At 67.7% G+C, this 56328-nt stretch carries 56 protein-coding genes, 1 tRNA gene and 1 pseudogene (1 of these 58 only partly in view); 10 read left to right on the top strand and 48 right to left on the bottom strand.

Going from position 1 to position 56328, the window contains the following annotated elements; translation table 11 throughout:
• From ABT009_RS16210 to ABT009_RS16200, 3 genes are all read right to left on the bottom strand, one after another.
• Positions 1–1984, bottom strand: the 5' portion of a protein-coding gene (locus tag ABT009_RS16210; protein ID WP_351295003.1) for an ATP-binding protein. The gene continues 566 nt to the left of window position 1, outside the view; only the first 1984 of its 2550 coding nucleotides appear in the window; it begins with the start codon at positions 1982–1984; its stop codon lies off the left edge, out of view.
• Positions 1985–2271: 287 nt separating this feature from the next.
• Positions 2272–2595: an STAS domain-containing protein gene (locus ABT009_RS16205; protein WP_351294174.1), complete on the bottom strand. Its 324-nt coding sequence runs from the start codon at positions 2593–2595 to the stop codon at positions 2272–2274.
• A 171-nt stretch (positions 2596–2766) separates the two neighbouring features.
• Entirely contained in the window at positions 2767–3615 is an 849-nt protein-coding gene (locus ABT009_RS16200) for a 3-hydroxyacyl-CoA dehydrogenase family protein (RefSeq protein ID WP_351294171.1), read from the bottom strand.
• Between the two features lie 376 nt (positions 3616–3991).
• Between ABT009_RS16200 and ABT009_RS16195 the strand changes: the two genes are divergently transcribed.
• Together ABT009_RS16195 and ABT009_RS16190 are read left to right on the top strand one after the other, a co-directional pair.
• Complete coding sequence (locus ABT009_RS16195) at positions 3992–4564, top strand: cob(I)yrinic acid a,c-diamide adenosyltransferase (RefSeq protein WP_351294168.1); 573 nt, start codon at positions 3992–3994, stop codon at positions 4562–4564.
• 287 nt (positions 4565–4851) lie between these two features.
• Entirely contained in the window at positions 4852–6105 is a 1254-nt protein-coding gene (locus tag ABT009_RS16190) for a glycoside hydrolase family 18 protein (protein WP_502989886.1), read from the top strand.
• 95 nt (positions 6106–6200) lie between these two features.
• On the opposite strand, the gene ABT009_RS16185 is transcribed toward ABT009_RS16190, so the two are convergent.
• The 26 genes from ABT009_RS16185 to ABT009_RS16060 all read right to left on the bottom strand — a co-directional run bounded on the left by ABT009_RS16185 (position 6201) and on the right by ABT009_RS16060 (position 34785).
• Positions 6201–6689, bottom strand: a complete 489-nt coding sequence (locus ABT009_RS16185; RefSeq protein ID WP_351294165.1) for a DUF2550 domain-containing protein — start codon at positions 6687–6689, stop codon at positions 6201–6203.
• Positions 6690–6819: 130 nt separating this feature from the next.
• On the bottom strand, positions 6820–7194 hold the full coding sequence (locus ABT009_RS16180; protein WP_351294162.1) for a F0F1 ATP synthase subunit epsilon: 375 nt from the start codon (positions 7192–7194) through the stop codon (positions 6820–6822).
• Positions 7195–7409: 215 nt separating this feature from the next.
• Positions 7410–8846 (bottom strand): F0F1 ATP synthase subunit beta, encoded by a 1437-nt coding sequence (gene atpD / locus ABT009_RS16175; protein ID WP_351294159.1) that lies wholly within the window; start codon positions 8844–8846, stop codon positions 7410–7412.
• Positions 8846–9772: a F0F1 ATP synthase subunit gamma gene (locus ABT009_RS16170; RefSeq protein ID WP_351294157.1), complete on the bottom strand. Its 927-nt coding sequence runs from the start codon at positions 9770–9772 to the stop codon at positions 8846–8848. The genes atpD and ABT009_RS16170 overlap by 1 nt, the downstream gene beginning before the upstream one ends.
• Positions 9773–9792: 20 nt before the next feature.
• Entirely contained in the window at positions 9793–11385 is a 1593-nt protein-coding gene (gene atpA, locus ABT009_RS16165) for a F0F1 ATP synthase subunit alpha (RefSeq protein WP_351294154.1), read from the bottom strand.
• Between the two features lie 132 nt (positions 11386–11517).
• Positions 11518–12339 carry a F0F1 ATP synthase subunit delta gene (locus tag ABT009_RS16160; protein WP_351294151.1) on the bottom strand — a complete coding sequence of 274 codons (822 nt, stop codon included), beginning with the start codon at positions 12337–12339 and terminating at the stop codon, positions 11518–11520.
• On the bottom strand, positions 12336–12881 hold the full coding sequence (locus ABT009_RS16155) for a F0F1 ATP synthase subunit B (protein ID WP_351294149.1): 546 nt from the start codon (positions 12879–12881) through the stop codon (positions 12336–12338). Before ABT009_RS16155 ends, ABT009_RS16160 begins: the two co-directional genes overlap by 4 nt.
• 42 nt (positions 12882–12923) lie before the next feature.
• The gene (locus tag ABT009_RS16150; RefSeq protein WP_351294146.1) at positions 12924–13166 is read right to left on the bottom strand and encodes an ATP synthase subunit C-like protein; all 243 of its coding nucleotides are present in this window, start codon (positions 13164–13166) and stop codon (positions 12924–12926) included.
• Between the two features lie 70 nt (positions 13167–13236).
• On the bottom strand, positions 13237–14058 hold the full coding sequence (gene atpB / locus ABT009_RS16145; RefSeq protein WP_351294144.1) for a F0F1 ATP synthase subunit A: 822 nt from the start codon (positions 14056–14058) through the stop codon (positions 13237–13239).
• 225 nt (positions 14059–14283) lie between these two features.
• A complete protein-coding gene (locus ABT009_RS16140) occupies positions 14284–14721 on the bottom strand; it encodes a Cg1360 family ATP-synthase-associated protein (RefSeq protein WP_351294141.1) in 438 nt (145 codons plus the stop codon).
• 276 nt (positions 14722–14997) lie between these two features.
• Positions 14998–16467, bottom strand: coding sequence for an MraY family glycosyltransferase (locus ABT009_RS16135; RefSeq protein ID WP_351294138.1), 1470 nt, complete (start codon positions 16465–16467; stop codon positions 14998–15000).
• A 252-nt stretch (positions 16468–16719) separates the two neighbouring features.
• On the bottom strand, positions 16720–17991 hold the full coding sequence (gene glyA, locus ABT009_RS16130) for a serine hydroxymethyltransferase (RefSeq protein ID WP_351294135.1): 1272 nt from the start codon (positions 17989–17991) through the stop codon (positions 16720–16722).
• Between the two features lie 106 nt (positions 17992–18097).
• Positions 18098–18751, bottom strand: coding sequence for an arsenate reductase/protein-tyrosine-phosphatase family protein (locus ABT009_RS16125; protein WP_351294132.1), 654 nt, complete (start codon positions 18749–18751; stop codon positions 18098–18100).
• Complete coding sequence (locus tag ABT009_RS16120) at positions 18748–19395, bottom strand: L-threonylcarbamoyladenylate synthase (protein WP_351294129.1); 648 nt, start codon at positions 19393–19395, stop codon at positions 18748–18750. Before ABT009_RS16120 ends, ABT009_RS16125 begins: the two co-directional genes overlap by 4 nt.
• 65 nt (positions 19396–19460) lie before the next feature.
• A complete protein-coding gene (prmC, locus tag ABT009_RS16115) occupies positions 19461–20300 on the bottom strand; it encodes a peptide chain release factor N(5)-glutamine methyltransferase (RefSeq protein ID WP_351294126.1) in 840 nt (279 codons plus the stop codon).
• A gap of 123 nt (positions 20301–20423) precedes the next feature.
• Positions 20424–21500 carry a peptide chain release factor 1 gene (gene prfA / locus ABT009_RS16110; RefSeq protein ID WP_351294123.1) on the bottom strand — a complete coding sequence of 359 codons (1077 nt, stop codon included), beginning with the start codon at positions 21498–21500 and terminating at the stop codon, positions 20424–20426.
• 109 nt (positions 21501–21609) lie between these two features.
• Positions 21610–21831, bottom strand: coding sequence for a 50S ribosomal protein L31 (gene rpmE, locus ABT009_RS16105; RefSeq protein WP_351294120.1), 222 nt, complete (start codon positions 21829–21831; stop codon positions 21610–21612).
• 148 nt (positions 21832–21979) lie between these two features.
• Positions 21980–23101 carry an LCP family protein gene (locus ABT009_RS16100; RefSeq protein WP_351294117.1) on the bottom strand — a complete coding sequence of 374 codons (1122 nt, stop codon included), beginning with the start codon at positions 23099–23101 and terminating at the stop codon, positions 21980–21982.
• A gap of 181 nt (positions 23102–23282) precedes the next feature.
• Positions 23283–25070 (bottom strand): trypsin-like serine protease, encoded by a 1788-nt coding sequence (locus tag ABT009_RS16095; protein WP_351294114.1) that lies wholly within the window; start codon positions 25068–25070, stop codon positions 23283–23285.
• A gap of 268 nt (positions 25071–25338) precedes the next feature.
• Entirely contained in the window at positions 25339–27363 is a 2025-nt protein-coding gene (gene rho / locus ABT009_RS16090; protein WP_351294111.1) for a transcription termination factor Rho, read from the bottom strand.
• Between the two features lie 441 nt (positions 27364–27804).
• Entirely contained in the window at positions 27805–28722 is a 918-nt protein-coding gene (thrB, locus tag ABT009_RS16085) for a homoserine kinase (RefSeq protein ID WP_351294108.1), read from the bottom strand.
• A 302-nt stretch (positions 28723–29024) separates the two neighbouring features.
• Positions 29025–30083, bottom strand: coding sequence for a threonine synthase (gene thrC / locus ABT009_RS16080; RefSeq protein WP_351294105.1), 1059 nt, complete (start codon positions 30081–30083; stop codon positions 29025–29027).
• Positions 30084–30089: 6 nt separating this feature from the next.
• A complete protein-coding gene (locus ABT009_RS16075; protein WP_351294102.1) occupies positions 30090–31382 on the bottom strand; it encodes a homoserine dehydrogenase in 1293 nt (430 codons plus the stop codon).
• A gap of 226 nt (positions 31383–31608) precedes the next feature.
• Positions 31609–33000: a diaminopimelate decarboxylase gene (gene lysA / locus ABT009_RS16070; protein WP_351294099.1), complete on the bottom strand. Its 1392-nt coding sequence runs from the start codon at positions 32998–33000 to the stop codon at positions 31609–31611.
• A 48-nt stretch (positions 33001–33048) separates the two neighbouring features.
• Positions 33049–34113, bottom strand: a complete 1065-nt coding sequence (nrtL, locus tag ABT009_RS16065; RefSeq protein ID WP_351294096.1) for an ArgS-related anticodon-binding protein NrtL — start codon at positions 34111–34113, stop codon at positions 33049–33051.
• A 159-nt stretch (positions 34114–34272) separates the two neighbouring features.
• On the bottom strand, positions 34273–34785 hold the full coding sequence (locus ABT009_RS16060; protein ID WP_351294093.1) for a response regulator: 513 nt from the start codon (positions 34783–34785) through the stop codon (positions 34273–34275).
• Between the two features lie 254 nt (positions 34786–35039).
• On the opposite strand from ABT009_RS16060, the gene ABT009_RS16055 reads away from it, so the two are divergent.
• Both ABT009_RS16055 and ABT009_RS16050 read left to right on the top strand, forming a co-directional pair.
• A tRNA-Arg gene (locus tag ABT009_RS16055) sits at positions 35040–35111 on the top strand.
• Positions 35112–35484: 373 nt separating this feature from the next.
• Complete coding sequence (locus tag ABT009_RS16050) at positions 35485–36264, top strand: HNH endonuclease (RefSeq protein WP_351294090.1); 780 nt, start codon at positions 35485–35487, stop codon at positions 36262–36264.
• Positions 36265–36358: 94 nt separating this feature from the next.
• On the opposite strand, the gene ABT009_RS16045 is transcribed toward ABT009_RS16050, so the two are convergent.
• The 13 genes from ABT009_RS16045 to ABT009_RS15985 all read right to left on the bottom strand — a co-directional run bounded on the left by ABT009_RS16045 (position 36359) and on the right by ABT009_RS15985 (position 43453).
• Positions 36359–37732 carry a tyrosine-type recombinase/integrase gene (locus ABT009_RS16045; RefSeq protein ID WP_351294088.1) on the bottom strand — a complete coding sequence of 458 codons (1374 nt, stop codon included), beginning with the start codon at positions 37730–37732 and terminating at the stop codon, positions 36359–36361.
• Complete coding sequence (locus ABT009_RS16040; RefSeq protein ID WP_067277791.1) at positions 37729–37899, bottom strand: helix-turn-helix transcriptional regulator; 171 nt, start codon at positions 37897–37899, stop codon at positions 37729–37731. Before ABT009_RS16040 ends, ABT009_RS16045 begins: the two co-directional genes overlap by 4 nt.
• A gap of 16 nt (positions 37900–37915) precedes the next feature.
• Entirely contained in the window at positions 37916–39292 is a 1377-nt protein-coding gene (gene repSA, locus ABT009_RS16035; RefSeq protein WP_351294085.1) for a replication initiator protein RepSA, read from the bottom strand.
• The gene (locus tag ABT009_RS16030; RefSeq protein ID WP_351294082.1) at positions 39289–39534 is read right to left on the bottom strand and encodes a hypothetical protein; all 246 of its coding nucleotides are present in this window, start codon (positions 39532–39534) and stop codon (positions 39289–39291) included. The genes repSA and ABT009_RS16030 overlap by 4 nt, the downstream gene beginning before the upstream one ends.
• Entirely contained in the window at positions 39531–39719 is a 189-nt protein-coding gene (locus tag ABT009_RS16025; protein ID WP_351294079.1) for a hypothetical protein, read from the bottom strand. Before ABT009_RS16025 ends, ABT009_RS16030 begins: the two co-directional genes overlap by 4 nt.
• A 92-nt stretch (positions 39720–39811) precedes the next feature.
• Positions 39812–40123 carry a SpdD-like protein gene (locus tag ABT009_RS16020; protein WP_351294076.1) on the bottom strand — a complete coding sequence of 104 codons (312 nt, stop codon included), beginning with the start codon at positions 40121–40123 and terminating at the stop codon, positions 39812–39814.
• A gap of 22 nt (positions 40124–40145) precedes the next feature.
• A complete protein-coding gene (locus tag ABT009_RS16015) occupies positions 40146–40301 on the bottom strand; it encodes a hypothetical protein (RefSeq protein WP_351294073.1) in 156 nt (51 codons plus the stop codon).
• Positions 40302–40311: 10 nt separating this feature from the next.
• Positions 40312–40503 carry a mobile element transfer protein gene (locus tag ABT009_RS16010; RefSeq protein ID WP_351294070.1) on the bottom strand — a complete coding sequence of 64 codons (192 nt, stop codon included), beginning with the start codon at positions 40501–40503 and terminating at the stop codon, positions 40312–40314.
• Between the two features lie 21 nt (positions 40504–40524).
• Positions 40525–41199, bottom strand: a complete 675-nt coding sequence (locus tag ABT009_RS16005; RefSeq protein ID WP_351294067.1) for a DUF2637 domain-containing protein — start codon at positions 41197–41199, stop codon at positions 40525–40527.
• Between the two features lie 77 nt (positions 41200–41276).
• Positions 41277–41450, bottom strand: coding sequence for a hypothetical protein (locus ABT009_RS16000; RefSeq protein WP_351294065.1), 174 nt, complete (start codon positions 41448–41450; stop codon positions 41277–41279).
• A 2-nt stretch (positions 41451–41452) separates the two neighbouring features.
• Positions 41453–41656, bottom strand: coding sequence for a hypothetical protein (locus ABT009_RS15995; protein WP_351294062.1), 204 nt, complete (start codon positions 41654–41656; stop codon positions 41453–41455).
• Positions 41657–41735: 79 nt separating this feature from the next.
• Positions 41736–43094: an FtsK/SpoIIIE domain-containing protein gene (locus tag ABT009_RS15990; RefSeq protein ID WP_351294059.1), complete on the bottom strand. Its 1359-nt coding sequence runs from the start codon at positions 43092–43094 to the stop codon at positions 41736–41738.
• A 2-nt stretch (positions 43095–43096) separates the two neighbouring features.
• Complete coding sequence (locus ABT009_RS15985) at positions 43097–43453, bottom strand: SCO3933 family regulatory protein (protein WP_067277465.1); 357 nt, start codon at positions 43451–43453, stop codon at positions 43097–43099.
• Positions 43454–43790: 337 nt separating this feature from the next.
• Between ABT009_RS15985 and ABT009_RS15980 the strand changes: the two genes are divergently transcribed.
• Positions 43791–44924, top strand: a complete 1134-nt coding sequence (locus ABT009_RS15980; protein ID WP_351294055.1) for an NsdA family TPR-like regulatory protein — start codon at positions 43791–43793, stop codon at positions 44922–44924.
• Here the strand turns inward: ABT009_RS15980 and ABT009_RS15975 are convergent.
• Complete coding sequence (locus ABT009_RS15975; protein ID WP_351294052.1) at positions 44908–45702, bottom strand: NUDIX domain-containing protein; 795 nt, start codon at positions 45700–45702, stop codon at positions 44908–44910. The genes ABT009_RS15980 and ABT009_RS15975 overlap by 17 nt on opposite strands.
• 95 nt (positions 45703–45797) lie before the next feature.
• Entirely contained in the window at positions 45798–46697 is a 900-nt protein-coding gene (locus ABT009_RS15970; protein ID WP_351294049.1) for a nuclease-related domain-containing protein, read from the bottom strand.
• A gap of 625 nt (positions 46698–47322) precedes the next feature.
• Here ABT009_RS15970 and ABT009_RS15965 point away from each other — a divergent pair.
• Positions 47323–47943: a hypothetical protein gene (locus ABT009_RS15965; protein ID WP_351294046.1), complete on the top strand. Its 621-nt coding sequence runs from the start codon at positions 47323–47325 to the stop codon at positions 47941–47943.
• Complete coding sequence (locus tag ABT009_RS15960) at positions 47940–48983, top strand: helix-turn-helix domain-containing protein (RefSeq protein WP_351294043.1); 1044 nt, start codon at positions 47940–47942, stop codon at positions 48981–48983. The genes ABT009_RS15965 and ABT009_RS15960 overlap by 4 nt, the downstream gene beginning before the upstream one ends.
• A gap of 97 nt (positions 48984–49080) precedes the next feature.
• Here ABT009_RS15960 and ABT009_RS15955 read toward each other — a convergent pair whose 3' ends face one another.
• Positions 49081–49515 (bottom strand): endonuclease domain-containing protein, encoded by a 435-nt coding sequence (locus tag ABT009_RS15955; protein ID WP_351295000.1) that lies wholly within the window; start codon positions 49513–49515, stop codon positions 49081–49083.
• 446 nt (positions 49516–49961) lie between these two features.
• Between ABT009_RS15955 and ABT009_RS15950 the strand changes: the two genes are divergently transcribed.
• On the top strand, positions 49962–51308 hold the full coding sequence (locus ABT009_RS15950) for an SRA domain-containing endonuclease (RefSeq protein WP_351294040.1): 1347 nt from the start codon (positions 49962–49964) through the stop codon (positions 51306–51308).
• A 391-nt stretch (positions 51309–51699) separates the two neighbouring features.
• Here ABT009_RS15950 and ABT009_RS15945 read toward each other — a convergent pair whose 3' ends face one another.
• Positions 51700–53259, bottom strand: coding sequence for a DUF8370 family protein (locus tag ABT009_RS15945; RefSeq protein ID WP_351294037.1), 1560 nt, complete (start codon positions 53257–53259; stop codon positions 51700–51702).
• 315 nt (positions 53260–53574) lie between these two features.
• Between ABT009_RS15945 and ABT009_RS15940 the strand changes: the two genes are divergently transcribed.
• Positions 53575–54774: a GmrSD restriction endonuclease domain-containing protein gene (locus tag ABT009_RS15940; protein WP_351294035.1), complete on the top strand. Its 1200-nt coding sequence runs from the start codon at positions 53575–53577 to the stop codon at positions 54772–54774.
• Positions 54761–55576 carry a hypothetical protein gene (locus ABT009_RS15935; RefSeq protein ID WP_351294032.1) on the top strand — a complete coding sequence of 272 codons (816 nt, stop codon included), beginning with the start codon at positions 54761–54763 and terminating at the stop codon, positions 55574–55576. Before ABT009_RS15940 ends, ABT009_RS15935 begins: the two co-directional genes overlap by 14 nt.
• A 349-nt stretch (positions 55577–55925) precedes the next feature.
• Here the strand turns inward: ABT009_RS15935 and ABT009_RS15930 are convergent, their stop codons facing one another.
• Positions 55926–56120, bottom strand: a complete 195-nt coding sequence (locus ABT009_RS15930; RefSeq protein ID WP_351294029.1) for a DUF397 domain-containing protein — start codon at positions 56118–56120, stop codon at positions 55926–55928.
• A gap of 124 nt (positions 56121–56244) precedes the next feature.
• Positions 56245–56328, bottom strand: a pseudogene (locus ABT009_RS15920) (transposase); the annotation flags it as partial.

Raw genomic sequence — 56328 nt, 5'->3', positions numbered from 1 at the left:
CGAGCACGGCCACGAGGAGGGCTCCGGCGCCCGCTGCCACCAGATTGCGCCGGGTGCCGCTGAGGATGGCGCGCCGGGCGCCCGCGGGCTCGGCTCCGCCGCCCGGACGGGCGGCGTCGCGATGGGTGACGAGCGTGGCCTCCGCCGGTTCGGCGAGCGGGTACGCAGCCGGCACGCCGCCGGGGGGCGACGCGGACTCCTCGTACCGCGCGTCGGGCACCTCCTCGCCCGCCGCCGTCCGCCCACCGGGCGGCGTGGCGCCCGAGAGGTCTGCGACGAGCGCCAGAGCCCTGCGGCCCGCGACCGTGCCGCGCTTGTCGGCAAGCGCCCCGCGCAGCCCTATGGAGGCCTCCAGCTCGACGCGGGCGCGGTCCAGTTGGCCGCCGCAGAGCGCGAGGATCCCCAACTCGTGGTGGAAGTAGGCCTGTTCGCCGATCTCACCGGCGGCCCTGGCCGCTTCGTTGCCGGACCGCAGCGCCTGCTCCCAGGCGCCCCAGGCGAGTCCGGCGGCGAACGCGGGCGCGGCGGCACGCGCGAGCTGAACGGCGTCGCTCTGCTCCTCGGCGTCCGGCTCGTCGGCCGTCGTGAGAGGCACGGCCAGGCTCAGTGCCGCGAGTACGGCGTCCGCCTCCGCGGAAACCCGCTCCGGGGTGACCGAAGGGTGGCCGGCCCACCATGCGTAGTGCCGGGCCGCGGTGCGGACCCGGTCGTCGGCGTCGGCGGCGTATCCGGCGCTCTCCAGCTGGGCCGCCACACCGGCCGCCAGCCGGTAGCGGGAGCCGACCGGCGTGACGAGCGCGCACTCCACCAGCTCGGCGAGGGCCGCGTCGGCATGGGTGTCGCCCACCAGGGCGGGCAGATGCGCCTGGTGCGGCACCTCACCGCCGAGCGCGACGGCGAACCGCAGCGTGAGGCGGGCCGACTTGCTCAGCCGCGATGCGAGCAGCGCGGCGGGCGCGGCGCCTTCGGCGAGCGAGGGCAGCGGTACGTCGTGTCCGTCCTCGGCGTCGAAGGGCGCGTCGACCGGCGCCTCGGCGTAGTAGCCGAACGCGTCGAAGGCGTTGGGGTCGGCGCGCAGCACGTCGCGCTGGCGCAGCAGGGCACCGGCCTGGACGAAGCGCAGCGGCAGGCCCTCGGACTCGAACCACAGGTCGCCGGCCCAGTTCGCCTCGTCCTCGGTGAGGACCCGGCCGACCGCGCGCTCAAGGAGCTCGAGGCCGCCGCTGCGGCTCAGACCGCCGAGGAAGACCTCTTCGAGATGCGAGTCCGCGGAGGGCGAGGCGACATCGGGTGTGGCCGAGACGATGAAGGCGCACTCGGGGGTCGCGTCGAGCAGCTCGTCGAGTGCGCTGCCGCCGAACTCCAGGTCGTCCAGGACGACGACGGCGCCTATCTCGCGGACGAGTTCGAGGATTTGGGCCTGCTCGGGCCGGTGGAGCGGTGCGTTGTACACGGCCGCGAAGAGGTTGTGCAGCAGGTCGTCCGCCGTGCGCCCGTAGCCGGAGAGCCGGACGACGCCGTCCGGGGCGAGGTCCGCGAGGTCCTCGGCGACGGCGTCGAGCAGGGCCGTGCGCCCCGAGCCGGCGGGTCCGGTCAGCCGCACGGACCGGCCGCGCTGCACCAGCCGGGCGAGCCGCTCGCGCTCCTCCTGGCGCTCGAGGAGCGGCAGTCTGGGCAGCGGCGGTCCGGGCGGCTCCGGCGGCATGCAGGCGCGGCGCAGCTCGGCGCGCTCGGCGGCCGTGAACTTCACGGGCCGCGGCGGTCGTTCTCCCGGCGGGCAGGGTTCGATCTCGCTGCCGTCGACGGGGTTGACGGTGAGTAGGAAGTCGCCCGAAACGAGCTGTACGGTGCGGGCGAGCGCCGGTGCGTGCTGCCCGAAGTCGGGCGTCAGCGGATCGCGCGGCGGGCGCTTGGGCGCGGCGCCTTCGCCGGTGTGGCCGTCATGGCCGTAGTCGTCGTCGGGTCCCTGGTTGTTCGGGTCCATGGTCAAGCCCCCCAAAAGCGTCGTGTGCCGAGCCCCTCCCGGCCTTGTGCACACTGCGCTGTCGCTTCTGGTCCGGTGCCCGTCGGTGGGTCCGTCGTTCAGAACGGGCGACCGCACCCTAGACCTTCGCACAGTATGTACGAACGGCCGGGGTCCTGCGCCGTCCGAGACGTCACAGTCTCGTGAGGATTGTGCGCGGCGCGCATGTCACGGCATGTCGCGTCCGTGTTACGGGTATCACCCGGCAAACTGCGGAATCACGGGCCGCCCCGCCCCCATGGTCCCCGTCAGACGCGGGGCAGGGACTCGACCCCGATGCCGCCCTCGATGGCGAGGATGCGATGCAGCCGGGTGGCCACGAGGAGCCTCTGCATCTGGGGCGGCACACCGCGGAGCACGAGCCGGCGCCCGCACCGCCCGGCCCGCCGGTGAACGCCCATGATGACCCCGAGCCCGGTGGCGTCCCAGGAGTCCAGCTCTGACAGGTCCAGCACCAGATCGCCGACGCCGTCGTCGACAGCCGTGTGCAGGACCGTGCGGGCGTCCGCCGCGCTGCGGACGTCGAGGCGGCCCCCGACGACCAGCCCGGCGTGGTCGCCCCTGATGTGCATAAGTGCTCCCCGAGAATCCTGAGTAGGTGATGTTGTCTGCGTTTGTCACTCGTCACTGCAACTGACTGCCGTTCGGGCAGAAGCGTTGCTGCTTGTAAGCGAACCGATACCGAATTCACTCGATAAGGCGACCTCGGAGGTGAGGTCGCGTCAGCCCGGGCGCCGTGCCGGTCAGTACTTGTAGAAGCCCTGCCCGCTCTTGCGGCCGATGTCACCGGCGTCAACCATCCGGCGCATCAGCTCCGGCGGAGCGAACTTCTCGTCCTGGGACTCGGTGTAGATGTTGCTGGTGGCGTGCAGCAGGATGTCGACGCCCGTCAGGTCGGCGGTCGCGAGCGGGCCCATGGCGTGGCCGAAGCCCAGCTTGCAGGCGAGGTCGATGTCCTCGGCGGTGGCGACACCCGATTCGTACAGCTTGGCCGCCTCGACGACGAGTGCCGAGATGAGGCGGGTGGTGACGAAGCCGGCGACGTCGCGGTTGACGACGATGCAGGTCTTGCCGACCGACTCGGCGAACTCCCGTGCGGTGGCGAGGGTTTCGTCGCTCGTCTTGTAGCCGCGGACGAGCTCGCAGAGCTGCATCATCGGCACCGGCGAGAAGAAGTGCGTGCCGACGACGCGCTCCGGGCGCTCGGTCACCGCCGCGATCTTGGTGATCGGGATGGCCGATGTGTTCGAGGCGAGCACGGTGCGCTCCCCCACGAGCTTGTCGAGGGTGCGGAAGATCTCGTGCTTGACCTCGAGCTTCTCGAAGACGGCCTCGACGACGATGTCGGCGTCCGCGGCCGCGTCCAGATCGGTGGTCGTGGTGATGCGGGCAAGCGCGGCTTCCGCGTCCTCGGCGGCCAGCTTCCCCTTGGCGACGAACTTGTCGTACGAGGCCTTGATGCCGTCCGTCCCACGGGTCAACGCCTCGTCGGTGACATCGCGCAGAACTACGTCCCAGCCCGCCTGGGCTGAGACCTGGGCGATGCCGGACCCCATGAGTCCGGCCCCGATGACGGCAAGCTTCCGTGCCACTGTGTCGACTCCCCTGAACGGCTTACACACTGCTTATCTTCGGCCCTGCGGCGGACATTAGCGCCCGTGGCGGCCCCTGTGGCGGGGAAGAGATGCGCGTCACGTCTCAAATGACGGACATCACACCGGTGCGGCTCATTCCTGGTCCCGCAGTGCACAGTTGAGGCCCCTCCGGCTCAGTAGCTCCTCTGTTTCGTCGGGCAGCACGAGCGCCTCCAGCGACACCCCGCCCCTCGCTCCTCATGTCATGCCCTCGCAAACACCTGGCTTCCGGCATCCCCGCGCAGATAGGGTCATAACCCTGCGTTTCCGGCGGTCACCGTGAGCATCGGCACACGTCTCCACCGGAATGCCGGGGCGTAACTAGGCTGGCCACATGGTCAACCTGACACGCATCTATACGAGGACCGGCGACAAGGGCACGACGGCCCTCGGCGACATGAGCCGCACCGCCAAGACGGACCTGCGGATCGCGGCGTACGCGGACGCCAACGAGGCGAACGCCGTCATCGGCACGGCGCTCGCGCTGGGCGGGCTCGACGAGGAGATCGTCAAGGTCCTCGTCCGCGTACAGAACGACCTGTTCGACGTAGGCGCGGACCTGTCCACGCCGGTGGTGGAGGACCCCAAGTTCCCGCCGCTGCGCGTCGAGCAGTTCTACGTCGACCGGCTCGAGGCGGACTGCGACCGCTTCAACGAGCAGCTGGAGAAGCTGCGCAGCTTCATCCTCCCCGGGGGTACGCCCGGCGCGGCCCTGCTGCACCAGGCGTGCACGGTGGTCCGCCGCGCCGAGCGCTCCACATGGGCGGCGCTGGAGGTGCACGGCGAGACGATGAACCCCCTGACGGCGACCTACCTGAACCGGCTGTCGGACCTGCTGTTCATCCTGGCGAGGACCGCCAACAAGGAGGTCGGCGACGTGCTGTGGGTGCCGGGGGGCGAGCGCTAGGCAGCCGGCTGCGGGGGCAGAGCGGTGGTGCGCCCGCACGGCCAGGGGGCCGTGCGGGACGCAGGAGTTGGGCGTATGACCGCGCGACGCAATTGGTCCAGACCCCTTGACCAATGGTCCAGACCTTTCTATTCTCGCCGCACTGCGGTGAGCGTGTCATTTCACGACAAGTCCTCGGCCCGCACGTGTCCCTGACCGTGCGCACCGTCGACCATGCGCGCTCACGGGCGTCGCAGGCCTGGTTCCACCTCCCCTTACGACCGGACCGCACCCCGAGGAGGCGCTGAATGCGCTTCAAGTTCAGAGCCGTGGCAGGGTTCGCAACCCTGCTGCTCCCGCTCGCCGCCCTGGCAGCACTGGCAAGCCCGACCGCTGCCGCCACCGACACCAAGGCCCAGGACACCGGCACGGTCGCCGGGCCCGGGGCAGGCAAGGTCAAGCTCGGTTACTTCATCGAGTGGGGCATCTACGGCCGCGACTACCACGTGAAGAACCTGGTGACATCCGGCTCCGCCGCCAAGATCACACACATCAACTACGCCTTCGGCAACGTCGAGGGCGGCAAGTGCACCGTCGGCGACAGCTGGGCCGACTACGAGAAGCCGTACAGCGCAGAGCAGTCCGTGGACGGCGTCGCCGACACCGACGACCAGACGCTGCGCGGCAACTTCAACCAGCTCCGCAAGCTCAAGGCCAAGTACCCGAACATCAAGGTGCTCTGGTCCTTCGGCGGCTGGAGCTGGTCGGGCGGCTTCACGGAGGCCGCCAAGGACCCGGCGGCGTTCGCCGACTCCTGCTACAACCTCGTCAAAGACCCGCGCTGGGCGGACGTCTTCGACGGCATCGACATCGACTGGGAGTACCCGAACGCCTGTGGCCTGACCTGCGACACCAGCGGCGCGGAAGGGTTCGGGAACGTGATGTCCGCGCTGCGTGCGAAGTTCGGCTCCAAGAACCTCGTCACGGCCGCGATCACCGCGGACGCCTCGGACGGCGGCAAGATCGACGCCGCCGACTACGGGAGCGCCTCACGGTACGTCAACTGGTACAACGTGATGACGTACGACTTCTTCGGCGCCTGGGCGGCCAACGGCCCGACGGCCCCGCACTCCCCGCTCACGTCGTACCCGGGCATCCCGGCCGAGGGCTACAACTCGGCCGCCGCCATCGCCAAGTTGAGGTCCAAGGGCGTACCGGCTTCCAAACTGCTGCTCGGCATCGGCTTCTACGGCCGCGGCTGGACAGGCGTCACGCAGTCGCAGCCGGGTGGCACGGCGACCGGTCCCGCCGCGGGCACGTACGAGGACGGCTACGAGGACTACAAGGTCCTCAAGAACACCTGCCCGGCCACCGGCAAGGTCGGTGGCACGGCGTACGCGCACTGCGGCACGGACTGGTGGAGCTACGACACCCCGTCGACCGTCCGGTCCAAGATGGGCTGGGCCAAGGACAAGGGCCTGGGTGGCGCGTTCTTCTGGGAGTTCAGCGGCGACACCGCCAACGGCGAGCTGGTGGCCGCCATCAACAACGGCCTGAAGTAATCGCGTAGTCCCCAGGCCGGCGGACCCGCCCACAGACGAAGCCGGGGAGACAGGAACGCCCCCTGTCTCCCCGGCTTCTTCACGCGTTTCGTTCGTCAGGCCACGTTGACCCTCTGGCCGGGAGGCGCCGCCTCCAGCCACGCCAGGAAGCCGGTGAGTGCGTCCTCGCTCATCGCCAGCTCGAGCCGGGTGCCGCGGTGCGTACATGCCAGCACGATCGCGTCGGAGAGGAGCGCCAGCTCCTCCTCGCCCTCGGGGGCACGGCGGCCGACCACCTCGATCGCCGAGCGCTCGAGCACACGGCGCGGCCGGGGGGCGTACGAGAAGATCCGGAACCACTCGATGCGGTCGCCGCTGTACCGGGCGATGCCGTATCCCCAGCCCTTGCCGGACGGGGTTCCGCCGGCCGCGGGGATGGCGTCGGGGCCGTCCGGAGCGCCCGGGTCCGGGGCGTTCCAGCGCAGGCTGCAGTCGAAGGTGCCACCGGAACGCTGGATGAGCCGTCGGCGCAGCCCGAAGGCAAAGAGCCCCACCAGCACCAGCACGACGATCACGAGACCGCACACAACCAGAGCGAGGATCATCGGCACCGACCTCCTCGCCCCATCAGTAACGGCTCAACCAGATTGCACCCGCATTGCCTCAGCCGCGGCCCGGTCCGGAGTGGCACTCCGGTCCTGGCCGCGGCTGAGTCACGTAATTCCGCGCGCCTGCTCAGCGCGCCGCCGCCGCACGCAGTCGGACTTCCGCGCGGCGCTCGGCGAAGGCGTTCGCCTCCGTCTGCGCGCGCTCGAGAGCCCGCTCTGCGCGCTGGATATCGATCTCGTCGGAGAGCTCGGCGATCTCGGCCAGCAGCGACAGCTTGTTGTCCGCGAACGAGATGAATCCGCCGTGCACCGCCGCCACGACGGTCCCGCCGTCGCTCGTACGGATCGTCACCGGGCCCGATTCCAGCACACCGAGCAGCGGCTGGTGACCGGGCATGACGCCGATGTCGCCGGACGTGGTGCGCGCGACGACCAGGGTGGCCTCGCCGGACCAGACCTGGCGGTCGGCGGCGACCAGCTCGACGTGCAGCTCAGCAGCCAAGGGTGGCTCCTCGGGTCACCACCCGGCGGGTCTGCCGGGTGTTGGGTCATAAGTCTAATAGGGCTCCGGCGGCCAAGGCGCCGGGGCCCGCCCCAGCCTCTCGGCCGGGGGTCCGGGGATTGTCCCCCGGAGGGTGAAGCAGTGGGCGTGGCGAGGGGGACGGGACGCTGCCCGTCCCCCTCGGAAAGTCACACGACTCTGTCGAGCCGACGGACTCAGGAGACGCCGAGCTCCTTCGCGTTCTTCTTCAGGTCCTCGAGACCACCGCACATGAAGAACGCCTGCTCCGGGAAGTGGTCGAACTCGCCGTCGCAGATCGCGTTGAACGCGGTGATCGACTCGTCCAGCGGCACGTCCGAACCGTCCACGCCGGTGAACTGCTTGGCGACGTGGGTGTTCTGCGACAGGAAGCGCTCCACGCGGCGGGCACGCTGGACGACCAGCTTGTCCTCCTCGCTGAGCTCGTCGATACCGAGGATCGCGATGATGTCCTGGAGGTCCTTGTACTTCTGCAGGATCCCCTTGACGCGCATGGCGCAGTCGTAGTGGTCCTGCGCGATGTAGCGCGGGTCCAGGATGCGGGACGTGGAGTCCAGCGGGTCCACGGCCGGGTAGATGCCCTTCTCGGAGATCGGACGGGACAGAACCGTCGTCGCGTCGAGGTGGGCGAAGGTGGTGGCCGGGGCCGGGTCGGTCAGGTCGTCCGCGGGGACGTAGATCGCCTGCATCGAGGTGATCGAGTGACCACGGGTCGAGGTGATGCGCTCCTGGAGGAGACCCATCTCGTCGGCCAGGTTCGGCTGGTAGCCCACCGCGGAGGGCATACGGCCGAGCAGGGTCGACACCTCGGAACCGGCCTGCGTGAAGCGGAAGATGTTGTCGATGAAGAACAGCACGTCCTGCTTCTGCACATCGCGGAAGTACTCCGCCATGGTCAGACCGGCGAGGGCCACGCGCAGACGGGTGCCCGGGGGCTCGTCCATCTGACCGAAGACCAGCGCGGTCTTGTCGATGACGCCGGACTCCGACATCTCCTCGATGAGGTCGTTGCCCTCACGGGTGCGCTCACCGACGCCCGCGAACACCGACACACCGTCGTGGTTGTTGGCGACGCGGTAGATCATCTCCTGGATCAGCACGGTCTTGCCGACACCGGCACCACCGAACAGACCGATCTTTCCACCCTTGACGTACGGGGTGAGGAGGTCGATGACCTTGACGCCGGTCTCGAACATCTCGGTCTTGGACTCGAGCTGGTCGAAGTTCGGCGCCTTGCGGTGGATCGGCCAGCGCTCGCCCTCGTACGTCTCGTCGACGTTCAGGACCTCACCGATGGTGTTGAACACCTTGCCCTTGGTGAAGTCGCCGACCGGCACCGAGATGGCGGAGCCCGTGTCGGTCACCGGGGCCTGGCGGACCAGACCGTCGGTGGGCTGCATCGAGATCGTGCGCACCAGGCCGTCGCCCAGGTGCTGCGCGACCTCGAGCGTCAGGGTCTTCTTCTCGCCGGCGTTGGCCGGGTCGGCGACCTCGACGTGCAGCGCGTTGTAGATCTCCGGCATCGCGTCGACGGGGAACTCCACGTCGACGACCGGGCCGATGACCCGGGCGACGCGGCCAGTGGCGGCGGCCGTCTCAACAGTGGTCGTCATTACTTGTCACTCCCCGCGGTCGCGTCGGCCAGGGCTCCTGCGCCACCGACGATCTCGCTGATTTCCTGGGTGATTTCGGCCTGGCGGGCCGCGTTGGCAAGTCGGGAGAGCGTATTGATGAGCTCACCCGCGTTGTCGGTGGCGGACTTCATCGCGCGCCGCGTGGCGGCGTGCTTGGAGGCCGCCGACTGCAGCAGCGCGTTGTAGATCCGGCTCTCGACGTACCGCGGCAGCAGGGCGTCGAGGACGTCCTCCGCCGACGGCTCGAACTCGAACAGCGGGAGGATCTCGTGCTTGGCAGCCAGCTCCTCCTTGCCCGCCTCGAGGTTCTCGAGGCTGAGCGGCAGCAGGCGGCTGTCCACCGGCGTCTGCGTCAGCATCGAGAGGAACTCGGTGAAGACGATGTGGAGCTCGTCCACGCCGCCGTCGGCCGTCTCCTGCTGGATCGCCTCGATCAGCGGGCCCGCGACGTTCTTGGCGTCCGCGTACGAGGGCTCGTCCGTGAAGCCGGTCCACGAGTCCTTGACCGGGCGCTCACGGAACGCGTAGTAGGCGACGCCCTTGCGGCCGACGATGTAGGTGTCGACCTCCTTGCCCTCGCCACGCAGCCGCTCGGTGAGCTGCTCCGCCGCCTTGATGGCGTTGGAGTTGTAGCCGCCGGCCAGACCGCGGTCGCTCGTAATGAGCAGAACCGCGGCGCGGGCCGGTGCCTCGACCTCCGTCGTCAGCGGGTGCTTGGTGTTCGACCCGGTCGCCACCGCCGTGACCGCGCGGGTGAGCTCGGTCGCGTACGGCGTGGAGGCCGCCACCTTGCGCTGCGCCTTGACGATGCGCGAGGCGGCGATCATCTCCATCGCCCTGGTGATCTTCTTGGTCGCGGTGACGGACCGGATGCGACGCTTGTAGACCCGGAGCTGCGCTCCCATGAGTCAGGTCCCTTCCGTCGTCACTTGGTGGCAGCAGCGGGCGTGTCGTCGCCGAGCAGCTTGCCGTCCGAGGTCTCGAACTGCTTCTTGAACTCCGCGATCGCCTCGGCCACGGCCTGCAGGGTGTCGTCCGACATCTTGCCGCCCTCCTTGATGGAGGTCATGAGGCCCTGCTCCTTGCGGTGCAGGTAGTCCAGGAGCTCGCGCTCGAAGCGGCGGATGTCCTCGACCGGCACGTCGTCCATCTTGCCGGTGGTGCCGGCCCAGACGGAGACGACCTGGTCCTCGGTGGCCATCGGCTGGTACTGCGCCTGCTTCAGCAGCTCGACCATGCGCTGACCACGGCCCAGCTGGGCCTTGGACGCGGCGTCCAGGTCGGAACCGAAGGCGGCGAACGCCTCCAGCTCACGGAACTGGGCGAGGTCGACGCGGAGACGGCCGGAGACCTGCTTCATGGCCTTGTGCTGGGCGGAGCCACCGACACGGGAGACCGAGATACCGACGTTCAGGGCCGGACGCTGACCGGCGTTGAACAGGTCGGACTCCAGGAAGCACTGGCCGTCGGTGATGGAGATGACGTTGGTCGGGATGAACGCCGACACGTCGTTCGCCTTGGTCTCGACGATCGGCAGACCGGTCATCGAGCCGGCACCCATGTCGTCGGAGAGCTTCGCGCAGCGCTCCAGCAGACGGGAGTGCAGGTAGAAGACGTCGCCCGGGTAGGCCTCGCGGCCCGGCGGACGGCGCAGCAGGAGGGAGACGGCGCGGTAGGCGTCGGCCTGCTTCGACAGGTCGTCGAAGATGATCAGGACGTGCTTGCCCTCGTACATCCACTGCTGGCCGATGGCCGAGCCGGTGTACGGCGCCAGGTACTTGAAGCCGGCCGGGTCGGACGCCGGAGCAGCGACGATGGTCGTGTACTCCAGGGCGCCGGCCTCCTCCAGCGAACCGCGCACGGACGCGATGGTGGAGCCCTTCTGGCCGATGGCGACGTAGACGCAGCGGACCTGCTTCTTCGGGTCGCCCGAGCGCCAGTTTTCGCGCTGGTTGATGATCGTGTCGACGGCCAGGGCGGTCTTGCCCGTCTGGCGGTCGCCGATGATCAGCTGACGCTGGCCACGGCCGATCGGGGTCATCGCGTCGACGGCCTTGTAGCCGGTCTCCATCGGCTCGTGCACCGACTTGCGCTGCATGACCGTGGGGGCCTGCAGCTCGAGGGCGCGGCGGCCGGTGGTCTCGATCTCGCCGAGGCCGTCGATCGGGTTGCCGAGCGGGTCGACGACGCGGCCGAGGTAGCCCTCGCCCACGGCGACGGACAGGACCTCGCCGGTACGGGTGACCGGCTGACCCTCCTCGATGCCGCTGAACTCGCCGAGGACGATGGCACCGATCTCGCGCTCCTCGAGGTTGAGGGCGAGGCCGAGGGTGCCGTCCTCGAACTTCAGCAGTTCGTTGGCCATGGCCGAGGGCAGGCCCTCGACCTTCGCGATGCCGTCGCCGGCAAGGGTGACCGTACCGACCTCCTCGCGCGAGGCCGCGTCCGGCTTGTACGCCTGGACAAAGTTCTCCAGCGCGTCCCGGATCTCCTCCGGCCGGATCGTGAGCTCCGCCATCTGGGTTCCCTGCTCTCCTTGTTGGGCCCGAAGTTTCTTTGGGGGGCTCTGGGGGCTCCCCCCAGAAACTCTGCATTCTCTGCACGGCCCAACTCGGGCCGTAAACACTGCTTGTTGAGTTGGTGGCGGCCGTCAGCCGGCCATCCGGCGCTTCGCGTCCTCGAGGCGGTCCGCGATGCTGCCGTTGATGATCTCGTCGCCCACCTGCACCTGGATCCCGCCGAGGACCTCCGGGTCCACGTCGAGGTTGAGGTGCATCTGCCGGCCGTAGAGCTTCGCCAGGGCGGCGCCCAGACGCTGCTTCTGCCGGTCCGACAGCGGCACAGCCGAGGTGACGACGGCGACCAGGCGGTCCCGACGCGCCGCGGCGAGCTTGGAGAGGGACTCGAGTCCCGCTTCCAGGCTACGTCCCCGCGGCCTCGTCACAAGACGCTCGACCAACCGCTCGGTCACAGCCTCGGCACGGCCGCCCAGCAGGCTGCGCAGCAGCTCGCTCTTGGCGGCGGCGGTGGCGGCACGATCCGTCAGCGCGGCGCGCAGCTCGGTGTTCGAGGAGACGATCCGGCCGAACCGGAACAGCTCGTCCTCGACGTTGTCGAGCGTGCCCGCCTTCTGCGCGGCGGTGAGGTCGGCGATACTCGCCAGCTCCTCGAGCGCATCCACCAGGTCACGCGACTGCGACCAGCGGGAGCGCACCGTTCCGGACACCAGGTCGATGGTCTCGCCGCCGACCTGGGCACCCAGCAGGCGCCCCGCCAGCTCCGCCTTGGCGTCGCCGGGCTGCGCCGGGTCGGTGAGGACCCGACGCAGCGACACCTCGCGGTGGAGCAGCGCGGTGACCGCGGCCAGCTCGTCGGCCAGCCGGGTCGCGTCGACGGACGTGCTGTCCGTCAGCGCGTCGAGACGCTCACGTGCGGCAGCCAGGGCCTCGCGGCTCGCTCCGTGCGCAGTCATCGACTTGCCTCGGCCTTCTCTTCGAGCTCGTCGAGGAAGCGATCGATGGTGCGGCTCTGCCGTGCGTGGTCATCGAGGGACTCACCGACGATCTTGCCGGCCAGGGTGACGGCGAGCGTGCCGATGTCCTGGCGCAGCGTGAGCGCGGCGGCCTTGCGGTCGGCCTCGATCTGCGTGTGACCGGCGCCGATGATCTCCTCGCGCTGCCGCTGGCCTTCCGCGCGCATCTCGGCGATGAGCGCGGCGCCCTGCTCCTGTGCCTCCTGGCGCAGGCGCGCGGCCTCGTGCCGGGCCTCGGCGAGCTGAGCCTTGTACTGCTCGAGCACGCTCTGGGCCTCGGTCTGAGCGGCCTCGGCCTTTTCGATACCACCCTCGATGGCCTCGCGGCGGTCCTCCAGAACCTTGTTGATGTTCGGGAGGAGCTTCCAGGCGAGAGCACCGAAGACGATGACGAAGGCGATCAGGCCGATGACGAGCTCGGGAATCGGCGGGACGAGGGGATTCTCCATCTCCTCAGCCGCGATATTGAGCAGTGGGCTCATCAGAGTGCCTTTCGTCTAGTGGTCTGGTCGTAGAGAAGACGATCAGGTGCCGTAGACGAACGGCATGACCAGGCCGATGAGGGCGAGCGCCTCACAGAAGGCGAAGCCGAGGATCTGGTTGGCACGGATCAGACCGGCGGCCTCGGGCTGACGGGCCAGGGCCTGGGTGCCGTTACCGAAGATGATGCCGACGCCGACGCCGGGGCCGATGGCCGCGAGGCCGTAGCCGATGGAACCGAGGGAGCCGGAGACGCCTTCGGCGGCGAGGGTCTGGAGAGCGGACATGCCGGTTCTTCCTTCTCTTTCATGGGCCGGTGGGGGTTGGCCACCGGACGACTGTGGTCGGTGTGGGCGCTCAGTGGTGCTCGGCGAGCGCGCCCTGAATGAAGGTGCAGGTCAGGAGCACGAACACGTACGCCTGCAGCGCCTGGATGAAGAGCTCGAAGGCCGTCATCACGATGGTCATGATGAAAGACACTCCGGCGTAGGCGATGCCGAGGCCGTTCAGCATGTACCAGCTGGCGATCGTGAAGAGCAGCAGCAGCGTGTGGCCCGCGAACATGTTCGCGAAGAGTCGCACGGCGTGCGTGAACGGCCGGATGAGCAGGTTCGAGAAGAACTCGATGAGCATGGCCAGCGGGAGCACCGGGCCGAGCGACTTGTCGTAGCCGGTGAAGTTCTTGAATGCACCGACGAAGCCGTGCCGCTTGAAGGTCAGCGAGACCCACAGGATGTAGACGATCAACGCGAGCACGATCGGGTACGCGATGATCGACGTCACCGGGAACTGGGCGACCGGGACGATCGACCAGAGGTTCATCATCCAGACGAAGAAGAACAGCGAGACGACCAGCGGGACGTACTTCTCACCCTCGCGCTTGCCGATCGTCTCGTAGACGATGCCGCGCCGGATGAAGTCGTAGCCGGCCTCGGCGACCATCTGGAGCTTGCCCGGGACGACCTTCGGCTTACGGAAGGCGGTCCAGAAGAAGCCGACCACGATGATCGAGCCGAGCAGCGCCAGCAGCATGGGCTTGTTGAAGTACAAGTTGCTGTCCGCGTTGCCCCACAGGGGCTCGAACAGGAACGAGTGCAGGCCGGGAGCCGGGAATCCACAACCGTCGAAGATGTGGCAGTCGGTCTCGAAGGCGAGCACCTGCGTCGGGTCAGCACTCACCGCGGGCTCCTTCAGCGTGGCGCATAGGTACGGCAACCTCGTTGTGTCGGCGCGGCGCGCAGCCGCGGTTCGGCACTGGACTGGTGTTACGGATGTGGGGGCGGCGGTCCGGCATCGAGCCTCGCGCTAGAGCAGGCGTCAGCTCAGATGCCCGCGCCCGCAGTGCCGCAGTTGGCACCGGACGATAGCAGGCTCTCAACCGCCTATTTATCCCGGCCCTACCCTTCACGTCGACGGTCCCGTCTTTTCGGGCTTGCTGCCCGTCGAGGAGTCCGGTTCGACGTAGAGGATCTTGGACTTCATGTGTGCACGCGTCTGAGCCGCGATCCACACGAGGGTGGCCGCGAGGAGCGTGAAAGCGAAGGCCTTGGGGTGGAACAGGGTGGTGTTCTTGAACACCGCCAGGAAGACGAACAGCAGCAGGATCTGCGTCGCGTAGAGCAGGAGGCCCATCGCCTGGAACAGGTGCGGAAGCGATTTGGCAGTGCGCTGCAGAACGACCATCCCGATCCCCATGAACAGGATCACGACCAGCGTCGCGACGATCGCTCCGACCGCTCCCTTGCCGCCCGCGACCACACCGCTGACGACGGCGGCAATGGCACCGACGGCAGCTGTGGGCACTGCGGCCTGAAGAACGATCCGAACGTCATTGGACGGCATGGAGGCGACTCCGCTCGCGGGTGGGGGCAGGTGTCGTCATGGACGAGCTTGAAACATGATCCCGGGCCGAGGTGATCTCGCGCCAATGGACCGTCGCACTACGGTCCTTCGACTCTATCCCCGGGTCTCGTGAACGGTATCACAATCTATTTGATGAGGTCTTTACCTTGAAAGTGTGGAGACCGTCACACGTGAGTGTGACCCCGCGCGTCTGTGCAGAAAACGGGGTCGGTTGTCCGGTATTGGGATGTTCTGCGGCGTGGCCTACGTCCCAGGTCAACGGTGCGTTCCCGCCTTTCGGCGGTCCAGGAAGCGGGAACGGGCGCCGATGGCCGTCGCTCCGTTGACCCCGTTGACCCCGTTGACCCCTGCGGCCACAGGCGGCCGGTGCTCGTCCGCGGCACCGGACGCGCTCACGGCTGCTTCGTCCGCAGCGGAATTCAGGGCGGCTCTCCCTGCCACCACCGGCTCGTTCGCCAGGGGCCTCTCGGCCACCGCCTCGCCGGCCGCTGCGTCCGCCTCCTCGGCCGCCGCGACGGCACACACCACGGAGGGCTCGGCGGCCGCGTCGGCGACGGACGACCGGCGGTAGCGCGGCGGTACGAAGCGCTCGGCCCAGCGCGGGGCGCGCGGCGTGAAGCGGGGCAGCAGCAGGAGCACCAAGCCGACCGCGCTGAGTACCACGATGGTGAGCACGATCCACATGGACGCCGAGTTCACGGAGTACGCGAGTGCGCCGAAGGCGATCAGCGCGGACCAGAAGTACATGATCAGGACGGCCCGGCTGTGGGAGTGCCCGATCTCCAGGAGCCGGTGGTGCAGATGACCCCGGTCGGCGGCGAACGGCGACTGGCCGCGCCAGGTGCGGCGCACGATCGCCAGCACCAGGTCGGCGGCGGGGATCGCGATGATCGTCAGCGGCATCAGCAGCGGGATGTAGACCGGCACCGTCTGGTGCACGGCCGCCTTCTCGGATCCGGCGAACAGCTTGAGCGCGTCCGGGTCGACCTGGCCGGTGATGGAGATGGCGCCCGCGGCCAGCACGAGCCCGATGAGCATCGAGCCGGAGTCGCCCATGAAGATCCGGGCCGGATGCATGTTGTGCGGCAGGAAGCCGAGGCACATGCCCATGAGGATCGCGGCGAACAGCGTCGCGGGGGCCGCGGCCTCGAGACCGTAGCCGTACCAGATGCGGTAGGCGTACATGAAGAACGCCGCGGCAGCGATGCAGACCATGCCGGAGGCGAGGCCGTCGAGGCCGTCGACGAAGTTCACGGCGTTGATGGTGACGACGACCAGCGCGACGGTCAGCAGGGTGCCCTGCCACTGGGTCAGCGAGACCGAGCCGACGCCCGGCACGGGTAGCCACAGGATCGTCAGGCCCTGCATGACCATGACGCCCGCGGCGATCATCTGGGCGCCGAGCTTGATCAGCGCGTCGATCTCGAACTTGTCGTCCAGCACGCCGATGATCCAGATCAGCGCCGCGCCGGAGAGCAGCGCCCGTGGCTCGTTGGAGTTCTCGAAGACCGCGTTGAGGTTCGTCAGATGGTCGGCGACCAGCAGACCTGCGCAGAGCCCGAAGAACATCGCGATCCCGCCGAGCCGCGGCGTCGGTTCGCGGTGCACGTCACGGGCGCGGATCTCCGGCATCGCCCCGGCGACGATGGCGAACTTTCGCACCGGGCCGGTCAGCAGGTAGGTCACCGCAGCCGTGATACAGAGCGTCAGCAGGTATTCACGCACAGGCTTCCCCACAGGTATCGCTGGCCATCACAGCCCCACACCCTAGCTTCGCCCGCATACGGTGGAGGACCTCCGGGTAGCGAGAATGGTTGCACGAGTGACCGGGCACGCGTGGGCGCCTACCCGTCTTCGGGCCTGATACGGGCGGAATCCTCCGGGTGGATGCGGCGGACTTGCCGACGCGACTGTGGTGGACGCCTCTTTATGGACGCGGTGGATTTCCTCGGCTCCGACGTCCTCGCTCCGGCGTCCTCAGCTCCGGTAGGGCGGGAACGCCTGCGTCAGTTCGCGCACCTCCGCGCGCGCCTGCCGGTTGTCGACCTCCTCGCGCAGCACCGCCGCGAGCAGCGCCCCGATCCGCACCATCTCCGCCTCGCCCATGCCCTGGGTGGTGACGGCCGCAGTGCCCAGGCGCAGCCCGCGCGCCTCCCCGTGGGGCAGCGCACACGTGTCCAGCACGATCCCGGCCGCGGCGAGGCGGCCACGCGCGGTACGCCCCTCAAGACCGAGGGGGGCCGCATCCGCACAGATCAGATGCGTGTCCGTGCCGCCGGTGGTGACCGCGAGCCCCTCGTCCGCCAGCCCGTCGGCGAGCACGCGCGCGTTGGCGACGACCTGACGTGCGTACGCGGCGAACGCGGGCGTGGCCGCCTCGCCGAACGCGACGGCCTTCGCCGCGATGGTGTGCATCTGCGCTCCGCCCTGCGTGAACGGGAAGACGGCCCGGTTGATCCGTTCCGCGAGGCCGGCTCCGCACAGGACCATGCCGCCGCGCGGCCCGCGCAGCACCTTGTGCGTGGTCGCGCAGACGACGTCCGCGTACGGAACGGGGCTGGGCGCGGCTCCCCCGGCCACGAGTCCCATGGGATGGGCGGCATCGGCGATGAGGTAGGCGCCGACCTCGTCGGCGATGTCCCGGAAGGCCGCGTAGTCGATGTGCCGCGGATACGAGATGGAGCCGCAGACCACGGCCTTGGGCCGGTGCTTCCTGGCCAGGGCTTCCACCTGGTCGTAGTCGATGAGGCCCGACTCGGGATCGACGCCGTAGCCCACGAAGTCGAACCAGCGTCCCGAGAAGTTCGCGGGCGACCCGTGCGTGAGGTGCCCGCCGTACGGGAGGCCCAGGGCCAGTACGGTGTCGCCCGGCCGCAGCAGGGCGGCGTACGCGGCGAGAACGGCCGATGAGCCGGAGTGCGGCTGGACGTTGGCGTGTTCGGCGCCGAAGAGGGCCTTCGCCCGCTCGATGGCGAGGCGCTCGGCGACGTCGACGAGCTCGCAGCCGCCGTGGTGGCGGGCGCCGGGGTATCCCTCGGCGTACTTGTTGGCGAGCGGGGAGCCAAGCGCCGCGAGGACCGCGGGTGAGGTGAAGTTCTCGGCCGCGATGAGCTGGATCGCCGAAGCCTGCCGCGCCTGCTCTGCCAGGAGCACATCGGCCAGCTCCGGGTCCTGCCGCCGCAGCGCCTCGAAGTCCGGCCCCACGGGCCGTACGACGCCTGACACCCCTGATGCTTCGGTCACCGACATGGCACGCTCCGGACCTGGACGGTGGGCTACGTCCAATGTAGGGCCGAGGAGGACGGGACGCCCGGCGTTGTACGGCTGCCCCGCGTACTGCTGTGCGCGCGCAGCGCTACATGCGGGCCGGCACGCCCGTCAGCGCCGTGACCACCGGCTCCAGCGCCTCATGAATCTCGTCCCCGATGGACCGGAAGAACGGCAACGGCGCCCCATACGGGTCGAACACCTCGTCCGCCTCGACACTCGGCGCCAGCAGCCACCCGCGTAGAGCCGCCGCAGCCCGCACCAGCGCCCGCGCGCGCGCGACCACGCCCTCGTCCGGGTCGGGCAGCGTCGCGGGGTCTATGGCCTGCACGAGCCGCGTGAACTCCTTGAGCGTGAAGGTGCGCAGCCCCGCCGAGTGCCCCATCGAGATGACCTGCGCCCGGTGGTCGCGCGTGGCGGTCAGCACGAGGTCGGCCCGGATGACGTGGTCGTCGAGCAGCTCGCGCCCCACGAACCCGCTGGCGTCCGCGCCGAACTCGGCGAGGACGGCCTCCGCGTTGGTCTCCATCGGGGCGCCCTCGTGCCCCCAGGTGCCGGCGCTCTCCACGATGAGCCCGCCGCCCAGACGATCACCGAGCCGGTCCGCCAGGGCATGGCGGGTCAGCCGCTCGGTGATCGGCGAGCGGCACACGTTGCCGGTGCTGACGTGGAGGATGCGGAATGTGTCTCCGTCCCCGAAGACCCCCGTGCCTATGCCACGCCCCGCGTCAGGGGCTGTCAATTGGCCACCTCGAGGTCGGGTACGACCTTGCGGAGCTCGTCGGCGTCCAGCGCACCCGCACGCAGCAGCACAGGCACCTCACCCGTCACATCGACGATGGACGACGGCACGTTGCCGGGCGTCGGCCCGCCGTCCAGGTACACGGAGACGGAGTCGCCGAGCATCTCCTGCGCGGCGTCGCAGTCCTCAGGGGCCGCGTGACCGGTGAGGTTCGCCGACGACACGGCCATGGGGCCGACCTCCGTCAGCAGCTCGATGGCGACCGGGTGCAGCGGCATGCGCACGGCGACGGTGCCACGGGTGTCCCCCAGGTCCCACTGGAGCGACGGCTGGTGCTTGGCGACCAGCGTCAGCGCGCCGGGCCAGAAGGCGTCGACGAGCTCCCACGCCTTCTCGGAGAAGTCCGTGACGAGCCCGTGGAGGGTGTTCGGGGTGCCGATGAGGACGGGCGTGGGCATGTTGCGTCCGCGCCCCTTGGCCTCCAGCAGATCGGCGACCGCCTCGGAGCTGAACGCGTCGGCCCCGATGCCGTACACGGTGTCGGTGGGCAGCACGACCAGCTCGCCACGGCGGACGGCGGACGCGGCCTCACGCAGACCGGTGGTGCGGTCCGTCGCGTCATTGGTGTCGTATCGCCGTGCCATTTAGCGAGCCTCCTCGTACACGAAGTACACGTACTGGATCTTGATCTGGATCGGAGCCGCGGCCGTCATGGCAGTGCCTTGCGGGCGGTCGCGAAGCGCGGCCGGTTGTTCAGGTCGGGATGGTCGGCCGCGTCGGCCCAGCCCGCCTCCTCGCTGAAGATCCACGGCACCTGGCCGCCCTGCGTGTCCGCGTGCTCCACGACGACGACGCCGCCGGGACGCAGCAGCCGGTGGGCGGTGCGCTCCAGGCCGCGGATGGTGTCGAGCCCGTCCTCGCCGGAGAACAGGGCGAGTTCGGGGTCGTGGTCGCGTGCCTCGGGGGCGACGTACTCCCACTCGGTGAGCGGGATGTACGGCGGGTTGGAGATGACGAGGTCCACCTGGCCGTTGAGCTCGGGCAGCGCGGTGAGCGCGTCGCCCTGGTGGACGGTGACCCGGGAGCCCTCGGCGTTCTTGCGGGTCCACTCGAGGGCGTCCTCGGAGAGTTCCACGGCGTGCACCCGGGACCGTGGCACCTCCTGCGCCATGGCGAGGGCGATCGCCCCGGAGCCGGCGCACAGGTCTACGATCAGCGGCTCCACGACGTCCATCGCGCGGACGGCGTCTATCGCCCAGCCGACGACGGACTCGGTCTCGGGCCGGGGCACGAAGACGCCGGGCCCCACCTGCAGTTCCAGATAGCGGAAGTAGGCCCGCCCGGTGATGTGCTGGAGCGGTTCGCGGGCCTCGCGCCGGGCGATGGCCTCCCAGTAGCGGGCGTCGAAGTCCGCGTCCTTGACCGTGTGCAGCTCGCCCCGCTTCACGCCGTGCACAAAGGCGGCGAGCTCCTCCGCGTCGTTGCGCGGCGAGGGCACGCCGGCGTCGGCCAGCCGCCGGGTGGCCTGGGCCACCTCCGCGAGCAGCACGCCGCGGGGGTTTGGGGGTCGCCCCCCAATGTGTTGCTGCACGCTGGTCCTCCGGGGCAGAGCGGTTGTCTTGTCGGTTGACGGCTTACGGGGCTGTGGTGCCGGGGCCGGGCCGGCGCCGGCTCACGACGTGGCAGCGAGCTTCGCGGCCGAGTCCGCGTCGACGCACGCCTGGATCACGGCGTCGAGTTCGCCGTCGAGCACCTGGTCCAAGTTGTACGCCTTGAAGCCGACGCGGTGGTCCGAGATGCGATTCTCCGGGAAGTTGTACGTACGGATCTTCTCGGAGCGGTCGACGGTGCGGACCTGGCTGCGGCGGGCGTCCGCGGCCTCCTTCTCCGCCTCCTCCTGGGCCGCGGCGAGGAGCCTGGAGCGCAGAATACGCATGGCCTGCTCCTTGTTCTGCAGCTGGCTCTTCTCGTTCTGGCAGGAGGCGACGACACCGGTCGGGAGGTGGGTGATGCGGACCGCGGAGTCGGTCGTGTTCACGGACTGGCCGCCCGGCCCCGACGACCGGTACACGTCGATGCGCAGGTCGTTCGGGTTGATCTCCACGTCGATCTCCTCGGCCTCGGGCGTCACGAGGACACCGGCCGCGGAGGTGTGGATACGGCCCTGGGACTCGGTCGCGGGCACGCGCTGCACGCGGTGCACCCCGCCCTCGTACTTCAGCCGGGCCCATACGCCCTGGCCGGGCTCCGGCGTGGCGTTGCCCTTGGTCTTCACGGCGACCTGGACGTCCTTGTAGCCGCCGAGCTCGGACTCGGTGGCGTCGATGATCTCGGTCTTCCAGCCGATGCGCTCGGCGTACCGCAGATACATGCGCAGCAGGTCGCCAGCGAACAGCGCGGACTCGTCACCGCCCGCGCCCGCCTTGATCTCGAGGATGACGTCCTTGTCGTCGCTGGGGTCGCGCGGGATCAGCAGCAGCCGCAGCTTCTCGGTGAGCTCCTCGCGCTGCTGCTCCAGGTCCTTGACCTCGGCGGCGAAGTCCGGGTCGTCGGCGGCGAACTCGCGGGCGGTCTCGATGTCGTCGCCGGTCTGCTTCCAGGAGCGGTACGCGGCGACGATCGGGGTCAGCTCGGCGTAGCGCTTGTTGAGCTTGCGCGCGTTGGCCTGGTCGGCGTGGACCGACGGGTCGGCGAGCTGCTTCTCCAGGTCGGCGTGCTCGCCGATGAGTTCCTCGACCGCCTCGAACATCTCTGAGGGCTCCTAGATCTGCTTCGTACGAAAGGTGAAGTGAAACGACCAAAAACGCCGGTCCCGGCGCACCCTGAGGGCGCGACCGAGGACCGGCGCAGGTGGCTCGCTACTTCTTGGAGCCGGCAGCCTTGCCGAAGCGGGCCTCGAAGCGGGCCACACGGCCACCGGTGTCGAGGATCTTCTGCTTGCCCGTGTAGAACGGGTGGCACTCGGAGCAGACCTCAGCGCGGATGGTGCCGCTCTCGATCGTGCTACGGGTCGTGAACGACGCGCCACAGGTGCAGCTGACCTGCGTCTCGACGTACTGGGGGTGGATGTCGCGCTTCAAGGTGTCTCCTATGTATCGGGAGGACGCCGGGTCGCAGCCGCGGGATGCGGAAGCGTGAACCGGAGCCGACGTACCAGTCTGCCAGGACCGGCCGCATCCCCCAAAACCGGGGTGGGGCCGGATCTATTCCGCGGGCGGTCGGAAGGTCCTAGTTGCTGCTCACCACGGAGCCGGCCGAGCCCTTGTCGCCCGCGGAGTCCTTGACGGCGGAGGCCGGGATGGGCTTGTCGGCCTCGAGCGCGGCCCACACCTTCCGGTCCTGCTTCTCGAGCGGCAGGACGCGGTTGAGGTTGGCGGGGTCGTACTGGACGGGCAGCGTGATCATCTTCATGTCGCCGGCGCCGATGTCCTTGAGCCCGCTCGCGAAACCGGCCAGACCCTTCACGGAGTCCAGGTCGGAGTCGGTGGTGACCGCACTGGTGGCGGTGTCCGCGAGGTCGTAGAGCTTCGTCGGACTGCTGAACACGCCGACCTCCTTGACCTGCTTGATCAGCGCCTTGATGAAGGCCTGCTGCAGCTGGATGCGGCCAAGGTCGCTGCCGTCGCCGACGCCGTGCCGGGTGCGGACGAGACCGAGGGCCTGCTCGCCGGTCAGGGTGTGCTTTCCGGCCTTCAGGTGCAGATGGCTCTTGTCGTCGTTGATGGCCTGCTTGGTGGTGATGTCGACGCCGCCGAGGGTGTCGATGAGCTTCTTGAAGCCCGTGAAGTCGACCTCGATGTAGTGGTCCATGCGGATCCCGGACATCGCCTCGACGGTCTTGACGGCGCAGGCGGGGCCGCCGACCTGGTACGCCGTGTTGAACATCAGTTCACGGCCGCCCGAGACCTTGTCGCCCTTGCTGTCGGTGCAGGTGGGCCGGGTGACGAGGGTGTCGCGGGGTATGGAGACGACGCTCGCCTTCTTGTGGCCCTCGTAGACGTGCACGACCATCGCGGTGTCGGAGCGGGCGGTGCCCTCGTCCTTGCCGTACTCGGAGTTCTTGCCGGAGCGGGAGTCGGAGCCGAGGACGAGGATGTCCATCGAGCCGTTGTCGACGTTCTCCGGCCGGTCGGTGCCGAGCGCGGCGTCGATGTCGACGCCCTGGATGTTGTCGTTGAGCTTGACGTACACGTACCCGAGGCCGGTGCCGCCCAGGATCACCAGGCCCGCCGCCGCCCAAGCGGCTATGACGGCGGCCCTGCTCCGCGTGGAGCGCGGCTTGCGCCGCCGCCCCTTCGCTCGGCGCCTGGTAGTCGAATGCTCGGCGGCCGGCGTGCTGTGGTCGGGCATGTGCTCCTCAGTCCTCGTCGGGTCGGATACCCCCCGCTTTCGGCGTCAGGCCTGGCTTCGTTCGATTTGTCAGACGGGGAAACCGCATGAAGGGTTGCACAACGCACTGTGCCCACCGCGTGCGGCGGTGGGCACAGTGCGTAGTCGGCGGCGCCCGTGTGTCCGGCGCTCACCTGCGATTTCAGCCGAAGATGTCGTAGGCCTGGAAACCGGTGCCGACGCTGATCCTTGTGGCGAAGATCTCGCTGGTGGCCTTGCCGGTGCCCGGGTAGAGGTACAGCGTCCCGCCGGACGTGCGGGCCAGGAAGTCGGCCTTGCCGTCGCCGGTCACGTCACCGACCGCGTCGAAGGCGTTGTAGCCGGTCCAGGAGCTGCGGACCTTGATACGGCTGGAGAAGGCGCCGGAGCCGGACTTGCCCGTGCCCTTGTACAGGTAGACGTCCCCGGTGCTCTTGGAGCGCGCGATCAGGTCGGCCTTGCCGTCGCCGGTGAAGTCGCCGTGGCCGCGCACGGAGTTGTACTGGTTCCAGCCGGAACCGACCTGGACGCGGGTCGAGAAGGTGCCGTTGCCCTTGCCCGGGTAGATCCACAGGATGCCGGCGGAGTCCACGGAGAGCAGGTCCGGCAGGGCGTCGCCGGTGACATCGCCGGGGGCGACGATGCGCGTGCGCGTCTTCCAGTTGCCGAATATCTGGTCGGTGCTCCACTCGCCGGTGGAGGGGATGTAGTGCTCCCAGAACACGGCGCCGTCGGAGCTGCGGCGCACCACGAAGTCCTGGTAGCCGTCCCGGTTGAGGTCGGTCTGCAGGACGACGTTGGTGCCCTTGAAGCTGCCGAGGGACACGCGCGCGGCGAACGAGGTGCCCTTGGAGTCCTTCTCGTAGCCGGTGCCGGTGGACGCGAGACGCACGAACAGGTCGGCCTTGGCGTCACCGCTCAGGTTGGTGTCGTCGATGCGCGGGTACGCGGCGCCGACGTAGGTGCTCACCTTGCTGAAGACGCTGTACGAGCCCTGGGCCACGCAGTCCTCGACGCCCCAGGACACGACACCGACGATGCGGTTGTTCACGACGAGCGGACCGCCGGAGTCGCCGTTGCACGCCGCGGTGGTGCCGTCGTCGCTGCCGGTCGCGGGGGTGCCCGCGCACACCATGTGGCCCTTGATGAAGTTGCTGCCGTAGGCGCCGGTGCAGGTGGTGTCGGACTGGATCGGCAGCGTGGCCGACTTCAGCGTCTCCGAGATGTCCTGGCTGGTGGAGCTGGTGCGGCCCCAGCCGTAGACCTTGGCGCTGGTGCCCGCGGCGTACGAGGCGGTGTCGCCCGACGTCGTCAGCGGGATCGGCTTGGCCGTGATCGGGTTCGGCAGCGTCAGGACGGCGATGTCGTTGTCGATGGTCGACGCGTTGTACGACGAGTGGTTCCACTGGCGCCAGATGCCGGAGACGGTGCCGCCGTGCAGGTCGGTGTTGCCCGCGTCGTCCGTGGTGGGCAGCTGCGCGGTGCCGGTGACGACGGCGCCGTTGGCGTACCAGTTGTAGCCCTTGACGCAGTGGGCGGCCGTGAGGATCTTCGTCGGCGAGACGACGGCGCCACCGCAGAAGAAGCCGATGTCGTCGCTCTCGTCGGTGGTGCCCTTGTCGTCGTAGTACCAGAGCTGGGCCATCCAGGGCGCCGTGCTGATGCTGGTGTCGGTGCCGTTGATGACCTTCGCGTCGACGGTCCCCGTGCTGCTCGAGGTGCTGGAGCCGTCCGTGGTGCTCGAGCTGTACGTCGCCGGGCCCGTCTTGCCGGCCGTGTCGTCACCGGCCAGTGCGCCCGCGACCCGCTCCTTGAGCTCGCTGAGCGTCGGCGATGTGGTGGCGGGCTTGACGGTCGGCGTCGGTGGCGGTGTGGCGGCGTCCGCGGGCGACATCAGCACCGCGGCGGCGACAGCGGCGGCCAGCGTGGCGGCTGCTGCGGGTATGACCATGCGTATGCGGCGTCTGTGCCGACCGCCCCCGGACATACGGGTGTCCACTCAAGTCCCCCCTCAAAGGCAAGAGTTCGGTGGCCGAAGCGCCCGGGACAGATGGCGGGCAGAAGGTGAAGATGCTTCGGCGAAGTGTGCAGAGTGGCGTGATCGTACAACGGTTCCCCACCCATCACAGAGGGCCGCCTCCGTCACATACGTAACGGAGACGGCCCTTTTGCCCGTGCTTTAGCCGCGCCTTGCCGACTATGCGTGTGCGTTGCCGACGTCAGTCGTTGTTGCCCGGCGCCGGCGTCGTCTTCTGGATCTGCAGCAGGAACTCGGCGTTCGACTTCGTCTGCTTCATCTTGTCGAGGAGCAGCTCGATCGCCTGCTGCTGGTCGAGCGCGTGCAGCACCCGGCGCAGCTTCCAGACGATGTTGAGCTCCTCGCCGCTCATCAGGATCTCTTCCTTGCGCGTACCGGACGCGTCGACGTCGACGGCCGGGAAGATGCGCTTGTCGGCGAGCTTCCGGTCGAGCTTGAGCTCCATGTTGCCGGTGCCCTTGAACTCCTCGAAGATCACCTCGTCCATGCGCGAGCCGGTGTCGACCAGCGCGGTGGCCAGGATGGTCAGCGAGCCGCCGTCCTCGATGTTGCGCGCGGCACCGAAGAACCTCTTCGGCGGGTACAGCGCGGTCGAGTCGACACCACCGGACAGGATGCGGCCGGACGCCGGGGCGGCGAGGTTGTACGCACGGCCCAGACGGGTGATCGAGTCGAGCAGTACGACGACGTCGTGACCCAGCTCCACGAGGCGCTTGGCGCGCTCGATGGCGAGCTCGGCGACCGTGGTGTGGTCCTCGGCCGGGCGGTCGAAGGTCGAGGAGATGACCTCGCCCTTGACCGACCGCTGCATGTCGGTGACCTCTTCCGGACGCTCGTCGACGAGGACGACCATCAGGTGGCACTCGGGGTTGTTGTGCGTGATCGCGTTTGCGATCGCCTGCATGATCATGGTCTTGCCGGCCTTCGGCGGCGAGACGATCAGACCACGCTGGCCCTTGCCGATCGGCGCGACGAGGTCGACGATCCGGGTGGTCAGCACGCCCGGGTCGGTCTCCAGACGGAGCCGGTCCTGCGGGTACAGCGGCGTCAACTTGTTGAACTCCGGCCGCCCGCGCCCGGATTCGGGCGCCATGCCGTTGACGGAGTCCAGACGGACCAGCGCGTTGAACTTCTCGCGGCGCTCGCCTTCCTTGGGCTGGCGCACGGCGCCGGTGACGTGGTCACCCTTGCGCAGACCGTTCTTGCGGACCTGGGCGAGGGAGACGTACACGTCGTTGGGACCCGGGAGGTAGCCCGACGTCCGGATGAACGCGTAGTTGTCGAGGATGTCCAGGATGCCCGCGACGGGGATCAGGACGTCGTCCTCGCCGATCTGCGGCTCCTGGACGTCGTCGCGGCCGCGACGGCCCCGGCGGTCGCGGTAGCGGCCGCGGCGGCCACGGCCGCGACCGTCGAAGTCGTCGTCGTCCTGCTGCTGCTGCCGGTCCTGGCGGCCGCCGCCCGGCTGCTGGCGCTGCTGGCCACCGCCGCCCTGCTGCTCATCGCCCTTGCCCCGGCGGTCGCGGTCCCGGCCGCGCCCACGGTCACGGTCACGGTCACGGCGGTCACGGCGGCCCTCCGCGCCGCCGTCCGCGGAACCGTCGCCCTGGCCGTCGGCCTTGGCGGCGCCGGCCTCCGTCTTGGGCTCGGCCTTCGGCTCGGCCACGGCGACGGCGGCCTGGGCCTCGGGGGCCCCGGCCTCGGCGGTGGCGCGACGCCGGCGGCGCTCCCCGACGGGGGCGTCGTCGCTGGCGGGCTGGCCCGGGATCTCGATCTGCTGCTGGGCCACGGCCTTCGCGGCGGCCTTGTCGCCCTCGCCCTTTACGGCCTTCTCGGCCTTGTCACCGGCTGCGGAGTCCTCGCCGGTACGGGCCTTGGAGGTGGCGCGGCGCTTCGGCTTGGTCTCGGTCGAGGCGTCGGCGCTCTTCGCGGAGGCGCCCGAAGCGGCCTGGGAGCCACCCCCGGCCTGCGCCTCCTTGATGACCTCGATCAGCTGGCTCTTGCGCATACGCGCGGTGCCCCTGATACCGAGGCCTGATGCGACCTGCTGCAGCTCGGCCAGCACCATGCCCTCAAGGCCGGTACCGCGGCGCCGCCGGGAGCCGGCACCGGAGGCAGGCGCGGCAGAGGCGTCCGTGGCGGGCGCAGCAGCGGTTTCGACCGTGCTGTCGGCACTCACGCCCATCAGATCGGTGGTGTCGCTCACGAAGGGTCCTTCCCTGGAGCGGACGTCGGCCTGTCTGGCTCGGCGACCGGTTGTGCTGTCCGGCAGGTGGTCCGTGCTGTGTGGACCGTACCGGGGCGGTTGTCCGCCTACGCGGCGGAGAGATATCTGGTGATTGGCGATTTCCGGAGCCGTGCCACCGCTTTCTGTGTCACGCGGCTCGGTCACGCCGGTTTCGGAGCGCCCCCAGCTGACTCCCCCGACTGACGCCGGAGGTGCCCCCAGGAGTTCCCCCGCTCTGCAGGCCGCTCAATACACGGCACTCGGTGCCTGTGCATGAAACTGCTTGGGAGGCATGCGGAGGAGTGTCTGTCCCGGACGGGGACACAAGGCACCTCGCCATGGTGGGGTCGGGTGCAGACTTGAGATTAACACTACCGGATCCAACAAACATTCCCCCTCTCGTAATCCGGCAACCGCGTGTCAGGACGCAAGCGGCAGCACACTCGCTCCGGCGGCGTCGAGGGCCAGCCGGTTGGCCGCCCAGCCCTCCCCCGCCAGTCGGGCGACCTTGTCGGCCGTCTCGCGGTCCGCCAGTGCAAGGACCGTGGGGCCCGCGCCGGAGATCACTGCGGGGACCCCGTCGGCCCGCAGCCGCTCCACCAGGGCGGCGCTCTCCGGCATGGCGGGGGCGCGGTACTCCTGGTGCAGCCGGTCCTCGGTGGCGGGCAGCAGCAGCTCGGGGCGCCTGGTCAGGGCCTCGACGAGCAGGGCCGCCCGGCCCGCGTTGGCCGCGGCGTCCACATGCGGGACGGTGCGCGGCAGCAGTCCGCGTGCGGTCTCGGTGAGCACCGGCTTTCCCGGTACGAAAACCACCGGAACGATGGAATCTGCGGGCTCCATCCTGATCGCCCGGGCCGCTCCGCCCTCCATCCAGGAGAGGGTGAAGCCGCCGAGCAGACACGCGGCGACGTTGTCCGGGTGGCCCTCGATCTCGGTGGCGAGCTCGAGCAGCGCGGCGTCGTCGAGCTTGGTGTCGCCGCCTATGGTCACGGCGCGGGCGGCGACGATGCCGGCGCAGATGGCGGCCGACGAGGAGCCGAGGCCGCGGCCGTGCGGGATGCGGTTGGCGCAGACGACCTCGAGGCCGCGCGGCTGTCCGCCGAGCAGGTCGAAGGCGGTACGCAGCGAGCGTACGAGCAGGTGGCTCTCGTCGCGCGGGAGCGTCTCGCTGCCCTCACCTGCGATGTCGATGTTCAGGCCGGAGTCGGCCACCCGGACGACGACGTCGTCATACAGCCCCAGCGACAGCCCGAGGGCGTCGAAGCCCGGACCGAGATTGGCGCTGGTGGCGGGGACGCGCACCCGGACGGCGGCGGCGCGGAACGCGGGACCGGCCATCGCTCGATGACTCTCCTTGAACTGCGGGGTTTGGTGAGATTTCGATGCACTGCAAGACGTACGGAGAAACCCGAAGGCCGCAACGACGGCGGCTCCGCGGCATATGCGGCGGGGTGGGTTCGGTACAGCCTATCGAAGGAAGGTTCAGTGGCGACATAGGGCGCACAGGAGGCGCACGATGCGTGTCGTAAGCCCCTTGTGCACCCCCCGTGGGCAAATGCCCGGGTCGGAGGGGGTCCGGGTCCGGCTGTTCCCGGACCCGGCCCTGTCCTGCGGGGGCCTGCCGCCCGGCCCCGCAGGGCCTACGCGAGGCCCAGGCGCTCCGCCGCCGCGGCCGCGTCGACCGGGACCGTGACCGGCTGCGGGGCACCCGCAACGGCCCAGTCCGGGTCCTTGAGGCCGTTGCCGGTGACGGTGCAGACGATCTTCTGCCCCGGGTCGACCAGGCCCTGCTCGGCGGCCTTCAGCAGACCGGCGACGGACGCCGCCGACGCGGGCTCGACGAAGACGCCCTCCTGGGAGGCCAACAGCCGGTAGGCGCGCAGAATCTCACGGTCCGTCACCTCGTCGATGAGACCGCCCGATTCGTCCCGCGCGGCCAGCGCGAACTTCCAGGACGCGGGGTTGCCGATGCGAATCGCGGTGGCGATGGTCGACGGGTCCTTCACGACCTCGCCACGCACGATCGGCGCGGAGCCGGAGGCCTGGAAACCCCACATTCGAGGGGTCTTCGTGGCGATCTTGTCGGCGGCGTACTCGGTGTAGCCCTTCCAGTACGCGGTGATGTTGCCCGCGTTGCCCACCGGCAGGACGTGGATGTCGGGCGCGTCGCCGAGCATGTCCACGATCTCGAAGGCCGCGGTCTTCTGACCCTCGATACGCACCGGGTTGACCGAATTGACCAGCGCCACCGGGTAGTTCTCGGACAGCGCGCGGGCCAGGGTCAGGCAGTCGTCGAAGTTGCCGTCGACCTGCAGGATCTTCGCGCCGTGCACGAGGGCCTGGCCCATCTTGCCGAGCGCGATCTTGCCCTGCGGCACGAGGACGGCGCTGACCATGCCGGCGCGCACGGCGTAGGCGGCGGCCGACGCCGACGTGTTGCCGGTGGAGGCGCAGATGACGGCCTGTGCGCCCTCCTCCTTGGCCTTGCTGATGGCCATGGTCATGCCGCGGTCCTTGAAGGACCCGGTCGGGTTTGCACCCTCGACCTTGAGGTGGACCTCGCAGCCCGTGCGCTCGGAGAGCACCTGCGCGGGCACGAGCGGCGTACCGCCCTCGCGGAGCGTCACGACCGGCGTGCTGTCGGAGACCGGCAGCCTGTCCCGGTACTCCTCGATGATTCCGCGCCACTGGTGGGTCATTGCTGGTTACTCTCCTTCAACCCGCATGATGCTGGCGACACCCCGCACGGTGTCGAGGTTGCGCAGCGCCTCGACGGTCCCGCTGAGGGACGCGTCGGACGCACGGTGGGTGACGACGACGAGCGAGGCGTCGCCGTCCTTGCCCTGCTGGCGCACGGTGTCGATCGATACGCCGTGCTGGGCGAAGACCGTCGCGACCTGGGCGAGGACGCCCGGTTTGTCGGCCACGTCGAGGCTGATGTGGTAGCGCGTGACGACCTCGCCCATCGGCGAGACCGGCAGCTGCGCGTACGCGGACTCGCCCGGTCCCGTGGACTCGGCGAGCTTGTTGCGGCATACGGCGACGAGGTCGCCGAGGACGGCCGACGCGGTCGGGGAACCGCCCGCGCCGGGCCCGTAGAACATCAGCTGACCTGCGGCGTCGGCCTCGACGAAGACGGCGTTGTAGGCGCCGCGGACGGACGCGAGGGGGTGGCTGAGCGGGATCATCGCCGGGTGGACGCGGGCGGTGACGGACTCGCCGTCGGCGGCCCGCTCGCAGATGGCGAGCAGCTTGATGGTGCAGCCCATCTGTTTCGCGGATGCGAAGTCCGCGGCGGTGACCTCGGTCATGCCCTCGCGGTACACGTCGTCGAGGCGTACGCGCGAGTGGAAGGCGATGCCGGCGAGGATCGCGGCCTTGGCGGCGGCGTCGAATCCCTCGACGTCGGCGGTCGGGTCGGCCTCCGCGTATCCCAGGGCGGTGGCCTCGTCGAGCGCCTCCTGGTACCCGGCGCCCGTCGTGTCCATCTTGTCGAGGATGAAGTTGGTGGTGCCGTTGACGATGCCGAGGACCCGGTTGACCTTGTCGCCCGCGAGGGACTCGCGCAGCGGCCGGATCAGCGGGATGGCGCCGGCGACGGCGGCCTCGTAGTAGAGGTCCCGACCGTGCTCCTCGGCGGCCGCGTGGAGGGCCGCCCCGTCCTGGGCGAGCAGCGCCTTGTTGGCGGAGACGACAGACGCGCCGTGTTCGAAGGCGGTGGTGATCAGCGAGCGGGCGGGCTCGATGCCGCCGATGACCTCGACGACGACGTCGATGTCGCCCCGTTTGACCAGGGCGGTGGCATCCGTGGTGATGAGCGCCGGGTCGATGCCCTCGCGGACCTTGGAGGGCCGGCGGACCGCCACGCCCGCGAGCTCCACGGGGGCTCCGACCCGCGCGGCGAGGTCCTCCGCGTGCGTCGTCATGATGCGTGCCACCTCTGAGCCGACGACCCCACAGCCCAGCAGCGCCACCTTCAGCGGACGCGTACGCATCATCCGACCTCACTTCTCATACATCTACGGTTGGACCAGTCTCACCCAACGGACCGGATTTTCTGCCCCTCGTCCGGATCGTGAGACGTTTATTTCATTTTCCCGGCGCCGGAAATCAGGAGATCTTTCTCCGGCACCGCGCATTTCGGCGGCGTTCTGCCGTGCCCGGCGGGCGGCCGGCGAAAGGTGTACCGGCCGCCGGCCGTCCTGCGGTCAGGCCCCCGACCGGTCATCCGACGTCGAGCCGAAGCAGATCCTCCTCCGTCTCCCGGCGGACGATCACCCGGGCCTCACCGTCGCGCACGGCGACGACGGGCGGGCGAAGTGCGTGGTTGTAGTTGCTCGCCATGGAACGGCAGTACGCACCGGTAGCCGGTACGGCGATCAGGTCGCCGGGCGCCAGGTCGGCGGGCAGGAAGGCGTCGCGTACGACGATGTCGCCGCTCTCGCAGTGCTTGCCGACGACACGGACGAGCATGGGAGCGGCATCCGAGGTCCTGGAGACGAGCGCGACGCTGTACTCGGCGTCGTACAGCGCGGTGCGGATGTTGTCCGACATGCCGCCGTCCACGGACACGTACGTGCGCAGCCCGTCGAGCGGCTTGATGGTGCCGACCTCGTAGAGCGTGAAGGCGGTCGGGCCGACGATGGCGCGCCCGGGCTCGACGGAGATACGAGGAGTCCGGAGCCCGGCGGCCTCACACTCCCGGGTGACGATCTCACCGAGCGCCTTGGCGATCTCGTGCGGCTCGCGCGGGTCGTCGTCGGAGGTGTAGGCGATGCCGAGACCGCCACCGAGGTCGATCTCGGGCAGCTCGACGCCGTGCTCGTCCCGGATCTCGGCGAGCAGCGAGACCACACGCCGGGCGGCGACCTCGAACCCGGCCATGTCGAAGATCTGCGACCCGATGTGCGAGTGGATGCCGACCAGCTCGAGCCCGTCGAGCTTGAGCGCGCGCCGCACGGCCTCAGCGGCCTGCCCGTCGGCGAGACCGATGCCGAACTTCTGATCCTCGTGGGCGGTGGCGATGAACTCGTGCGTGTGCGCCTCGACGCCGACGGTCACCCGGATCAGCACACGCTGCCGCTTGCCGAGCCGCTCGGCGATGTGCGCGACCCGCACGATCTCCTGGAAGGAGTCGAGAACGATGTGCCCGACACCGGCCGAGACGGCCGTCTCGATCTCCTCGGCGGACTTGTTGTTGCCGTGGAAGGCGATGCGCTCGGCCGGCATCCCGGCGGACAGGGCGGTGGCGAGCTCGCCGCCGGAGCAGACGTCGAGGTTGAGCCCTTCCTCGTTCAGCCAGCGCACGACGGCCCGCGACAGGAACGCCTTGCCGGCGTAGAACACGTCGGCGTCCTCCCCGAAGGCGGTACGCCAGGCCTGGGCCCGCGCCCGGAAGTCGGCCTCGTCGATGAAGTACGCGGGCGTACCGAACTCCTCGGCGAGCCGCGTCACGTCGATGCCACCGACGCTGACGGCGCCGTCTGCGGTCCGGGCGACGGTCCGGGACCAGACCTTGGGGTCGAGGGCGTTGAGATCGGCGGGCGGCGCGGTGTAGTGCCCCTCGGGCAGGACGTCGCCGTGGCGGGGGCCGGCGGGATGTGCGGAACGGCTCATGTCTGTTCTTGCGCTCTCTCGTACGTCACGTGGTCGTGTCCCACGTGGTCAGACGTGTTCGGGTGCATCGATACCGAGCAGGGACAGGCCGCCGGCCAGCACCGTCCCGGCGGCTTCGGCAAGGGCGAGCCGGGCGCGGTGGGCGGCCGAGGGTTTCTCGTCGCCGAGCGGCAGGACGCGCGTGGCGTCGTGGAACCGGAAGAACGCATCGGCGGTGGCGACGAGGTGCCGCGCGAGACGGTCGGGAGCGCGGTTGCGGGCGGCGGTGGCCAGGACTACGGGGTAGTCGGCCAGGGCGGTGAGGAGGTCCTGCGCCTCGGGCGTGTCACCCACATGGCCGGGCTGGGGATGGAAGCCGAGCTGGTCGGCGCCGCGCACGAGGGCCCGGGCGCGGGAGTGCGCGTACTGGACCCGGAAGAGGGGGTTGCTCTCGCGCTGGACGAGGTGGTCGGGGGTGAGGCGGGGGCGGTCGTGGGCGGGGGAGTGGAGTAGGGCCCAGCGGGTGGGGTCGGGGCCGAGGGGGGTGGCGGGGGGTGGAGGCGCTGGGACGGGGTGGAGGTTTGCGGGCTGAACAGGGTCTTCGGCGGTTCGGCCGGACGGGTCTTCGGTTCCGCCGGGAGTACCGCCGGGCGGGACCTGGAGGACGTCGACGTGGCCGCCCAGGGCGGCGACGATGCGCGAGACGGCGTCGGCGACGACTTCGGCCCGCGGTTCGTGCGCGGGGATACGGAGTTCAATCCGCTCGCCGTCGAGGGCGAGGCTGTGCCCGTACCGGAGCCCTTGGGAAAGGACGTCACGTACGAGCGCGGCGTCGGCTCCGTCGAGGGTGAAGTTGAGGAACCCGGGTCCGGTGATCTCGACGCCGGCGACCCCGGGGGCGCTGTGCACCCTGTCTTGCAGAATCCGGTCCCGCAGAATCTCGGCGACCTGCCGGGGCGGCGCGCCGGCGTCACGGGCGAGCTGCAGGGCGACGTTGCTGGAGTAGTCCCCGCTCCCACCCGGCCGGGGCCGCTCGATCACGACCCGTGCGGGCACGACCACGGTCAGCTCCCCGTCGTCCACAGCACGACGTACCGCGCGCAGCACGGTACGGGAGAGCTCGACGGGGGTCACGGGGACAAGCGTATGGGAGGAGGGGGGTGGGTAGGCGAGTTGGTTTCGGAGGTTCCGGAATGTGGACTCGTGGCCGGAGGCCCGAAGTAGTGGTCAGAAGTCCGAAGTAGTGGCCAGAGAGCCGAATCAGAGGAGATCCGAATGGTGAGGGGCTCCTGATCAGCCACCTGGGTGCCCAGCGCGCTGAGCCTCAGCCCCGGCCTCCGCGTCCGCGCCGGCCCCATCGTCGGTCGCGCCCACCCCGGGCTGATCCCCCAGCTGGGAGTCCTCGCCCCGGGAGCCGCCACCACCACGCCACTCGCGCTCCATCAACTGCCGGACGGTCTGTACGAGTTCGGCGGGCTCGAAGGGCTTGGCGAGGAAGGCGTCCACGCCGATGTCGAGCCCGTTCTCCACCTCGTACTGCGTACAGGCACTGACGATCACGAGGGGAAGGTCCCGCGTACGAGGCTCGGAACGCAGCCGCGCGGCGGTGCGGAGCCCATCGAGGCGGGGCATGACGACATCGAGCGTGATGACGTCGGGGCAGACCTGCTGGACGACGTCGAGGCACTCGGCACCATCGGCCGCGGTCACGACCTCGAAGCCCTCCAGCTCGAGGTTGACCCTGATCAGCTGCCGGATGACCTTGTTGTCATCGACAACAAGCACCCGACCCGACGCGCCTGGCACACATCGAGGGTAGGTCCGCCCACGCCGCCGCGTCCGGGTTTTCCCTACTTCCGCCCCTTGCGGGGAAAGGCCCGTACGTGTGGCCGACACCACGCTGTGCGACGAACCCATAACACAGCGGGACGAACCGGGAACCGACTGCACCCGTCGCGCACGGCCCGCGCCCGCTCCGCACGCAGAGGAAATACCTGTTCATGAGGACCCCCCAAGAGCTGGTAGGGTTCTACCCGTCGCCGCCACACAGCGACCGACACGCCCCCGTAGCTCAGGGGATAGAGCAACGGCCTCCGGAGCCGTGTGCGCAGGTTCGAATCCTGCCGGGGGCACCCTTGATGAGGTGCCCAAAGACCCCGCCATCAGCGCTTTTGCTGAGGACGGGGTCTTCGTGTGTGCGCAGCCGTATGCCGCTCGGAGCGGCCGTATGTCGGGGTCCGTGGACGAGCTGTGGACGGGATCTTGGAACATCGCCGCAGGTGGAGACCCAGAAACGCCAGCCCTCTGTAACCAAGCGCCAGCAGCCTCAGACATGAGGCGCGCTACGCCATTCGTAATCGAAGCAGGTCCTTGATGCGTCGATAGGTGGCCTCCTCAGGCAGACGAGGACGGGCTTCCTGTGAAGGTGCTCTCGTGCCACGCCTCGTAGCCTGGCGATCTCCTAGAGCGGAAGCTCAGCGAGATCGAGTTCTCTACTCTCCTGCCATGGCATCCGACCTGACGCCCCAAAGTGTTCTGCGGCAGTGGCTGTTGACCACGCTCGGCGAACTAGGAGGCAGTGCATCTACCGGCCACGCCCTCCGCCAGATGGAACAACGCTACGGATCACACCTAACGCCTGGCGACAGAGAGGGAACGGAACGCGACAATGAGCCTAAGTGGCACAACAGGACCAGGTTCGAGCGGAAGAAGATGGAGCGCGAAGGCCTCCTAATACCCGCCCGAGAGTCGCGGGGCGTATGGAAGCTGACGGAAGCCGGTTCGGACGAATACCGGCGAAGTCGAGGCCCGGGCACCACCCCGGCGCAGTCGGCGACACGGCCGCGAAGCGTCGAATCACCCATGCTTCCGGCCCAACCGGACGGGACTCAATCTCCAACACGTGTCGAGGTAACTACTCAACGCATAGTTCGAAGCACTGCGGTTGCCGAGTACGTGAAGCGCCTCCATGACAGCACATGCCAGATATGTGGCACCCGACTCGTCACACCGACGGGCGCCTATGCGGAGGCCGCTCACATCCAACCGTTGGGGCGTCCACATGAAGGCCCTGATGTGCCTTCGAACGTGCTCTGCCTGTGCCCTAACCATCACGTTCTGTTCGATCTTGGGATGCTGCATATAAGTGACGATCTTGCTGTCATCGATCAGCATTCGGGTACGCCCCTAGGGCGACTCACAGAGCGCCCCGGGCATCAGATCGAGCGTTGCTATCTGGCGTACCACCGGACTCATCATCTTCGAAGCGACAAGCAAGATCGGTGACTCCAAGGGCTGCCTACATGCATGTCCACAGGGATGCGGTTGATCTACGAGTGAGGCCCCTGGACAGCTCCAGGGGCCTTGGATTAGCAGCCAACTACTCGTATTCGCGGAGCAGGTCCTCGATGCGGCGGTTGGCGACCTCTTGGCGCCCGTCGAGACACTTCGCGTAGCGAGTCAGCAAGACCTCCACGCTGTTGCCGGCGCGCTCGGCGACCTCGGTCGGATCGACCCCGGCATTGAGCCACGTCGAGAGGGCCGAGTGCCGAAGGTCGTACGGCCGACGCGCGAGCGGCGAGGCCGCCACGGCCGGCGGCAGCGCTAGGAGCCGGGCCTCCTGCCACACGCGGTAGTACGTCGAGGAAGGCACAACCGCGCCCTTCTCCGAGAAGAAGAGCCGCCCGTCCTCGGCCGTGCCGAAGGTGTCGAGGTGTTCTCGGAACGCGGCGACGAGCTGGGGCGGAATGGGCACGCGCCGGACGTCCTCGCTCGGCCGATTCTTGAGCCCGCGGTCGTCGTGGGTCTCCCCCGAGTCGGTCCACTGCTTTCCAGCCGAGGGCCGGGTCCTGTGGAGCAGAGCCGAGCCCCACCCCGTCTTGGGGAGGACAAGGTCAGTCTCCGCCAGGCCGACCGCTTCGGCGGGCCGGAGGCCACCGAAGTACATCGCGGCGAACAGGCCGACCAGACGCCGGCCACGAGCCCGCCTATAGCCGCCAACGTACGAGACGGCCGCCAGGAGGTTCCGAGCCTGCTCCGGATTCGCCACGACACGCGGATCCACCTGATTGGACACCTTGGGCTTCTGCCACCGGACAGCCGAAATGGGGTTCTCGCGGAACTCCCCCAGGTCAACCGCATAGTTCGCAGCATTGACGAGTGTCCGCCGCTTACGACGCACCGTTTCCGCGGCCGCCGCGGTGCCGTCGAGCTTGAGTTTCAGCGAGTCGAGCACGGCGCGGGCCGTGGCGGGATCAGCCAGGTCTGCGAGCGGGCGAGACGCCTTGGCGACCCAATGCAGAACGTTCCGGGCCTCGTCCGGCAAGTCCCGATCGTCGGGGCCGGGGAGGACAAACGCCCAGTTCCGCAGGGCTTTGCGGATCACGTCATCAGACGGCTGTCCCGGACGCTCATCGAGGAGGGCCACCGTAACGCTGGTCAGTGATTCATTGATCGCATCGCGCGTGTTGGGGGCAGCGTGCGGCCACTTCATGGCGAGGTACTTCAGTGCGAAGGCGTACCACGAAAGCGTGGCTTTCTGCTGCTCCATCGAAGCCGGGAGCCCCGACTCTGTGTCGAACTCCTCGCCCTCGCGCATGGCCCGCATGAGCTTGGCCCGATAGTGCTCGGCGAGCGCCTTGGTCCGGAATGTCTCGGAGAAGACGTTCCCGGCCACGTTCCAGCGGGCGCCGTACGAGGGCGTCTTGGTGTCCCGCTTGCGGACACCCCAGACCTTTACGTCGAGCGACTTCACGCAGCCGCCTCCAACTGCCGCAGCCAAGTGCGGAAGTCGCTCCGCCAGACCCGCAGCTCACCGTTGGGGAGCTTGAACGCGGCTGGCCCCTGCCCCAGCTCGCGCCACCGGTAGAACGTACGCCGGGAAACGCCGCCGAGCTCGGCGAGGATCTGCGGGACGGTCATCAGCTCGTCATTCACGTCAGGCTCCTTCCAGGGCGGCGAGTTCTTCGCGGGCGGTTTCGCGGTTGAGTTGGATGTCGCGGGCGATTGTGGCGGCGAGGGCGGATTCGCCCGGTGTGTGGCCGTGGCCGGCGTACTGCCAGTCGGCAAGGACGAGCACGGTGTCTGGCTCGCGGTCGTCGAAGCCGAGGGCTTCGCGTTCCTGGGCGGCGCGGTAGTCGGCGCGTGCCTGGCGAAGTTCGCTGAGGGTGGTGGAGTAGCGCCGAGACTTTGAGGAGAAGTGGCCGCGGAAGCCGAGCATGTGTGCCCATGCCCACAGCCGCCGGTCCGGGTAGAGCGGGTCGAGCATCTTGCACGCCTCGATGAGGCGGCGGGCATGGTCGGGTACCTGGTAGCGGTCGAGCTCGGCCAGCTCGCCGATACGGCGGTCTAACGTGCCGGTGTTCTCAGCGGCCTTGGTCGCGTACTTGGCGACGTACGAGGCCACCGCCTGCTCGGTGATGTCGGAGCCGTCCCCCAAGGCCTTCACGGGCCGCACGTCGAGCTGGGCGCCCCAACGGAAGGTGCGGGCGGGTTGGTCGGCGGCGGCCGGAACGGAGACAGACGTGTAGCTGTGCTGGACGGCCGCACGGATCGCGTTGGCGAGCAGGTCGACGCCGGCCCAGGACGGCGGCGGAGTGTCGGGGCCGTCCGGACCGTCGAGGCGGATGACGGCGTGGAAGTGGACGGCGCCGCGCTTTTGGAACTCCGCGACCTTTCCGTACGACAGGCGTGCGGTGTCGGTCAGCTCGCGTTGGGTGATCCCGGCGCGGGCGGCGATCTCACGGCGCAGCCTGTTGACGAACCGGTGCCACAGGTCGCCCGCGTGGTTGTTGAAGAGCACCGCCCCGGCGTAGTCGTACGTGACCGGGTCGAGCGCCGTGCCGAGCGCCGGATCGTCGGCAGCGTGCCGTGTTCCGCAGCGGCATGCCCCACGGTCAGGCCGGTTGTGAACGGGGCCGAAGGAGGGGGCAGTGAGGGTGGCGAAGACGCGGGGGTGGTCGCGGACTGTGGACGGAATGTCGCGGCTGTCGTCACCGGCCAGACCCGCGCGAATGAGGTGGTACGTGTCTCCGGCGTAGGTCCAGGCACAGGCGGGGCAACGAGAGGCGCGGCGGTTACCACAGGCGACACGGAGGCGCCCGCCCGGCTCGGACTCGGTCGTGTAGTGGTGCAGGGTCTCGCCGGTCGTCTTGTCCTTGTGGAGCGTCCAGCCGATGAGGTGGATCGGGTTGGCGCAGCCGCCAGTGCGGCGGATCTGGTCTTGCCAGCGGTCGAAGCCCGGGGACCCGGCCACCCGGAGGAGATCCCCCAGGGTGATCGGGTCCAGGTCCGCGAAGGTCGCGGAGTCGGTCATGCGCTCACCTCTGGCAGAGCCGTCATGCTGTCCAGCTCGCGAGCGGCCTCACCGGCAGCGGTGGCGAGGGCGCGCAGCGCATCGGCAGTGCCGGGGATGGCGATGAGCGCGATCTCTACCGTGCCGCCGCCGATGCGCAGGGTCACGAAGCGACCCCCGCTATTGGCGCCCTTGTCCGGGAAGGAGGCAACGCGAGTGCGGGTGTCGGGTTCGAGGTGCGCGGTGATGGTGAGGTCGTTCATGCCCGACCCCCAGTGAGGGTGGCGGTGCGAGCGGGCAGGGTGCCGGTGCCGTGGCAGTCGCGGCAGTGGACGGTGATGGTGCGCCGGTGGCCGCGGGAGTTGCGGACTCCGAGGGAGATGGCGGCGGAGGCGAATCCGTCGCAGGCCGGGCAGATACGGGCCGGCGGCCGGGTGTGGTCGGTCATGATGGTGCTTCCTTCCGGATCTGTGGTTCGGACAGGGGCACGGCTTCCGGGGCGGCGCGATGCTTGGCGGCTTGGGCCGCCCCGGGGGCCGGTCAGCGGCGGGGCGAAGCCACGAGCGAGCGGATGACCAGCGCGCAGATGGCGAGCGAGGCAGCGGTGACGGCGACCGCGAGGAGCATCGAGACGAGGACGGCGCCGACGACCAGGACGACGGCGGTGCCGCCGCCGATGACGGCGACCAAGGCCCCGGGCGTGAGCTGGACCGTGGGCCGGGACAGCGCCGGAGCGACGGAAGTGGGCGCGAGGGCCGGTGCCTGCTGGACGACGGTCGTCGACTCGACGACGGCGGGCGGGGTGACGAGGCCGGTCGGCATGGGGTTTGTCGGGATCTTCGGGCGGAGCATCGGTGGTTCTCCCTTCCGGGGGTTACTTGATGGCGGTGTCGATGGCGGGGGCCAGGAGGCTGTCGGCGAGGAGGTAGCCGCCGAGGAGGAGCACGGCGACGAGCCACCAGGGCGGGCGGATGAGCTTGATGCCGAGCCAGCCGACGACGATCAGGGCGAGCCAGAGCGGGACATCCATGGCGGTCTCCTCAGCGGACCTTGCAGCGGTGCGTGCGGGCGGCGAGCTGGGCGGCGGAGGAGCTGGAGAAGTCGGCGGACCAGCCGCAGCGGTCGGCGGTGCATACGGCGGCGTGCTTGGTGCGGCCGTGGCGGTCGCGGTGAGTACCGATCTGCACGGGGCCGATCTGCATCACGGAGTGGAAGAAGTCACGGGTAGGCATGACGGTGGTTCTCCTCTCAGGTCAGGTGAGTTGGGCGGCGATGTCGTCCGCGAGCTGGGGCGGGACGCCGAGGCGGGCGCGCAGGGTGTCGACGTCGATCCGCGTCCCGGTGCGGGCGTGGTGGTCGTCGGCGACCTTGCGGGCGTGGTCGACCAGCGCGGGCGGGACCGGCACCGTGGGAGCCGGGGCCGGGGCCGGGTCGGGGGCGGGCAAAGCCGGGGCTTCCTCGGCAGCGGCGACCGGGACGGCTTCCGGCTCCGGGTCGGAGACAGGCTCCGGATCGATGTCAGGTGTCGAGGCCGGGGCTACGGGCGCCGGCGGAACCGGCATCCCGTCCCTGGCGGTGTGGGCAAGGAGGGTGCCGCCGAGGAAGGCGAGGGCGGGCCATCCGGCAACGCCGAACCGCAGCCAGGCCGGAGGATGCTGAAGGTCGAGGAATCCAGCAGTGGCGACATTGGCGCCGAGCGAGGCCACCAGGGCGATCAGAAACCAGCACCAGGCCAGCCGGGACGGGCCACTGTTGCGCAGCCGTCGCCAGGCAGCCACGAGCAGCAGGTCGACGCTGATCGGGTAGGCCCATGCCTTCCAGCCGTCTTGTCCGGCAGCGGCGGCGAGGTCGTGCAGGTGGGCGAAGGACAGCGCACCAGCGATCACCGCCTGTACGAGCACGGCATCCAGACGGATCGAGCGGGGCATGGTCTTCACCTCCTTCAAGAAAATTGGGCCGGGACGGGGCGGCGCTCATGGTCCGGCCGTCCGGTCCCCGGCGGTGATCAGTCAGTAGGGGCGAGGCCGGTGCCGAAGCAGGTCAGGCACAGGCCGTTCTGTTGGCCGACGACGCGGCGCTTACGGCCGATGCGGACCGAGACGGCGACCTCTCCGGTGCCCTTGCAGATCGGGCATGTCTTCGAGGGGCGCTTGCGGGCTGTGGTCTTCCGCGTGGCCATGGTCACCACCCCTGGCGGGGGTAGTCGGGGCGGTCGGTGGGGTCGTAGCCGGGCGGCAGCGGAGGAAGGAAGCCGCAGGCCAAGGACGCAGCCAGGGCCGGGGCCATCACAGCCACGAACTCTTCATCCGTGCCGGGCAGGTGTGCGTACAAGGCCAGGGCGCCGAGCAGCTGCACTGTGCGTTCGAAGTCCTCGTGGGCGTCCAAGGGGTCACCTCCTATTTCGGGCATGGGCGGGGTAGGGACCTGGCGCGATGCGGTCGCGCCGACCGGGGTGCGGGAGAGATCAGGCTGTGGCGGGCGTGGCCTTGGAGAGCGGTACAGCGCCGGAGGCCAGCGGGACGACGGTGGGTCGGAATGCTGCGAGTTCGGGCAGGTCCGGAGTGCGGTCGTCGTACCGATTGCAGATGTTCACGGCCTGGCGCAGCGAAGTGTGCGGGGCGCGGATACGGGCCCATCCACCGGTCGAGTCACCGGCAACAGCGACGCCGGGGGTGTCGGTGGGGATCTGGATGGCGGCGAGGACGGCGTCTGGGGAGATGTCGCCGAAGGCCATGTTGGCCGAGGTTTCGTCGTTGACGCGGTGGGCGGTACGGCCGGTGAGCTGGGCGCGGAGCATGGTGATGCCCTTGCCGAGTTCGGAGCCGAAGCGCTGCCCGCAGATCTCCAGGTAGATCCCAGCGGCACGGCCGAGCTGGGCGAGGCGTACGAGGGCAGTGATGATCCGGTCCCGGCGCTTCTCCTCCTCCTTGGTGGCGAACAGGGCAAGTTCGGCGACTTCGTCGACCAGGACCACGACGGGGGTCGGGCGTATGTCGTCGGGCAGGTCCCAGATGTCGGCGGCGATCTCCGCGTCCGGGACGTTCACCGTGATGCGCTGTTCGGCTCGTATGAGCTGGTAGACGTTCTCCATGTGGGACAGGAGCGCTTCGAGCAGTTCAAGCGCGGTATCTGGGTTGTCGGCGAGCGCGGAGAACCGGCGGGCCAACGGGAACAGCTCGACGCCCTGCTTACAGTCGATCCCGACCAGGGCAACATCCTGCGTGGCGAGCCCGGCCACCAAATTGCGCTGATAGACGGACTTGCCTGACTCCGTGGCGCCCAGCGTCAGGCCGTGCGGGACGGCGCGGTAATCGCGGTAGTGCACGGCACCGTCCTCGCGCAGGGCGACCGGGACCCGCATCGGGGCACGGTCGACCTTGGCCGGCATTTGCACCCGCTTGAGCACGTCGTAGCCCGTCATCCGCAACTCGACGACACCTGACCGCAATTCGCGAGAAGTCACGCCGTACATCGCGAACGAATGGCGCAGCCGGTCCGTGGCTGCGGCGACGTCGAACGCGTCCTGTCCGGGGCGGAGCTTGAGCCGTAAGACAAGACCGGTCCGGGTGGGCCGCATGCGCAGGATGCGGGGGGCCTGAGGCTCGGGCACCGGGCGATTGGTCATCCGGGCGAGCGAGAGGCGCCACCGCGAGGGCGGGACCGTCAGCCCACAGGCGTCCATGACCGAGGCGTACCGGAAAGCGACCCGCAACGCGGCGAAGGTGACCCCGAAGGTCATCCAATACCAGGCGGGGCGCCGCCACCGCAGGAGAACCGCGGTGACGACGACCAGCAGCAGCAGGGCGACCGTGGACCAGGTCATGGTCAGGCCGCCTTGGACTGCGAAGCACTGGCCACGAGCGAAGTGACGGCGACCGCGCGGAAGGCGATGCCGTGCCGCTTCTGCCCGTTGAACTCGTTCTCCCACGGGCGGGCGATGAGGCCGGTGAGGGCGACCGGAGTGCCCATCGTCAGCTCACCAGAAATACCCGGCTCGGGGACGGTCACGGACAGGATCTCGACCTCGTCGTTGGCCGCGAACATCACGTCCACGGTCATCAGCGTGGCGCCGGTCTCGGCGTCGGTGGCGATCTCACCGGAACGACGGTCCTTGACCTTGGGCTGCGGGGACTTGGCCACCATCACGGAGGCGGCGGAGGTGTCGACGGGAATCTGACGCATGATGGAACTCCCTTTCAGAGGGGCGGGAGCGGCGTACTTGCTTGGCGGTGGGTCGCCGCTCCTGTGCATTGACGTTGGCCCGTGGCAGACGCCTACGGCCACTTGCGTTCCCAACTGGTGCGCACCAGTAGATTGCATCTGGTGCGCACCAGATGTCAAGCGTTGTCGCCGTCCGGCCTGACCAACTCGCCTTCCTGCGACGCTTCTAGAAAACCGCTCAGCCCAACGCCCCGGTAGCCAACAGGGGTTAACAGAGATTGGGTTAACCCCTGACGACCTGCGTCGATGTGCGGCATGCTGCTGTTACGGCTGAGGATTCACATGCAGGGCGGTGCACGTGACGAACGGACTCCGGGCGGCGAGGAACGCACGCGAGTGGTCGCAAGAGCGGTTAGTCCGCGAGATCGAGCGCTATGCGCGACAACACATGCTCACGGTCGCGTCCACAGCCAGCCTGCACGTCTACGTCTCAGAGTGGGAGAACGACAAACGCCAGATCTCTGAGCGGTACGCCAAGATCCTTCGGCCGCTGCTCGGCATCACCGATGACGAGCTATACGGCAGGCACAACACCCCAGCAGCGTCCATCGAAGTGGACGGGTACGACGAGCTAATGAGCCGCATCGATGCGGCTCGGAGCGTCAGCCTCACCATGGTGAAGACATTCATGGACCAGACCGAACTGCTACGGACCATGGATCGGCAGATGGGGGCGGCGAGTCTCGTCGATCAGATGACCGGTCACCTGTCGACCCTGGAGGACGCGCTCACCTTCGCCGTACTCCCCGAGACCCGTCGCCCCGTGGCCCGCGCTCTAGCCGGGGCCGCGACGTGTGCAGCCTGGCAAGCGCTCGATGTCGGGGCCGTCGAACGGGCCTGGCGCCACTACGAGCTAGGCAAGCATGCCGCCAAGGAAGCTGACGAGCCGATGTATCTCGCGCACGCCACCGCGGAGCAGGCGTACGTACTATGCGACGCAGGTCGCCCAGCCATCGCCGTCGAGTTGATCCGAGATGCTCAGCGTGCCGGCGGCAAGGTGATGTCGCCCCGGCTCAAGGCATGGCTGTACGCGGCCGAGGCCGAGATCTGCGCCAAGGCCGGCATGCCCGAGGACTGCCGTCGGGCACTGGACAATGCCATGCGGTGCCTGCCTCCAGGCGAGGAGGCCCGCGACCCGGACATGCTGAGCATCTTCCTGAACGAAGGGCACCTCAGCCGCTGGCGCGGGAACGCCCTCGCGCTGATCGGTGACGCTGAAGCGGTGGAGAGCCTGTACGACGCACTGGACTCAGTGGACCCCACGTTCATCCGAGCTTCCGCAGGACTGCGCTGTGATCTAGCTCAGGCTCACTTGGCCCGCGGCGAATATGACCAGGCCCACGACCACCTTCGGCAAGCGCGCTTGCTGGCGAACCGCACAGGGTCCGTGCGCCACCGTCGTCGAATCGAGCAGCTCACGCAGCGCTTGTAGGCGACTTCCTGGCAGCCCGTGAAGCAAGCAGGTGCAGGAGTGCGACGAGCGTCCCCGAGCCCATCAGCTCGCCCCTAGCCATGAGTTCGGGGATGTCCGCAAGCGGTACCCAGGCGACGTGGCCGGCCTCTTCGAGATCAGTCGGCTCACCGACGTGCTTGGCACCACGGCCTACGTAGATCTCGTGCGGTGAATCGACCATGCCCACCATGGGCTGATATGTGACCAGATGCTCTAGTGCATCCGGTCGCCAGCCGGTCTCTTCCTCCACCTCGCGGAGCGCAGTCACGGCAGGATCCTCGCCGGCGTCCACGATGCCGCCAGGCAGCTCCCAGCCAAAGGACTGAGGGACAAAACGGTACCGCCAGAGCATGAGCACTCGATCTTGATCGTCGAGGACGGCAGCAATCGCGACATGGTGGAGCCGCACTACGTGATGCTCGAACCGCTCGACGCCGGGCGGCTCAACATCGACGAGTTCGAGCTTCACCCAGCGGTTGTCGTAGAGAGTGCGCTCACCGTGAATCTGCCACGGCTCCAAGTCAGCCGGCGCCTGCACGGTCACAGCACGATTCGGCACCCGGTAGGAACTACGCCCATGCACCTCGATGGCGCCCTCAGCCACGAGCTTCGCCAGGACCTGACGCAGCTGGGTGCGGCCGATGTCGAGTTCCTCGGACAGGGCGCGTTCAGAGGGGATCTTGGCTCCCGGCGGATACGTGCCCGTCGAGATCCATTCGCGAATCGTGCGGTACACCCGCTCCGACTTCGGTCCCATCCCTTGAGCACACTCCCCGCGGTCTTATGTCGGCCCGCACAAGCGTAGCCGCCGAGGCCGACGCCCGACAGGGACGATCAGTCACCGGTGAACACTCATGCCCCGAGCCACGCTCGCCGATGCCTGGCAACGGCGTATACGGCCTCGACCTGATCAGGAGTGAGTTCGCCAGTGAGCGGGCCGAGTGCCGAGACTTCTCGTTCTCGATACGCCCGCACTGTGAGTTGCGACGTGGCCTTGACCAGGTCCGTGACACCGACGAATACCAGCGTGGGCACCACGGTCACCGCGAACCCGCAGAACCGCTCCAGGACGCGCTGCACCCGGCGGGCTTCCGCTCGACTGCTAGCCGGGTACGGCTGCGGCGGGCCGTGGTTGACCTTGACCATGTCGTCACCGACCCACACCGGCTTACCGTTGTGATGCTTCGTATTGATCGAGAACACCCCACCGGGGCCGATCAGCAGGTGGTCGATGTCCACGGCGTTCGGCAGCGGAATCCCGTGCAATACGCGCCAGCCGAACGATGAGAGCCGCTTGAGCTCGCGCCCGACGCGACGCTCCCCCGCGAGTCCTGCGAACCAGGGATCCCAGTCTGACGAGCGACGTAGCAGACGAGCCCAGACGCGTTGCATGGGTGTCGGTCCCTTTGCCGCGATCAGTGCCAGCAACGCGGCACCGGGGCGATTCAGCTCCAGATCATCCGCCGAGGTCAACGCCGGCAGCATCGGCCGCTGCTCTGCAGTGGATCGGAGCTTGGCCGTACCGCCCTGGGAGCCTCCGGACGACGGCGGCTTCGCAGACAGGAGGGGCACCGCCTTGCGTGCCAAGTGGGGCCGGAGCGCATCCAGCGCCGCGCGCCGGTACTGCTCCTTTTCGACCGTGACCTTTCCCGTGCGGCAGTCGACCCACGCCACAGCAGTGCCGTCCGGCAGATTCACGTAGAGCCGATCCTGACCATGCCGCTTCCATGGGCTTACTGACAGCTCGCTCATGCCCGCCCCCAAGATGAGTGTCGTCCCCAATGACATGGCAGCAGTCGACCTAGGGACCCACAAGAGCGCCTTGCGGACAGAGTTTCCCTACTTCATCAAGCACCCGGCTGCGCTCCGCTCCGCCGGGCGGGCTTCCCGGCCCCGCTCGGGGCGCCGCTCCTGCCTCCGGCCCGCTCCGCCCCGGCTGCGCCGACGCCCGCCCACTGTGGATAGGCCCGGAGGTCATGAGTCGAGCACCCGACTTCTGCGGCCCACGGTCAAGGACGATGCCTCCGGCGGAGGATCGGCCGGCACCGGGTGGGAGGGGCGCCGTTCCCGGCCGCGGGCACATCGTGGCGAGCGTGGTGGGCTCCCATCCCGTCCACCATCGACCCAGGCAAAGCCGAGCAGACGCGGCCCATGGCGTCCAGGTCGTTCGTACAGTGGCGCGCTCCACCTGGACGCCATGAACCACGCCCGCTCCACAGACGTGTGGGTCGACGGCGGACGGGATGGGAGCTGGGGAGGGTGATGGGTTGAGGTCCTGGGCCAGCAGGGACGAGGCACCCAGGAACTTGAGGCAAGCCTCGGCCGAGTTGTCGACCCTCTGGACAAGGTGATCCATCATGCCGGTATATTTTCTGGCATGAATTCCTACCCGGAATCCCCGGAAGTGTTATCAGGCTTAGGTGAGAAGGTCACTCACGGTCTGGCTAGATCGGTGCGGCTTGCAGCCGATGACCTGCATACCTACCGCGGCTGGAACCCGACGTGGGTGGCAGAAGCGAGCGAGCGCGGTCTGGCCAACTGGATTCATGACCGTCTGTGGGCTCACCTCACGAGCTTGCTTGACGGTCACCCAGGGGTGACCCTGAGTCACGGGGAGCCCACTCGCGAGGTGATCGTCGGCGTCGGCTATCGTCTGCGAGTCAAGCGGCATCGCGAAGATGGCCAGGTCAGCAGCTACGCGACTCAGACAGCCCTGGAGTTCTTTGCACAGGGTGTGCAGGACACGTTTCCGGGAATGGAAGAAGTCCGCCTAGTCGCTGGCTACGAGTGGGAAGCTGACTCACGCGAGATCGGTGAAGCGGTGCTGTCGCTACGCGATGGTCAGGACAACGTGGTCTGGCTGGTACCTCTGCCGGACGTCGGTCAAGCTGGAGGCACGGTTCAGCCTGTCCGTCCTACAGCGCCCGAACCCTCGCTCCCGTCGATCGACGTGCCTGCGCCTGGAAAGCACGAAGCAACGGAGGATGGGTCGAAATGAGCAGTCTCGGCGAAGCGATCACAACAGCTCGCCGGGCCCTTGGTTTCACCCAGGAAGACTTGGCAGAGGCCGCTGGGGTGACCCAAGCGGCCCTGTCCCGCTACGAGAACGATCTGCGTGAGCCTGAGAGTGAAGCACTTGCCCGGCTCTCGGCCGCTCTCGGCGTGACCGTTTCATTCCTCAAGCAAGCGAGTTCCGTCCGCGGCGCGATGGCCGTAGACGCTCACATGCGGAAGCGGGCGACCGCCAAGGCCACAACCTGGCGTCAACTGGAGTCCCAGTTGAACATGTACCGCATGCATGTCCGCCATTTGATGGAGGAAGTGTCACTGCGGGCACAGCAGCGCATCCCGACCTTCGACCCAATCGACACAGACGCCGCTGATGCAGCTCGCATGGTTCGGATGCAGTGGCACATGCCCATCGGCCCTGTGAGGTCAATGGTTCGTTGGGTTGAAGCCGCGGGCTGCATCGTCCTCGCTGAAGACTTCGGGACAACGCGTGTTGACGGACTCTCTCAGTGGGTCGACGACTATCCAGTAATGATGATCAACGTAGCGGCACCCGTTGATCGAGTCCGCCTCACCGTTGGCCACGAACTGGGGCATCTGTGCCTGCACTCCTCCGAGCCCACTCTCACTATGGAGGAGGACGCGACTCGATTCGCGGCGGAGTTCTTGATGCCTGAAGAGGTCATCCGACCACAGCTCAGAAACCTCACGCTGGGCCGGCTGCATGACCTCAAGCGGGAGTGGGGCACGTCGATGCAAGCCATCATCGAGCGCGCTTATGACTTGCAAGTCATTACGTCCGCGAAACGCACAAGCCTGTACAAGTCTCTGGGCAACCGCGGGTGGCGGACGCGCGAGCCCTTGAGCGACGAACTCCCTCCCGAGACCCCTGCCTTGGCTCAATCCATCGGCGAGGCCATGGCCGACAAGGGCCTCAGCCATGAGGAGATCGCCGAGATGGCCGGGTTCTCGAATGCAGACCGGAACACACTCTTTGTCGCCCCCACACGACGCTTGCGGGCGGTCTGAGCGCAGCCGAAGCTGGATCTTCCCAAGCTCAGGGCGCCGCCCCTCTGTTGCGAAGGAGCATGAGCTCCGTCTCACTGATGCGGCACGTGCTTTAGGGCTAAAAGGGCTCACTGAGGGGCCTGTTGGAGCGCCAGTCAGCAAAGGCCCCATCCCGTGAGCGGACGCCTGTGAGATCGCCGTGGAACAGCACCGCTGCCTCTGGTCTGCGCGCAGGAGGATCGGCTAAGTAGGCGTTGACGTGATCCCAGGTCTGCAAATCAACGGTGAGACTCTCGTACCAAGCCAGACCGCGAGTGTTGCAGCCCTTGCACAGCAGCCCTCGCACGCACTGTCCGCAAGAGGTCGGTCCGGAACAGCAGCGGTGGTCGTGATCAATGTGCCACCATGACGGCCCTTCAGTTGAGGGGTCGCCTCCCAGACTGCCGCAGAGGGGGCAGGTGTCATCCTGAACTCTGAGGATTGCATTGACACGGGCACGCGTCAGATTGTGTCGTCGTGCCTGCCGTTCGGCGTTGCGGCACTGCGGACACACCCTCCCCTTGGGTCCTGCATCGACCCGCCAAAGCTTGTCGAAGCACACCTTGCACGGTTCTAAAGTATCGACCCACGCATCGAACTCTTCACGCGTCAGGGCAACGATCTCGTCGTCTGTTAACCAATCCACAAGTCGCAAGTTAGACGGCGGCACTGACAGCCGGGCAGCTGTCGCTGCGAGTTCGCCTTGCCGCCCCCCACACGGACCGCGCAAGAGTCCCAGCCCCGGTGAGTGTCTAACTGCGTGACCACCGCGACGCACAACCGCGAACAACCGTGGACGTCAGCGGACCATCAGCGCAGGTGACAGGAACCGCAGCCCAAGCACAACGGCCGCCCCAAGTTGCTTCGGGAGGAAGTGGTCGCCAGGCCATCGGGGCAGAGTCGGTTGTCAGTGCCGTGATCTACAGTTCCCTCCACCACGCGACTGGCTCTGGGGGACTCATGGCTACTTGGCTGCTGAACTGCAACCCGAAGACGTTCAAGCTCGACGAATACCGCGATGCCGGCGAGGTCCTGACCTCATGGACTATTGCCCGGCACAAGGACGAGGTTGCGGCCGGCGACGAGTTCGTTCTGTGGGTCAGCGGACCCAACGCGGGTATCGCGGCGTACGGTCACTTCACGGGTCCCGCAGAGTACGGGCAGGTAGATCCCCAGTATTGGACGGCCGATCCTGGCCAGAAGCACTTCGTACCCCTTGACGTCGACAAGTGGCTTGACCTGCGTATCCCGAAGGCGCAGCTAGCCGGAGACGCACGCATGGCCGAGGCGACAATCCTTCGCCAGCCCTTCGCGGGCAACCCTCACCGCTTGACCGCCGACCAGTGGCAGGCCATCCGCGAGGCCATCGACGCCACGGAAAGCAGCGACCCGGACTGGCACCTGAACCCCGGCGACACGATCCGGCGAACGGAACTGCACACGCTCTACGGAGGAAGCTCCCAGAACGGGATCTCACCTTCAGGAACATCGGACAACATCCTCATTTTCACGGCGGCGAGCTCGGGTCACCAGCACGGCTACTTCGACACCTGGAACGAGGACGGGACCTTCCACTACACCGGCGAAGGCCAGACCGGCAACCAGAGAATGATCCGCGGGAACAAGGCCATCTTCGAACACCGCGATACCGGCAAACGCCTGCGCCTCTTCGACGGGGCCCGCGGAACGGTCCGCTATCTCGGCGAGTGGACGCTGGACCAAGAGCAGGCCTACAGCTGGGCGGAAGCTCCAGAGACAGGGGGCGGTCCTCTCCGTCAGGTCATCCGCTTTCACCTCGTCCCAGTACGGACGACGATCACTGCGCCGGATGTGGAGGTCGGCCAGGGCTACTTGGTCGTAGACGAGGAAGTCGCACCCGCGCCGGCAGCCCCGAGCACCCCAGACCCCGACCTTGTTGGCCGCAACCTGTCGACTCACCGCAGGCTCCAGAACCATCTGGCTCAGGAAGCGCAGTACCGCGGACTGACTGCGCTGTCTCCCGGCGCCACTGATCCCGATTTCGACCTTGCTTGGCGCGACGGTCAGAATCGGCTCACCGTGTGCGAGGTCAAGTCCCTGACACGCGCCAACGAAGCCCGTCAGCTCCGAGCCGGGCTCGGCCAGGTCCTGGACTACAAGGACCAGCTCACCGAACGCGCCGCGGACGTGGCAGCGGTGCTCTGGATTGAGCGCGAGCCGACCGAGATCAGGTGGGTCAACCTCTGCAGGCAGGTTGGCGTCACGCTCGCGTGGCCCGGTCGGGAGGAGACAGTCTTCTCCCACATCCACAACAGCAACCAGAGCTGAGAGGTAGATCTGGTCCCCGTGCCACAACCGTGCCAGAACGAGCGGGGAACCAGGGGGAACGGCAGACGCTAGCAGGGCGTGAACCCAACGTCCGCTGGAGAGCCCCCACCGCAGGTCAGCCACCCAGTCGCCCAACCTCGCTCCTAAAGCGGGTGTCGCAGGTTCAAATCCTGCCGAGGGCACCAGCGCAAAGGCCCCGGACCGATCTTGGTCCGGGGCCCTTGACATCCATCGACCCAGGCAAAGCCGAGCAGACGCGACCCATGGCGTCCAGGTCGTTCGTACAGTGGCGCGCTCCACCTGGACGCCATGAACCACGCCCGCTCCACGGTGTGTGGGCCGACGGCAGACGGGATGGGAGCTGGCGAGAGGTGGGGGTGAGGAGCACTGCCTAGCTGTGCAGGTACTTCAACCGACGGTGCAACAACGGAAAATCCGACAACTTCGGCGGAACCTCGGGTTCGTCCGGTGCCGGGTCCGCAGGCTCCCAATTGAGTGCATAAAGAGCATCACCGATTAGCGCCTTGAGATCTTCGTCATCCAACGGAATCACGAAACCCCGTCGATCCTGTGCAGTGTCGCGGCAGCGGCGAAGAAACAGATCCTTGTCCTGAAAACGGCGACACGCCAAGATCCCAAACTTACCCCGAAGCGGAGAGAAACGCGATGAGAGTTGATCCAGCTCTGGATTCTTTACGTCACTCCCGTAGTTTTTGCATTCCACGAATACGTACTTCGACGGAATTTTGTGACTCACAAGGAAGGTAAAAAATCCTTCCTTGGCGTTATTCGTGTAGGAGATGTCCACACGCTTGCGCCCGTCATGCAGCTCTTCTTCCATCTCCGGCATGATAAGAGACGGGTAGAAAAGGGCAGTGAGCAGCGCCTCGGTCGCTTTGTGATACCGGTTCGCGGCCTCAAAACCGGTGGGCACTTGTAGCACTGAGTTTAGTAGGGCATCGAAGTCCGGTGTTGCACTCTCGGCCAGCTCGGCCATATCCGCATGACCAAGAGGAGCAGGCCGAATTTGCTTCTTCAAGCCGCGATAGTGCTCGTAGACTCCAGGACGCTTAAGTGTTTCACGAGTAATGTCCGGCTTAGTACTTCCGAACATGTACCCGATCTCTTTCTTCGTCGGGTACGAATTAGGCGGCTTCTTACTGCCGGATCGCACGGCATCCAGGAGGCTCCGTGCCGCACCGCCAGCCACTTCACTCTGCAGAACCGGAGCAAGGTGGTGACGATAGTACTCTCCTCGCGACATGTGCATATCGCGTCGCACAATTGCTTTCGGAACTAGCAAAAGCTTCTCGCCATCAGGCATCGGCAAAGAAGTGAAGTCGTGCTCCCACTCAAGCGTATCCGGGTTCCAGACAGGACCACTATCGACACCATCTTCGAGATCGATGTCAAACATGTGGGCCATCTGTTGCGTATACACAATCAACGGGCCCCGAATGATGTTCGTGGTGACGTCAGATACGATATCTTTATCCACTCCACCGATAAAGAACGCAGTATCCTCAAGGTCTTCAATCAGACCAGATTTCGCAGCCTCGCTTTCTGCGAGCTTTTCGGCAAAATCTTGCCCCATCTGGCGCCCGAATCCTCGCCCAGCACTTTTTCCTTGCGAAATGCCAAGATGGGTCTCGTTAGGCTCGCTCAGCCGCGAAAGCAGTGCTGAGACTCTTCTCTTGTCGCCCAGCTTTACTGAGTCCAGGACGCTATCGAAGAAGGTCGTAAGCATGCGCATGCAATCCATGCCCCAGTCATCCTGGAGGTAACGGATGGCGCTTGGATCGACATAGGCCCGAAGGTCATTCACAGTATCCACATCGACAAAGTCGAGTGATCCCTGATTACGGCCCAGATTGTAATATTCGGAAACCCTCACAGCAGCCCCCCGGCTACAAATCGTGGAACCTCCAGCACCGAAGGTGCAGTCTGCCATGATCAGATCGCCACCAACAGGTCGCATGAGATCGCGGTGTTGCGGTGCGCCTGAACAGTTGTGCGGGCAAGTCAGAGGAGACCCTCTCGAGAGGGGACAGCGGCTACCAGAGAAGAGTCCGCAGCCGGCACGCTCCCTTCGCAACAGAGCTCCAGGTTCGGCTCCCCCGCCGAAACCACAGCACGGTGCAGCCGAGCAGACCTACACAGGCCTCTACCTGAACATATGGGGGCAAACCGGTTAGCTCTTCAGTCACTCTCAATGAAGCCGTCCAAGCGCCTGCTTCCACGGTCAAGCAAGCCCTAGGATCGCGGCATGAGTGACGCGAATGAACTGGACGACGACAAGTCCGCCGAAGACGAAGGCGACCTGTTGGCCTGGGAAGATGATGAGGCTGCCACTACGACGGTTGACTGGACAGTCGAAACCGTAGTGAGTCAAATGCGCAAGGGTCGCATTGACCTGAACCCAAGCTTTCAGCGGCGTGACGCCTGGACCCGCGTCGCCAAGTCGCAATACATTGAGTCGCTCGTACAGCGCTTTCCGGTACCGCAAATCGTCCTGGCCGAGGACTCGAAGAGGCCAGGAAAATTCCTGGTTATCGACGGTAAGCAGCGACTTCTGTCCATCCGTCAATTCTGCGCAGACCCCAAAGATCCTAGGGATGCCCAGTGGATGGACGAAAAACTCCGCTTGTCAGGCCTAAAGGAGAGCGAAAAGCTCAACGGTGCCACGTACGAGAAGATGGAGGATAATTTTCCGGCCGAGGCAACCAGGTTCGAGAATGCCACCATTCGGGCTGTCCTACTCCGCAAATGGCACAGCCAAGACTTCTTGTATACCATCTTCTATCGCCTTAACTCCGGAAGTCTAAAGCTTTCGGCGCAGGAGCTTCGCCAAGCGCTCTACCCTGGCGACTTCATGGAATTCATCGATAAGCACTCCGGCGCAAGCCCCGCCCTTCGCTGGCTCCTACGCAAGCCGAAACCTGACCGTCGGATGGTTGATGCGGAACTCCTACTCCGATTCATTGCATTCAACGTGGGCGAACACGTTTACGAGGGTAACCTGAAGACGTTTCTCGATGACACCGCCGAAACACTCTCGGCCCAGTGGGATAAAGGCGGCGAAGCTCGGGTTAAAGCGGCAGCAGAGCTGCTGGAGGAAGCAATCTTTGCAGCCAAGGACGTGTTCGGTAAGGACGCTTGCCGTAAATATACAGAGGATAAATTTGAGCGGTCAGTCAACCGGGCCCTGTTCGATGTGCAAATCCACTATCTGACGGACCCAGAACTCCGAGAGTGGCAGAAACAGAATCCGGAACCCACGGTCCAGGCATTCAAGGACCTCTGCACCTCGGATGCGCTCTTTATCGACTCCGTCTCCAATACAACTAAGACTCCACGCGCCGTAAAGAAGCGCTTCGGAGCTTGGGGCGCAAAACTGACTGAAATTAGTGGAATCCAGCACAGTCTCCCGGCCTCAGTCTCTGGGATGTCGAATGACGACGAATGAGCCGTGGCAACCGCTCGAGCACTCCATGGCTACTGTTGCAGAACACCTGGGAATCCTAGACAAAGAGGGTGGCATTGTCGCAGACCCCGAAGAAATTACCGACGAGTACATTTCGGGGATCTCCACCCCAACCCGCGCATTCCTTGTGCTCTGCAGCTCGGAGCTCGAAGAATACGTGGAAGCCCGATGCTTGAACTTTCTGAGCACCTGCATAACTGGCGCGAACGAGCGCCTGCAACATAACTGCCTGCATGCTCTCAGCATCTATTTCCGATCCAACATTGGCAAGCTGTTGGATCACGGAGGCTATTCAGTCGACTTTTACGCCACGCCTGAGCAGGCGAGACGCTACGGCAAAGAGATCAGTGCGGCACGCAAGAAGTCCGCGTCATCGGTCGGCAACGGGGAACCTTTAGATCCTCGGATATTTAATAAGCAAACCCTTACTGTCAAGTTGTGCTCGTGGTATAACGAACAGGTTGTTGCCACGAGCCACGGAATCAGTGACAGCGACCTCGTCGGACTGCTGGCTCCGCTCGGGTTCAGCGCCAACCTCACCCGAGACACATGCGGAACGCTCTGCGCAGCACTACAGAGCCTCGCGGCAGCACGCGGAGAAGCAGCCCACCGTTCAGCTCTCTCGGGTGGCTGGCCCTTCAGAGGACTGACCGCGCCGCTGAGTCAGCAGCTGTCCCTTCGGGATACCTGGAGCCGTTGGGAAGCGGTTATGGAGTCTTTGTATGAGTTCGAAGACCTTCTCACCGGGCGCGTGAGGAGCGACTCCGAAGTCGACGCGCAATGAGTGAGATGTGGCCCCATCGTCCCGACGATGAACACTGCTGCCGTGGACAGCCTGTGGACAGGACACCTACCACTGGGCGCACATAGCCCGTTGACCAGCAGCAATGGAGGAGTCCCAAACGGCCTCCGGAGCCGTGTGCTCAGGTTCGAATCGTGCCGGGGCAGGCAGCAGGCGCCAGCGTGAATCCAGGTGCTGACCTGCAGGAGTGCCGAGCACAAAGGGTCGGACCCAGTCTCATGAGTCCGACCCTTTGTCGTCGCCCGCCAGTGACCACATCTGTGTGGCCTGTGGGCCGCACGCGAGCCTGCCGAGGGGCTACGACTTCTTGTCCGTAGCCCATCGTTGTGCGTCAGCGTCCGGCCGCGAAGTGCACGAACGCAGACCACTCCGAATAGCGGAAGGCGAGTTGGGCGCGGGTGGGGGCCTTGGAGTCGCGTATGTGGACCGTACCGGGCGTGACGGCGACTTCGAGGCACGCGCCGCCTTCGTTGCCGCTGTAGCTGCTCTTGAACCAGGCAAGGCGCACGGGTTCCGCAGTGCTCATAGCTCTCCCAGCATCTTTTTGATCAAGGCGAGGGACTCCTGCATGGTGAGCGCCTGCGCCCTGATGCTGCCGTACTGTGCGGCCAGGATGCGGACGTCTTCCGGGTCCGTGACCTAGTGCCGCATCAAGCAACGTTCGCCCTGTCGATGACCTCGCGGAGCCGCTCGTCGGCGGCGTGCTTGTTCCGCCAGATGATGTAGCGGCGGAT

The sequence above is a fragment of the Streptomyces sp. NPDC002896 genome, from assembly GCF_040295225.1.
Lineage (GTDB): Bacteria > Actinomycetota > Actinomycetes > Streptomycetales > Streptomycetaceae > Streptomyces.
Note: the sequence above shows the minus strand (reverse complement) of the source record. Positions and strands in the feature narration are given on the sequence as shown.

Excerpts from the sequence above, each read along its gene's own strand:
- ABT009_RS16205 (WP_351294174.1), bottom strand. The coding sequence starts at position 2,595 with ATGCACATCAGGGGCGACCACGCCGGGCTGGTCGTCGGGGGCCGCCTC.
- ABT009_RS16195 (WP_351294168.1), top strand. The coding sequence starts at position 3,992 with ATGGTCAACCTGACACGCATCTATACGAGGACCGGCGACAAGGGCACG.
- ABT009_RS16190 (WP_502989886.1), top strand. The coding sequence starts at position 4,852 with ATGCGCTTCAAGTTCAGAGCCGTGGCAGGGTTCGCAACCCTGCTGCTC.
- ABT009_RS16185 (WP_351294165.1), bottom strand. The coding sequence starts at position 6,689 with ATGATCCTCGCTCTGGTTGTGTGCGGTCTCGTGATCGTCGTGCTGGTG.
- atpD (WP_351294159.1), bottom strand. The coding sequence starts at position 8,846 with ATGACGACCACTGTTGAGACGGCCGCCGCCACTGGCCGCGTCGCCCGG.
- ABT009_RS16170 (WP_351294157.1), bottom strand. The coding sequence starts at position 9,772 with ATGGGAGCGCAGCTCCGGGTCTACAAGCGTCGCATCCGGTCCGTCACC.
- atpA (WP_351294154.1), bottom strand. The coding sequence starts at position 11,385 with ATGGCGGAGCTCACGATCCGGCCGGAGGAGATCCGGGACGCGCTGGAG.
- ABT009_RS16160 (WP_351294151.1), bottom strand. The coding sequence starts at position 12,339 with ATGACTGCGCACGGAGCGAGCCGCGAGGCCCTGGCTGCCGCACGTGAG.
- ABT009_RS16155 (WP_351294149.1), bottom strand. The coding sequence starts at position 12,881 with ATGAGCCCACTGCTCAATATCGCGGCTGAGGAGATGGAGAATCCCCTC.
- ABT009_RS16150 (WP_351294146.1), bottom strand. The coding sequence starts at position 13,166 with ATGTCCGCTCTCCAGACCCTCGCCGCCGAAGGCGTCTCCGGCTCCCTC.
- ABT009_RS16140 (WP_351294141.1), bottom strand. The coding sequence starts at position 14,721 with ATGCCGTCCAATGACGTTCGGATCGTTCTTCAGGCCGCAGTGCCCACA.
- glyA (WP_351294135.1), bottom strand. The coding sequence starts at position 17,991 with ATGTCGGTGACCGAAGCATCAGGGGTGTCAGGCGTCGTACGGCCCGTG.
- ABT009_RS16120 (WP_351294129.1), bottom strand. The coding sequence starts at position 19,395 with ATGGCACGGCGATACGACACCAATGACGCGACGGACCGCACCACCGGT.
- prfA (WP_351294123.1), bottom strand. The coding sequence starts at position 21,500 with ATGTTCGAGGCGGTCGAGGAACTCATCGGCGAGCACGCCGACCTGGAG.
- ABT009_RS16100 (WP_351294117.1), bottom strand. The coding sequence starts at position 23,101 with ATGCCCGACCACAGCACGCCGGCCGCCGAGCATTCGACTACCAGGCGC.
- ABT009_RS16095 (WP_351294114.1), bottom strand. The coding sequence starts at position 25,070 with ATGGTCATACCCGCAGCAGCCGCCACGCTGGCCGCCGCTGTCGCCGCC.
- thrB (WP_351294108.1), bottom strand. The coding sequence starts at position 28,722 with ATGGCCGGTCCCGCGTTCCGCGCCGCCGCCGTCCGGGTGCGCGTCCCC.
- thrC (WP_351294105.1), bottom strand. The coding sequence starts at position 30,083 with ATGACCCACCAGTGGCGCGGAATCATCGAGGAGTACCGGGACAGGCTG.
- ABT009_RS16075 (WP_351294102.1), bottom strand. The coding sequence starts at position 31,382 with ATGATGCGTACGCGTCCGCTGAAGGTGGCGCTGCTGGGCTGTGGGGTC.
- lysA (WP_351294099.1), bottom strand. The coding sequence starts at position 33,000 with ATGAGCCGTTCCGCACATCCCGCCGGCCCCCGCCACGGCGACGTCCTG.
- ABT009_RS16050 (WP_351294090.1), top strand. The coding sequence starts at position 35,485 with ATGGCATCCGACCTGACGCCCCAAAGTGTTCTGCGGCAGTGGCTGTTG.
- ABT009_RS16040 (WP_067277791.1), bottom strand. The coding sequence starts at position 37,899 with ATGACCGTCCCGCAGATCCTCGCCGAGCTCGGCGGCGTTTCCCGGCGT.
- repSA (WP_351294085.1), bottom strand. The coding sequence starts at position 39,292 with ATGACCGACTCCGCGACCTTCGCGGACCTGGACCCGATCACCCTGGGG.
- ABT009_RS16030 (WP_351294082.1), bottom strand. The coding sequence starts at position 39,534 with ATGAACGACCTCACCATCACCGCGCACCTCGAACCCGACACCCGCACT.
- ABT009_RS16025 (WP_351294079.1), bottom strand. The coding sequence starts at position 39,719 with ATGACCGACCACACCCGGCCGCCGGCCCGTATCTGCCCGGCCTGCGAC.
- ABT009_RS16020 (WP_351294076.1), bottom strand. The coding sequence starts at position 40,123 with ATGCTCCGCCCGAAGATCCCGACAAACCCCATGCCGACCGGCCTCGTC.
- ABT009_RS16015 (WP_351294073.1), bottom strand. The coding sequence starts at position 40,301 with ATGGATGTCCCGCTCTGGCTCGCCCTGATCGTCGTCGGCTGGCTCGGC.
- ABT009_RS16010 (WP_351294070.1), bottom strand. The coding sequence starts at position 40,503 with ATGCCTACCCGTGACTTCTTCCACTCCGTGATGCAGATCGGCCCCGTG.
- ABT009_RS16005 (WP_351294067.1), bottom strand. The coding sequence starts at position 41,199 with ATGCCCCGCTCGATCCGTCTGGATGCCGTGCTCGTACAGGCGGTGATC.
- ABT009_RS16000 (WP_351294065.1), bottom strand. The coding sequence starts at position 41,450 with ATGGCCACGCGGAAGACCACAGCCCGCAAGCGCCCCTCGAAGACATGC.
- ABT009_RS15990 (WP_351294059.1), bottom strand. The coding sequence starts at position 43,094 with ATGACCTGGTCCACGGTCGCCCTGCTGCTGCTGGTCGTCGTCACCGCG.
- ABT009_RS15985 (WP_067277465.1), bottom strand. The coding sequence starts at position 43,453 with ATGCGTCAGATTCCCGTCGACACCTCCGCCGCCTCCGTGATGGTGGCC.
- ABT009_RS15975 (WP_351294052.1), bottom strand. The coding sequence starts at position 45,702 with ATGGGACCGAAGTCGGAGCGGGTGTACCGCACGATTCGCGAATGGATC.
- ABT009_RS15970 (WP_351294049.1), bottom strand. The coding sequence starts at position 46,697 with ATGAGCGAGCTGTCAGTAAGCCCATGGAAGCGGCATGGTCAGGATCGG.
- ABT009_RS15965 (WP_351294046.1), top strand. The coding sequence starts at position 47,323 with ATGAATTCCTACCCGGAATCCCCGGAAGTGTTATCAGGCTTAGGTGAG.
- ABT009_RS15960 (WP_351294043.1), top strand. The coding sequence starts at position 47,940 with ATGAGCAGTCTCGGCGAAGCGATCACAACAGCTCGCCGGGCCCTTGGT.
- ABT009_RS15950 (WP_351294040.1), top strand. The coding sequence starts at position 49,962 with ATGGCTACTTGGCTGCTGAACTGCAACCCGAAGACGTTCAAGCTCGAC.
- ABT009_RS15945 (WP_351294037.1), bottom strand. The coding sequence starts at position 53,259 with ATGGCAGACTGCACCTTCGGTGCTGGAGGTTCCACGATTTGTAGCCGG.
- ABT009_RS15940 (WP_351294035.1), top strand. The coding sequence starts at position 53,575 with ATGAGTGACGCGAATGAACTGGACGACGACAAGTCCGCCGAAGACGAA.
- ABT009_RS15935 (WP_351294032.1), top strand. The coding sequence starts at position 54,761 with ATGACGACGAATGAGCCGTGGCAACCGCTCGAGCACTCCATGGCTACT.
- ABT009_RS15930 (WP_351294029.1), bottom strand. The coding sequence starts at position 56,120 with ATGAGCACTGCGGAACCCGTGCGCCTTGCCTGGTTCAAGAGCAGCTAC.